Below are 57,020 nucleotides of genomic sequence, written 5' to 3'. Positions count from 1 at the left end.
CGACGAATCCAAGGTAACCTTGTCAAAGGAAGACCTCGAAAGAGCTTTAAGAGAGAAAGAGATAATCTCGGCGGCGCTTGGACTTAGAAGCGAGGACATCGACTGGCAGCCTCGCTGGACGACGCCCCTTTCCGGCGTTCATTCCAGCCCCTTCGGCCTCGACCGCTACTACAACGGCAAGAGGGGCAGCTACCACGGCGGCATAGACATAGCGGGCGCGGCGGGTTCTGAGGTAAAGGCCTCCTCCGGCGGCCGGGTCGCTCTCACCGGGGATTTTTTCTACACCGGCAACACCGTCTTTATAGACCACGGCTGCGGAGTCATTTCCGGGTATTTTCATATGCAGGAGATAAAGGTCCCGGAGGGCAAGAGCGTATCCGCCGGAGAGACGGTCGGACTTGTCGGCTCCACCGGCCGCTCGACGGGTCCTCACCTGCACTTTTCGACTTACGTTTGCGGGGTAAAAGTCGATCCCGATTCGGTCCTTCGGCTGACCGAAACCCCTTGACTTTACTGCCGCCTCCTTTTAAGTGTGTGATTCGCAAGGGAGCATGAATAATCGCCATGACTAAAAAGAAGCCCGAGCCCAAAAAGTTCGAGGAACTCATAGAAGAGCTTGAGAAGGTGGTCTACTCGCTTGAGGGCGGGGACCTTCCGCTGGAAGAGGCGATGGAGACCTTCCGGCGCGGCGTTGAGATAAGCAAGGAATGCCACCGGCGGCTGGACGAGGCCGAGAGGAAGGTTAAACTTCTGAGAAGGCGGGCAAGCGGCGAACTGACGGAAGAGGACTTTTCGGAAGAAGAAGGCGGACAGTAGCATAAAATGACTTTCGATCTCGACGGTTATCTGGCGAAAACATCCGGACTCGTGAATGAACTCGCCGACGGCGTTCTTCCTCCGGAGGAGGGGCTGGCCTGCGACCTTTTCGCCGCGATGCGCTACAGCTTCTTCGCGGGCGGCAAGCGTTTCCGCCCCGCGCTCGCCTACGCTGCGGCCGAAGCCGTTTCGGGCGACGGAACCCCGTCGCTGCCCTTCGGAACCGCCATAGAGATGATCCACACCTACAGTCTCATCCACGACGATCTTCCGTCGATGGACGACGATGACCTTCGCCGCGGGCAGCCCACCTGCCACATAAAATTCGGCGAGGCGATGGCGATTCTCGCGGGAGATGCGCTTCTGGCCGACGCCTTTACCATGCTCTCCTCGCCCGCGATGGCTGATAAATACCCTCCGCAGGTGCTTTTAAGGTGCATCTACGAGATAGCCAGATCCTCCGGGGGAAGGGGGATGGCGGGGGGGCAGGCTCTGGACATAGCGAGCGAGGGGAAGACGCTCCTGCTGCCCGCCCTCGAATTTCTCCATACCCACAAGACCGGCGCGCTCATACGGGCTTCGGTGCTGACCGGTGCGATAGCCGCCGGAGCGGGCGTAGAGGAGGAGAAGGCTTTGGCGCGCTACGCGGACAGGGTGGGGCTGGCTTTCCAGATCGCCGACGACATTCTGGACGTCACGGGAGACACCGCGACCTTGGGAAAACCGGTGGGGAGCGACGAAGGAAACAAAAAAGCCACCTATCCCGCGCTTCTGGGGCTCGAAGAGGCGCGCAGGAGGCTCGAAGAGATTACCGCCGAAGCGGTAGCGGCCACGGAGCGTTTCGGGGAGAGGGGCGAACCCCTGCGGGCTCTCGCAAGATTCGTAGCGTCCAGGAAAAACTGATGAAGGACTCCTACTGCATCCTGCCGAAAATAAAGTCCCCGCGCGACCTTCGGACCCTTTCCCGCGAGGACCTTGAGAAATTGTCGGACGAGGTGAGGGATTTCATCCTCGAAAAACTCTCCCCGATAGGCGGACACCTCGCCTCCAGCCTCGGCGTGGTTGAGTTGACGATAGCCCTGCACGCGGTCTTCAAAACCCCCGAGGACAGGATCATCTGGGACGTAGGCCATCAGAGCTACGTCCACAAGATACTCACGGGAAGGAAGGAAGAGTTCAGGACAATCCGCCAGTACGGCGGTCTCAGCGGCTTTCCGAAGCGCTCCGAGAGCCCCTACGATTCCTTCGGCACCGGCCACTCCTCCACCTCAATCTCCGCCGCTCTCGGGATGGCGGCCGCAAGAGACCTGACGAATAAGCGAAACAAGGTGATAGCCGTTATCGGCGACGGCTCGATGAATTCGGGGATGGCTTTTGAGGGGCTCAACAATTCCGGCCACGAGGACCGCGATCTTATCGTCGTCCTTAACGACAACGAGATGAGCATCTCCAGGAACGTTGGGGCGCTCTCCGGGTACCTCTCCCGCGTCCTTTCCAACGAGTTTTATTTCAAGGTGCGAAAGGACGTGCGCGGGGTCCTGAAGTCTATACCGGGCGGCGAATCCATGGCCAGAATCGCCAAAAAGATGGAAGAGCACGCCAAGGGTCTGATCTCTCCCGGAATGCTCTTCGAGGAACTGGGGTTTACCTACTTCGGCCCCATAGACGGCCACAACATGAGCCACCTTCTGAAGGCTTTCGGCAACATCGCCAAATACCAGAAGCCCGTGCTGGTTCACGTCGTGACGAAGAAGGGCAAGGGTTTTTTGCCCGCCGAGTCGAGGCCGGTCACCTACCACGGAGTAGGCCCCTTCAACATCAAGAACGGCGAGTCCAAAGTCACCGCCGGGTGCGCACCTTCCTACACGGCGGTATTCGGCGAGGCGCTCCTCAAAATGGCGAAAAAGGACCCCAGAATCGTCGCCATTACCGCCGCGATGACCGAGGGGACGGGACTCTCCGGCTTTGAAGCGCAGCTTCCCGAGCGTTTTTTCGACGTAGGCATCGCCGAGGAGCACGCCGTCACTTTCGCTGCGGGTCTGGCGGCGGAAGGGTTAAAGCCCGTAGTCGCAATCTACTCGACCTTCATGCAGCGGGCTTACGACCAGATCGTCCACGACGTGGCCCTTCAGGAGCTTCCCGTCGTCTTCGCGCTCGATCGCGCCGGGCTGGTGGGCGCCGACGGTCCCACCCACCACGGGGCTTTCGACATCTCCTACCTTCGCCACATACCCGGCATGACGGTAATGGCCCCCTCCGACGAAAACGAACTTGTAAACGCGCTCGCCACCGCCCTCAGCCTCGGTACCCCCTGTGCCCTGCGCTACCCCAGAGGACACTCCGTAGGCGTTGAGATGGATAAGACTCCTTCGGTCTGGCCGGTAGGCAAGGGGAACCTTTTGAAGGACGGTGGCGAGGGGTCGGTAGCGCTTCTCTGCCTCGGCACCTGCCTTGCCACCGCGCAAAAGGCCGTAAAGCGCGCTGAGGAAGAAGGCGTGAAGGTCTCCGTGTTCGACGCCCGCTTCGCCAAGCCCCTCGACGAGGAGGCCATAATTGGCTTGGCCAAATCGTGCAAGGGGGTCGTTACGGTTGAAGAAAACGTCCTTCAGGGTGGGTTCGGAAGCGCCGTGCTCGAACTTCTCGCCGACAACTCCATTTGCCGGCCGGTAAAAAGACTCGGCCTCCCTGACCGCTTCGTCACCCACGGCTCTCAAATCGAGCTGAAAAAGGAGATCGGCCTGGACGAGGAGGGGATTTTCAAAGCCGTCACGGAAGCGGGAAGGTGAGCGGAAAGATACGGCTTGACCAGCTTCTGGTGGAAAGAGGTATCGCCCCGACGCGGTCCAGGGCGCAGGCGATGATAATGGCGGGGACTATAATCGTCGGGGATCACACGGCGGCGAAGGCCGGGCAACTGGTCGACCCCGAATCCGGAATAAGGCAAAAGGGCGAGCACAACCCCTACGTCAGCAGGGGAGGGCTCAAACTGGAAGCGGCTCTCGACGCCTTTCCGGTTAATCCCGAGGGGATGGTTTGCGTAGACGTGGGAGCCTCCACCGGCGGGTTCACGGACTGCCTCCTGCAAAGGGGGGCAAAAAAGGTCTACGCCGTGGACGTGGGGTACGGGCAACTCGCCTGGAAACTCCGAGAAGACAAAAGGGTGGTGAGCGTGGAGCGCTGCAACGTTCGCCACCTTACCGCGGAAGAACTCGGGGAGCTTTGCGACCTGGCGGTAATCGACGCCTCCTTTATTTCTCTGGATCTCGTCCTGCCGGGAGTTTTTAATCTTATAAAACCAAAAGCGTCCGTAATCGCTCTGGTCAAGCCCCAGTTTGAAGTCGAAAAAGGGCAGGTGGGCAAAGGCGGAGTCGTCAAGGATTCAGCGTTAAGAAAAAAAGCCCTTGAGAAAGTATGCAATAATGCTAAATTATTAGGTTTTGAGGTACTCGGCGAAACCACGTCTCCGATAACGGGGGCCAAAAAGGGGAACGTCGAGTTTTTGATATATCTGAAAAAGACTTAAAAAGGGTATCCAATGGCGATAATCAATTACGCGGCCCGTGAAATGTCTGCCAAAATCGTCTATTACGGACCGGGACTGTCGGGCAAGACCACAAGCATCCAGTGTATTCATTCAAAAATTAACCCCGAGAACAAGGGAAAACTGGTCAGTCTCGCGACTGAAACCGACCGCACCCTCTTTTTCGACTTTTTTCCCGTGGATTTCGGAAAAATCGGCGGGTTCCGGGTGAAATTCAACTTCTACACGGTTCCCGGACAGGTTTTTTACAATACCACCAGAAAGCTCGTTCTGAAGGGTGCCGACGGCGTCGTCTTCGTGGCGGACTCCCAGGTGGGCATGAGGGAACAAAACGAGGAATCCCTCCAGAACCTCTACGAGAACCTTAAAGTCCACGGCTTCGACCCCGAGACCATCCCCTTCGTCATTCAGTACAACAAGCGCGACATGCCCAACATCATGAGCGTCGAGGAGATGCGCCGCGAACTGAACCACCGCGGAGTGCCCGATTTCGAGACGAACGCCGCCGCCGGAACCGGTATAATGGAGGCGATGAGGGCGATCTGCAAACAGGTGCTTGAGGACCTTCGCCAGAAACAGCAGAAGGGAAGCGCAGGAAAGGCCGCCGCCCCGGCGCCTGCTCCCGAGGAAAAACCCGCGCCGGCGCCTTCCGAGACCGCCCCTGCGCCGGTGCAGGCTGCTGCACCCCCCGTTTCGCCTGCTTCGCCGGTTCAAAAGCCCGCCGCGCCCGCCGCCGCTCCGGCCGGGAGCGTTTTCGCCTCCGCCGTGGAGGAGCGCTCCCTGGACCTCACTATCCAGAGGGACAAAAAGGGCGGAGCCGTTACCAGAACCATCACCCTTCCCCTGACGATAACCCTGAACGAAGGGGTGAATCTTTCAAACCTCAACGTTCATGTAAAGGTGGGCTACAAGGGGTCGGAGACCAAGGTTACTCTGGGCCAGATAGAGCAGGGCGAAACCCAAAAAGGCTTCTTTGCGCGGCTTTTCGGTGGCTGATTTCAACAAAATATATTTCGTCTCCTGCGGCCCCGGCGACCCGGACCTTCTGACGATAGCCGGGCTTAAAGCCATACGGGAGAGCGTCGCGATACTCTCTCCCGCGCTTTTCGTCGATACCTTCTCGGAATACCTTGAGGGGAAAGAGGTGTCGAGCCCCTTCACGATGGATTACGAAACCCTCGTTGCGTGGATCGAGGAGCGGCTCGCCCGCGGCAGCGTCTCCTTCCTTGTCCCCGGCGACTTTTCGACCTTTTCCCCCTTCCAGTCCTTCGTCGGCTATTTCAGGGACCGCTCCGTAGTAATTCCCGGAGTCGGGGCTCACAGCGCCGCAGCCGCGCTTCTAAAGAAGACTTACGACATGGCGGGAGTCGCCCACTGCACGGTGGTGACGAGCCCGCGCGCGATAACCAAAAGCGGCAGGGTCAGGCTTTCCGACTACGGCGGCCCCGGCAAGACCCTCATTCTCTACATGATAAACCTTCCCCTGGAAGAACTGGTGCGGGAGCTTCTCCATTCCTATCCGCCGTCCACGGGAATCGCCATTCTGGAGCGGATAGGCGCGGACGGCGAGACCGTTACCAAAGGAACGCTTGAGGATATAGCCGTAAGAGTGGGGGATAGAGACCCTTTCAACGTCGGCTCCGTCTCCGCCGAGCCCAGTCTGGCCCTAGTCGTCGTAGGCGACGTCCTCGAAGCCGACGAGACGAAGGAAGAGTGGAACTACCGTTACGAAAAGCTCTGGAAACCGCGCAACATGCGGTGAGCAGCCGTGGCGAAAGGGCACCGTCCCATGCGACAAAAAATCGAGAAACCCCTTCTTCTTTCCCCCTTCGACAATCCTGAAGAGACACTCCCCCTGATCGAGGCCGGCGCCGACGAGCTCTACGGCGGAGTCCTGCCCGACGACTGGGTTTCCGGGCGGATAAGCCCGAACCAGCGCACCTTCGCCTCGGCCCAGTTCTCCTCCGAAAAGGAATTCGCAAAGGCCGTAGCCCTCGCCGCCTCGCGAAACGTTCCCGTCTACCTGACGATGAACGCCCCCCAGAATCCGCCGGAGATACAGAAGAAACTTCTCGGACTGGCGAAGAGGGCGGCGGAATACGGAGTGAAGGGGGTAATCGCCGGGGATCCGGGACTTATCGTTAATATCCGCGAAGCCAAAATCCCCCTTGAAATCACCCTTTCGACGATGGCCGGGACGCTGAACGCGAGCGCTTTCGATTTTTTCGCCGGACTCGGCATCAGCAGAGCAGTTTTGCCCCGCCACCTGACGCTGGGTGAAACGGAAGAGATAACGGCGGCTTTGCCCGGTCTTACCTTCGAGGCTTTCGTGCTGGTAGGAAAGTGCCCCAACGAGGAGGCGCACTGCTTTTTCCAGCACACCGCCCCGGACAAGCGCTGGCCCTGCGAGATAGAGCAGAGGGTAAGCGCTGCTAAAGACCATCCGCTGAGAAGGCGCTTTGAGAGGTGGAGTTCCTGCGACAGGCGCTTTTCCTGCGGCCTTTGCGCCATAGGGCCGCTTATCGAAAGAGGGGTGGCGGTTCAGAAGCTGGTGGGAAGGGGAGGGCCTACCTCCGGGAAGGTCGCGAACGTAAAGATGGTGCGCCGCTTCATCGACAATCCGGCGCTCGGAAGGGTGGAGGCGCTTGAAGCCTACGCTTCGCGCTTCGGCAGGGAGTGCGATCCTCTGGTCTGCTATTACCCGGAATTACATCCCTACTTCGGGGGTTGATTCACTTCCTCAGGTCCGGCCTGTCCAGTCCGTGCCATTTCAGACAGGGCTCTATCACCCCTACGGTTTCCTTCCGGTGGTTTTTGATGATCTGCCGGTGGTAGGCCGAGAGGGTAGCCACTTCCGTGCTTCGCAGTGTCCCCGAGCGAATGAGTATCTCTACCACGGCGGGGGGGAGCGCTCTCATCGAGCCGTCCTCTATCTTGAAGGCAATCCCCACTCCCGCTTCGAGAATTGACAGGCCGTAAGAGCTTTCGGCCCCGGTCTTGGCCAAGACCCTGCCGGGAGCGGCTCTCATCGCGTCGGTGCATATGCGCTCGTCCCCCGCGACCATCTCCGGATTCTCCACGCAGGCCTTTACAAGGTGGTGCATAGCCTTTACGCGCTTCTCGGGGAGGGTGTCGTCGCCCTTCGGCCAGGCGAGGCGTGCGTAGCCCCTCGCGACCGCCCTGAGGGGAGCCCGGAAGACCGGGACGCCGCAGCCGTCGGTGCCTTCGCCCAGCTCTTCGAGAGAAAGGCCAAGGCACTCCGCGACAACCTTTTTTATGTGTATCTGTACAGGGTGTCCGGGATTAACGTAATCCTCCGTATCCCAGCCGTGAAAGACGCAAAGGGCCAGCATGGCGGCGTGTTTGCCGGAGCAGTTGTTGTGTATCGGCCGGGGTTTTTCGCCGGATTCCTGAAGTCTTTTCGCAGTGAGTTTGTGGCTTGGAGGGTGTACGCCGCAAAGAAGCGCCGCTTCTTCCACGCCGATCTTCGAGAGTATCGAAAGGACGGCCTCGACGTGAAAAGACTGGCCGGAATGGGAGCCGCACATGACGGCGAGTTCCCCGGAAGTGAGGCTAAAGCGCGTCAAGGCTCCGTCTTCCACCACCGGTATCGCCTGAAAGGGCTTAGCCGCCGAGCGAAGAAAGGTGGGGAAATCGGGGTCGCCGAGCGCGTCGAGGAGTGCTCCGTCGGGCCTCGCCACGGCGAGGTGGCCCCTGTGGAGGCTCTCCACCAGTCCGCCGCGCATTGCGCGCACCATGGGAACGGGACAAATCATCGTGATTTTTCCGTTTTTCTACTTGCCGATAACGGTCACGTTGCAGCGTCTGCTTCTGGGGCCGTCGAATTCGACGAAATAGATACCCTGCCAGGTCCCGAGAGCCAGCCTGCCGCCGGTTATGGGAACGGTAACGCTCGATCCGATGAGGGTGGCCATGACGTGAGCGTCGGAGTTGCCCTCCGAGTGTCGGAAGGCGAAGCCGGCGGGAATCATGTCTTTCAGAAACTCGAGAATATCGCGGCTTACGTTGGGATCTTCGTTTTCATTTATCGCAAGGCCGCCGGTGGTGTGCGGAGCGTATACGACGCATATCCCTTCGGATACCCCGGATTCGCCGACTATTCCGGATACGTTTTGGGTAACGTCTATAAAACACTGCCTTGTATTGGTGCCAAGGGTGAATGTTTTCATGTTTTATCCTCTCGGCGGGAAGCAAAAGACATTCAACGTTATCCTGAGGCAAAACGAAAATCAAAACAAGTGTCAAGGTTGTGCGAAGCCGTTTGCGTGGGCATCCGGGGGTTGCCGTCAGCCGGGCTTTTTTAAGACGAACGCAATTATTTTTAAGCCTTCCGCTTGACTTCGGCCCCTGCGTCAAGTAATTAGTTTTCTGCTTTTCCCCTTGCCAAACACCATTGACTTCCCCCGTGGGAGGTGAAAGGGAGCCCATGTACGCGATTACCGACATAGTTGCCAGGGAAATACTCGACTCTCGCGGAAACCCCACAGTAGAGGCTGACGTTTACCTCACCTCGGGTGTCATGGGCCGCGCCGCGGTGCCCTCCGGGGCCTCTACCGGCGAGTACGAGGCGGTAGAGCTTCGCGACGGCGATCCTGACCGCTATCTCGGAAAGGGAGTACTCAGGGCCGTCGAGAACGTAAACACTATCATAGCCTCCGAACTTATCGGCATGGATGTGCGCGAGCAGATTGAGATCGACGGACTTCTCTGTTCGCTGGACGGCACCGCCAACAAGGGCAATCTTGGCGCCAACGCCATGCTGGGCGTCTCCCTTGCCTGCGCAAAGGCGGCCGCGACGGCCTGCGAGCTGCCTCTCTTCCGCTACATCGGCGGATCACAGGCCAGCCTTCTGCCCGTCCCGATGATGAATATTTTAAACGGCGGCGCGCACGCCGACAACAACGTCGACATTCAGGAGTTCATGATAGCCCCCGTCGGAGCGCAGACCTTTACCGAAGCGCTTCGCATGGGCACGGAGATCTATCACAGCCTCAAAAAGACCCTGAAAGAGAAGGGGCACAGGACCGCCGTCGGCGACGAGGGCGGGTTCGCTCCCGACCTCGGTTCCAACGAAGAGGCGCTGGAGATAATCCTCGTCGCCATCGAGAGAGCGGGTTACGTCCCCGGCATCGACATCCTCATCTCTCTCGACGCAGCCGCCAGCGAATTTTACAAAGACGGCCTCTACACCCTCTCCGCCGAGGGCGCGAGCATGAATTCCCTGCAGCTCGTCAAGTACTACGAAAAACTCTGCTTCAAGTACCCCATCTACTCAATCGAGGATGGCTTCGACCAGAACGACTGGGCCGGGTGGAAGGAGTTAACCGACGACGTGGGCGGGAGCATCCAGATCGTCGGCGACGACCTCTTCGTCACCAACACCCAGCGCCTTGCGCAGGGCATACAAAGCGGCGTGGCCAATTCCATACTCGTCAAGGTCAACCAGATAGGCACCCTGTCGGAGACCCTCCAGACCATTCAGATGGCCCACCGCGCGGGCTATACCACGGTTATTTCGCACCGCTCGGGCGAGACCTCCGACTACACCATAGCCGATCTGGCTGTCGCCGTGAACGCCGGGCAGATTAAGACCGGTGCGCCCTGCCGCTCCGACCGCATAGCGAAATACAACCAGCTTCTGCGCATCGAAGAACAGCTCGCCGGGGCCTGCGCTTACCACGGCCCCGCTCTCCTGGCCTCGATGCAGAGGAGATAAGCACAAAAGATTAAAGGCATAAGACAACCGCGACAGCAAACACACAAGGAGCACCAGGGAAAATGGCTATAGAACAGACACTCGCCATGATAAAGCCCGACGCGACGGCGAGAAACATTATCGGAAAGATTGTCGCCCGCATCGAAGAGGAAGGTTTCACCATCCGCGCCATGAGGAAACTGAAACTCAGCCGCGAGCAGGCCGAGGCTTTCTACTCAGTACACAAGGAGCGCCCCTTCTTCGGCGATCTTACTTCTTTCATGTCCTCCGGCCCCATCGTAGCGCTCCTTCTCGAACGCGAGAACGCCATCTCCAAGTGGCGCGAGGTAATGGGAGCGACCAACCCCGAGAAGGCCGCCGAAGGCACCATCAGGAAGCTTTTCGCGCTGGACATGGAGAAGAACTCCGTCCACGGCTCCGACGCCCACGAAACCGCCGCGTGCGAAAAGGGATTCTTTTTCAACGGCCTGGATATGCTCTAAGAGCGTCTCTCGATAAACAAAAAAAGGCCCGGTCATTCGCCGGGCCTTTTTATTTGGCGTAAAGACCGTTATTTTGCTTCTTTGTGGTTTCCCATTCCCATGGGCATGCCGCGAGGCATCTCCGGCATCATCGGCGGTCTTTCCATCATGACCGGCTCTTCGGTAATGGCCGACACCGCGTCTTTTCCGTGGGCGAGGAGTTTCATAACCGAATCGTCGCTGTCGGAGAAGATTACGCCGAAGGGAAGTATTTCGGCGCTGAAGATGTAGCTGGCCAGAACCTTTCCTTCGGCGGAGAGTATCTGTTTTTCAGCTCCCTTGAAGGTGCCGGCCGGAACCGTCACTTCCTTTTCGCCCAGTTCCTTTACGGTGAGACCGGTTTTGTCCTCGGGAACGCCGCTACGGGTCTGGAACATGTGCACAGCCATCTTCCTCCCCATCTTTACGAAATCGACGGGCATCTCCTGGGCCGGGGTGTCGCCTGATTTCATTATCAGCCTTTTTATGTTGGCCGGGTCGTTCGGATCTCCGGTAACGAGCATCTTTATGATGTTGGTGCTGCTGTCCTCGACGTTTTTGACCTCGTACCAGAAATCTTTTTCCATGACGTCCACGACCGACATCTTCATGGTAATTTTCTTTTGGGTTTTCTTTTCCATCACTTCATACTCAGCCCAGACTCCCTTTTGGGGGGTGAAGGTGCCGAAGAGCTTGGGAATGGAGTCAAAACCGCTGTCGGCGGCTAACGCCGAAACCGAAAAAGAGGCTAATATCATAAGAGTGGCGAAAAATAATGACGCAACTTTTTTCATGTGCCCTTCCTCCATTCGAGTGATGTGTAGTAGCCTGATTGGTTATAGCATGGAAGATCGTTAATTCAACCCTTTGACGGCGATTTTGGCTATTTGTGAGTTATGGGAAAGATCAGGATTATTTCGGGTAAATACAGGGGGAAGGCGCTTTTCGCTCCCGAAGGGGAGGAGACGAGGCCGCTTTTGTCCCGCCTGAGGAAAAGCCTCGCCGACATCTTGCGCCCGAGACTTCAGGGGACCTTTGTGCTGGACCTTTTTGCCGGCAGCGGAGCGATAGGTTTCGAGCTTCTTTCCAACGGCGCCCAAAAAGCCGTGCTCATAGAGAAGAGCCCCAGATCCGCCTCTTATATCAGGCAAAACGCTCTCGCCCTCGGGGCTGAGGCGAAGGTCATAGAGAGCGACTGCCTCAAGGTAATACCGAGTCTCTTTAAAGCCGGGGAGAAGTTTGACGTGATACTTGTCGCGCCGCCCTACGGCCTGGAGCTTCAGCGCGCGGCGATGGAAGCGCTCGCCGAAAACCCGCTTCTTGCAGTAGGCGGAACAGTCGTCGTCCAGAGAGAGGCCAAGGAGAGCTTCTGGGAGCCGGTAAAGCCTTTCCATCTGATCGAGACCCGCAAATACGGTCGCACCGTCTTTGATTTCTACGGTTCAGACGGCTGATATGAAGGAGTTTCTTCTTAGGCCTGCGCTCGCCCTCGCCGGGGGCAAGGAAATCGCCGACCACTGGTTTTACGTAAGAGACGGGCAAGTGGTCCGGAGCGGGGCAGGGGAGCCGCCGCCGCTGCCCGAGGGCATCCCGGTCCTTTCCCCTCCTTTTGCCTTGGAACCACTCGTCGATTGCCACGTTCATCTCTCCCTCGGCGGCTCCTTCGATCCCTCGGAAAGGAAGAGGGTCGCGGGGTTTGACGACGAGGAAGCACTCGAAAGGGTCATGAACCTTCTTGAGGAGTACAGGCGGGCGGGGATATGCGCGGTGAGGGATGGCGGAACGCCTCGCGGCCTCGCTTTCAAGGCCGCCGAACTGGCTGATAAAAATCCCGGCCGCTACGCGAAGGTTTTTCCCTCCGCCGGACCGCTCTTCAAAAAGGGACTTTACGGGGGGTTTCTTGGAAGGGGCGCAGAAACCGTCGAAGAAGGTTTCTCCCTCATCGAGGAAGGCGCGAAGAGAGGTGCAAGGCAGATAAAGATACTGGCCTCGGGGCTGAACAGCCTCGAAGTGCCCGGCGAGACCGGAAAAGAGCAGTTCACGCCCGGCGAACTTTCTGAACTCACACGCTTTTCACGCTCTCTAGGACTCGGGACCATGATTCACGTCAACGGTACCCTCGGGGCGGTTCTGGACTCCGCCCCCCAGAGCGTCGAGCACGCTTTTTGGCCGAAAGAGGGCGAGATAGAAAAGCTCTCGGCCAGTGAAAGCTTCTGGACCCCTACCTTCGTCGCCTGGTCAAGCCTCAGCGGCAATCCCTCTCTTGGCCCGAACCAGAAGAAAGTCGTTGAAATCACCGCAAAGCGCCACGGAGAGGATATATCGAAGGGGATTTCGCACGGCGCGAAGCTCCTGCCCGGAAGCGACGCCGGAACTCCGGGGGTTTCGCACGTCTCCGGATTTTTCAGCGAGGTTTCGGCGCTTGTCTCCCTCGGGGCTGACTTGAACTCTCTTGCCGGAAACGCGGCTTCCCTCGCCGCAAGGTTGAGCGGATTTCCCGGCCTGCGCGAGGGCGGCGAGGCGGGCTTCGTCCTTTACGACTCCTGGCCGGAAGATATTTCCAGCCCCACGGCCGTCTGCTTCGGCGGCGAACTTACCCTTTTAAAATGAAAACAGACCTCATGGGCAGTTACAGATGGTGGAGAAGGGAAGGGGACAAACTTCCCAACCCCTCTTACGCCCAACGGATTTTTTCCGCCGCCGGGCCTGTCGAAGAGTTCATCCTCTCCTCAAGGGGGCCTCTGGACGCCGAGGTGCAAAACCACCAGAGGGCGCTTCGGATGGGGAAAAACGACCGCGCTCTGCTCGGGATGGGAGTCTACGGACTTGCGCGGAGTCTCAAAGCCTTAACCGAAGCCACCGGCGGAGTCCGCGAGCCGGGAGTTCTTCTGGGGCTAGGGTATCTGGACCAGATTAAGCCGGAACTTCGGCCCTGCGAGTACTTTACGAATTACGATTATAAATCCGCTCTTGAGCGGGCGGATGAGCTTCGGGAGAGGTGGTTTTCGTCGTTTTGCGAAGAAACCGCAACTTCCCTGTCTGAGCTTCCGGTAGAGGCGAAAGACGCGCTCTCCTCCTACCTTTCAATTCCTTCTTTCTGGCTTGACTTCGGCCCCTGGAAAACCGTGGGGGAGGCTCTTTCCGAGCTTTTGGAAGGTAAAAAGCGCCAGTCGCTGCAGATACGCGCAAACACCCTGAAGACAGGCCGCGAGGAACTGAAACGCGATCTCTACAGTTCAGGAATAGCTTCGGATTATTCCGAATTTTCTCCAACCGGCCTCATGATTCCCGGCGCTGTCAACGTGGCCGGACTCCCATCTTTCAAGGAAGGACTCTTCGAGATTCAGGACGAGGGGAGCCAGCTTATCGCCCTCGCCTGCGGCGCGAAACCGGGCCAAAAGGTGCTTGACCTGTGCGCGGGAAGCGGCGGCAAGTCCCTCGCCCTCGCCGCCCTGATGGAAAACAGGGGGTTAATCGTAGCTCACGACAACGCAAGGCTTCGGCTCCTTCGCTCGGACGAGCGGATCAGGAGGTCCGGCGCGACCATCATCAAGCCCCTCTCCGCTTACGAAGAGGTAGCCGGATCAGCGCCTTACGACGTCGTGCTGGTTGACGCTCCCTGCTCCTCGACAGGCACACTGAGAAGGAATCCCGACGTTTCGTGGCGCTGGAAAAAAGCCGATATCCTCTCTTTCTCGAAGGTTCAGCGAGAACTTCTTCAGAAGGGGTCGGAACTTGTAAAACGCGGGGGGAAGCTCGTCTACTCGACCTGCAGCCTTCTGGCGCCTGAAAACCGGTTCGTGGCTGAAAAGTTTCTTGAGAACAACCGTAATTTTTCACCGGCAAAGGTCTTGCCCGGCCTTCCTTTCTCCTGCATCGGGAGCGAAGGTGTCCGCCTTCCGCTCAACCTTCCCGGTTACGAAGGTGACGGATACTTCATCGCTTCCTTTTTGAAAATATAATCCTGAAATTTCTCCTCAAAAGTTACACTCGTCCGATAGGGTAGCGGTAGCCGCTAATAACGATGTTGGAGGCAACAAACGTTCTTCTCATTCACACGCAAGCCGCTCGGACATAGCAATGTTAACATAATATATCTTATCAGACGTTGAGTATGGAAAGCGGGTTGATAATCGTCTCGAAAAGCCTTCCTGCCGGACATCCCCTCCTTTTTGTGTTCTTAAGGTAAATGGTTCGCAGCGGATGTCAAAACCTTTCATCTTCGCTATACTCTTTGAAATAATTACCTTTTTGGCGAGCGCATTCGATGTCTCAACTGATCGCAGTCAAATCTCCTCAAGGGATTCTCTTTCTCGCCGACCGTCGCGTCGAGGTTCACGACGACGCAGACAACGTCGAGGTTCGCTTTGCAAGGAAACTCTACCCCCTTGGCGAAAGCGGCCTGCTGTCCACCGGAGGCAGCGCGGTAGGCATTGAAATCAGCAGAAAACTGAGCCATCTTTTCCGGGAAAACCCCGTTCCGTACCCTGAGATGAAGTCTTACGTATTGAGCACTTTCCAAAGCGATTACGATATGTTCCAGCAGGAAGGCAAAGCGTGGTTCCGGGCTCACCCCGAAGCTCATCAGCTCGCATACATACTTCTCGGCGGAATCCTTGAGGACGGGTCTTTCGAGAACTCTTTTTACGCTTCGGAAGCCCACGGAGAGAGTTACCGGGAGCTGCCGATACTCGACGTCCTCACGGCTCCCCGAAGAATTGGAACTGAAATAAAGCTCGTCACGGCACTTAAAAATGGTTCAGACTTAATTGATATTATGAATTTGGCGATACAAGCCCTCGTTTACATAGATAAAAAAGAAAATTCCGTTGGGCGTCCTTTCGACTGGGGCATAATCTCTTCTTCGGGTCTCAAGATGGACACCCTTGAAAATAATAGCTGATGGCAGCTAATTATGTAACGACAGTATTGGGCAAAACAGTCATTACTTTATCTGTTTTGTCATGTTTTGCAGCCGCTCCCTGTGTCGCCCGGGAGATGGCGGCGGAAGACTCCGGCTTTCTGACTCCTGATCAAAAAGTTGTCGTCTTCAATGCCGTAGCCGTAGGGGGTGTTCTGACCTACGGCGCGATAATGTGGGAGTATGGAGAAAACAGCCCTCACGTGCGTTCGGAAGGATGGTTCGGTTCGGGCACCAAGCACGGCGGAGCGGACAAGACCGGTCACCTTTACACCGGCTACTTCATGGGCAGGATGTCTTCGGGGGTATTCAAGAAATGGGGGTACGGCGACGGGGAGGCGGCGCTACTCGGCGCGGGAACCTCGCTGATCTTCACCACCTGCATGGAGATAGGGGATTCATTCAGCGATTTCGGCCTCTCTCCCCAGGATATCTACTCCAACATACTTGGCGCTTCGGCCGGTTACCTTCTGGAGCGCTACCCCGAAGCGGGCGAATTCCTGGACCTTCGCGTCGAGTACACCCCTTCCCTGACGAAAGTCAGCCGCGACCCGACCACCGACTACGAACATCTGAAATATCTGCTCGCCTTCAAGCTCTCGGGCTTCGATTCGCTGGAGGATTCGCCGCTCAGGTTCGTCGAATTCCTTGGAGGGTATTACACGAGAAACTTCATGGGGCATGGGGGAACGGACGACAAGGAGAGAAACCTCTTTGTCGGCGTCGGACTTAACCTCTCGGAAGTCTTTTCCGAAACGCCTGCGCCCAAAGCCTTCAATTACCTTCAAATACCCTACACTTACGTTAAGGACGAAAAGACCCTGAGGAACTGAGGGCTTACTTCGTCAGTTCCAGTATGTGTATCTTGCCGTACAGCTTCGAGAGGATGAAAAGCCTGCTGGCGGCCGCGTCGGCGGCGATCGAGACCGGGGCTTTTATTCCCAAAGTCTCAAGGTGTTCGCGGTTGTAGGTCGAGCAAAGGGTGCCGTCGCTGCTGTAAACCTGTATGTTGCGAAGAAGTCCGTCCACCACCAGATACTCGCCCTCGCGGGTACGGCATATCCCCTTCGGCAGTTGAAGCCCGGCTCCCGCAGGCGGCCTGGTCTCGTCCTTTACCAGCTTCCCTTCCTTGCTTATGACGTGGGTGGTGGAACTCTTGGAATCCACTACGCGCACGTTGCCGGTATCGGTGTCGCAATCGAGAAAGGTGGGAATTCTGATGAGTTTTCCCGTCGCCGTAGGAGAAGAACTGTCGATGTCGAAAAGCGTGTTGCCCTCTTCGTCCAGTTTGACGATTCTGGCGTTCGCAGCGTCGCTGACCCACATATTTCCCGCCGAATCGATGTCCACATCCATCAAATGGGGCACGCGGGGGTTCTGCCCTGCTTTGGGCGCCGGTATCCCGATATCCCTGAGCAACTCGCCGCCGGAGGAGAACACCCTCACCTTCTGGCTGCCGATAAAAGTGACCGCGACTTTGCTCTCGTCCGGCGCGGCGCCTATTCCCCACGGAGTCCCCCAGGCCTCCTTGTAATCGAGGGATTTCGCGTCCAGAGAGCGGATGAAGGCACCCTGCTGGTCGATAACTATTACGGATCTCGTTCCCGAATCGGTTACGTAGAGGTGTCCGTCAATAGAGACGATATCGGTTGGCTCCGTGAATTTATGCCTGACGCCGTCCTTAAGGTAGGAGTCAAGCGTTCCGGCCTTTACCAGCAAGCGGCAGGATACGGCTCTTTTTTTCTCCTGCTCCGCCTCTTTCGTTGTCGGGGTTATCTCTACGGAAGGGGCGCTTTCGGAACCGTCCGAGGCTACGGAAACTATCCTGTAGGAACAGGCCGGTTCCCCTGTCGCCGGTCCCTTGTAAAGAGGAGAAGAGATACGGCATATTTTGACCGTCTCCTTGCCGGGGCAAGTAACGTAGAGATCGTAGGATTCCGCCCCCGGCACGGCTCCCCAGGAGATGAAAACGACCTCGTCCTTTATAAAGGCCCCTTTAAGTTCCGGGGTGTTTATGCCGGTGGGAGTGACCTCTACGCCCCTTGGAGCACAGCCCTCCAGAGCCGCCAGCAGCGCAAACAAACCGATAAATGCAAACCTTCGCAGTTTCAATTTGTAACTCCTTACCAGTTGTGGGCGCTTCGTGAGAGACCCACGTGGCAATCAATGCACTGAAGACCGTCGCCGAGGTAGCCGGGAGTCCCCTTCCCTTCGTTCCAGGAAGGAGTGTCGGAATCCGTGGTCTTTACGGGCGTCGCCGAAGTCGGATGATGCCCCATGCTTGAAGATCTCTGTTCCTGGTAGCCGTGGCAGTCGTTGCAGATGCTGACGTTCTTGTCCGGGGAGCCCCGGAGGCACTTTGCTCCCGCCCTGCCGTTGTGGGAGACGTGGCAGGTCTGGCAGGCAAGCTCCCCCTCTGTGCCGACAGGCCATGGGGAAGGGATTTTTACCGAGAGGTCAAAAAATCCTTCCGAAGGAATTGTGGGGTCTCCCACGTCGCCGTGTGTCGAATGGTCATGTTCGTAAGGCTCCGCCGATTCCTCGAAGACGGGGTGGTAATTGGGGGTTTTGCCGGGAGTGTTTGAAAAGACCTCTTTTCCGTGGCAGCCCATGCACAGCATCCTTACCGGATTGCTCGACACCTCCGCCACCAACAGGTTTTCCGTAGAGAGGTGCGCCGAGTGGCAGGTCGGGCAGGAGACTGTCTTCTTGGGGCCGAAGAGGTGTCCGCCCATCTCCCAGTGGGTGTCGGGATTCATCAGCGCGGTTTTGTCCGGCGCGGGGACGTTAAAGAACGATTCCGGGCCGTGAAAGGCTTTTTCCGAAGCCATCTCCCTCGTGAAATCGAGTTTGCTCTCCACCACCGGCATGCCCACGGGATGGTAACCGTTTTGCTGACCCGAATCCTCTACCGTTGTCCACCGCCCCATACCTTTACCGTCGCTGCCGCTGTGGCAGGACTGGCAGAGCGTTTCGAGCGGCATGCGCAGAAACGGGGGGTAATCGGAGTTGTGGGGGTCGTGGCAGGCAGTGCAGTCCATCTTGCCGGTGTATTTAACTCTCGCGGGCAGAAGTCCGCTGACCGCAAGGTTGGACTGGCCCTCAAGGCCGTTCGTCGCGGTTTCCATGTTCGACAGCGAAGACCCGTGGCCGTGAAGAAGCGCGGGGAGCCCTATGTTTCCGTCAAGTTCCTCTATTCGCGCGTCCGGGTAGGCGGTGCCGTCGTGACAGGCGTAGCAGATTACGCCTACCGGCCCGAGGCCGTTTCCGTTATCGGGCTCTTCCTCGTAATAGGCGCTCTCGATGACGGAGTTGTAGGTGGCGTGGCAGTAGTAGCAAGCCCACCCCTCCCCCGTCTCGCTCACCTGCATGTCGTGGTGCGAGCCGTTTACGGCTCCCAGGGCATCCGCCGCGATTATGATGGCCGCAAGGGCCAAAAACCACCGGAACATATTATTCCTCCGCATTACTGCGTATGGCAAAGCTGGCAAAAATTGGCGTCCCTGAACTTTCCTTGCCCCCTGCCGTCGCTTATCCGGTTAAGCCCGAGTCCCGGCTCCAGGTCCGAAAGGTCTTCGCCGATGAGAATCGTCGCGCCGATAGACAGCTCTCCCCAATGTCCCGGCGTATGGCAGGTCATGCAGTTCAGGGCTCCGTCCTCGGAAGGGTATTTCATCGGACTTAGGGGAGGGGTGATGAGATAGGGGCCGTTTTTTGTATTTATCGGCTTTCTCACCATCTCACTGGCAACGACGGTGACGGGTCTGCTCAGGAGTCCATGCTCAGCCAGAGAGTTGACGATGTTGTCTCCGGTCATCACGTGGTGGTTCTGGGGATAGTTCTTGTAGGAAGCCAGGTGTATTTCGTTGTTCCCTCTTTTGTTCCCCGTAATCTCGCACTCGTTTCTAGGATCGTCCCAGTTGGGGTTTACCGAGTTGGCTTTGTTGTCCTGATACAGGAAGCCGTGGCAGCCGACGCAGAGAGGGGAAGTCTTTCCCTCCAAAGGATTCGTCTGGTCGTCGCCGTCGGTGATTTTAGAGAGCAGAAGGGCGGTGCCGGGGACCGAAAAAAGCATGCTGTGGCAGGATTCGCAGATAAGCTCGGCCTGGGCCATCGCTCCCTTTGACGATTCAAACTTCTTGCCCGGCACCTCTGATCCCAAAGGGGAGCCGGTATCAAAAATTACCGTTCTCCAGGTCGCGGCGTCGGCGTACTTCGAGACCCCGCCTGCCCCCAGACATCCCGAATCCCATTTTGATATCTTGAAAAATTCTCCCTCGTTCCGTATTCCGAAGGCCGCTTTCTCCCAGCCTCCTCCCGAGTTGGTAGAACGGAGCTTGTTGCTTGACGGGTCGATGTAAGCGACGAAATGGGAGCCGTAACCCGCAGTCGGGTTGTAGGAATGGCAATCGATGCAAAGAGAGGAAGCTGCATTGTTGGGGAGTTTTTTACCCCCGTAAGCCCTTGCCACGGCGAGGCCGGGATCGAGAGGGTTTATCGCCGCGAGGGAAAGGGCGGCCGGGATCAAAAGGGCGCAGACAAAAACGGCGGCAAAGCGAAACCGGAGCACCTCTCCCTCCTTGCGGCAATAATATAAGGGACTGGATTGTCAATCTTAGGGTACGACGGATTTTCCGGAAAACAAGGAAAGGTGGGGAAAATTCATAACCGCTTGTTAAAAAAGCAAAAAGCCCGCGCAACCGATGGCGCAGGCTTTTTTTTGAATGAATGGAGCCGGGAATCGGACTTGAACCGACGACCTACTGATTACGAATCAGTGTATCATGCTATCACGCCATACTTTGCAATTCTCCATTCTCCAATAAAATCCCTATAATTCAACATTCTAGCCTTCATGGTTTTTCATGGCATACCATGCCTTGCGTTATATTCAGGTGACTGCTATAGTGACTGCTTGAGGTTCACTGATTTTGAAAACCTGTTTTGGTGAAGTCACCTAATAAGTCGCAACCGTTAAAAAAGGCGGTGAAAAATGGCAAGGCGTAACGCAGTCCAGCTAACTCAAAAGATTGTTCAGTCATTCCAATATGAATGCGAGATAAAAACCGACTCAGAAGGAAAGCGAATAGAACCCCGTTGTGTAAAATGGGATTTAAACGCTACGGGGCTTGGTTTAAGGGTGTATCCAAGCGGCAAGAAGGTTTGGGTATTCGCGTATGAAGTTGAAGGGCGCAAACGTCTTATACAGTTTGATACACCATACCCTACCCTCACCCTAGATGGAGCAAGGGCAGCGGCCAAGGCACTTGGAGGCAAAATAGCAACAGCCGATGCGCTTAACGCTGATCCAGTAGACCCTTTAGCTGACCGTGAAAGGAAGAAAGACGACCGCAATATATCCGAACTTTGCGAGGCATATCTTGAGCGCCATGCGGCGCAAAAGAAGACCGGCAAGGAAGACAAGCGGCGAATCAAGCTCCATATACTGCCAGCTTGGGGAACTCTCAAAATCAAGGCTATTAGGCGTTCTGACGTTGCCTCCCTTCATCACAAGATAGGAGAAAGCGGGCAATATGAAGCGAACCGCGTTCTTGCCCTTGTGTCGGTTCTCTTTGAGAAGGCGCGGGAGTGGGGTTTTTTGCCGGATGCACACAGTAACCCGGCGCGGGATGTTCAAACCTTTCGGGAGGTAAAGCGGGATAGATGGATAAAGCCCGAAGAGTTGCCGAAACTGGCGCTAGCAATCAACAAAGAACCGAATGTTTATATCCGCGCCTTGATTCTCGCTTACCTCCTTACCGGGGCGAGAAAAAGCGAGCTTCTTAACGCCAAGTGGGAAGACCTTGACTTTGAGCGCAATGAACTGAGGCTACCTGACACCAAGGCGGGGCGCGTCCACTACATACCCCTGAGCGCCCCTGCAAAGGCTCTTTTTGACAAACTTCCAAGAGAAGAGGGCAACCCCCATGTATTCCCCGGAAGGAAGGAAAAAACGCACCTCGTCAACATAGGGAAGAGTTGGCGACGAATACGCCAAGAGGCGGAACTTGAAGATGTACGCCTTCACGATCTAAGGCGCACGGTTGGAAGCTGGCTTGCCACAAGCGGCGCAAGCCTTCCGCTGATCGGCAAGGTTCTAGGCCATACGCAACCCTCTACAACGGCCATTTACGCCCGCTTGGGCGAAGACCCGGCGCGGAAAGCCCTTGAAGACCACGGCGAGAGAATGATGGAAGCGGCGCAAGGCTTGAGGCTAATTAAATAGGCTTCTAGAAGGCCGTAATTTTGAGACTTTAGAGCGTGGGCTTACCGGAAGCGGAGGATTAAATGGGCAAATATTTGAAGGAATTTAAAAAAAAGTACGAAGTAATTGCAAACGAAATCATAAAAGAAATCGCAAAAAGCATGATTGAAGAACTTACAATTGAATACAATGAATTTGATAGCTACGAAAACATAATTACCGCTACAGATAATACCATTGCGCATTATATGAATACAGTTATACAGACTATGTTACAAGCTAGACTACACAATTACAAAGTACTAAGAATTGTGTTAATTAAGGCACTTAATATAAGCGTATTTCTACAGCGATACGAAGGTACAAGAAATCCACTTTTTATGTGGAACGCTACGAGCCAGATTGTTTCCCTACAGCTAGGCGCAGATATTATCTTGCCATCTGGCTTATATGTAAGACCTCTGGGCAAAGATATTAAATTGCCAGAGGATGCTAAAAAATTTATTTTGTATTCCTGTGAGGCAATTACAAAAACACCAATCGCAATGTACATGAATGAATCACTTGAAATTGGACAAAAAGAAATAAATAAATTTAATAGCTTTGACATAAAACTGAGAATTGCTAATGAAGCGATGCAAATGCGCAGGGATAAAAGATTAAAGGGAGAATATGCAGATGAAAAAGTCGGACAAAAATACGGCATTACTGATCGTACAGTAAGACAATATATTCATGAAATTTTCATAAAACCAGCACAGGGGGATTTCCGTAAAGATGAGATGGGAGAAGAGGTTTTTAAAGAAGTCTTAGAAGCTGCTAGAAATTATTTAACGCAGTTAAAAGAGGAATTACGGAAGTAAATTTCTATTTTCGCTTCCTATATTCATCATTAGCCAGCGAATAGAATCGCCTTCATATCGTAAACCAAAGTTATGGAGGCAAAACGCAATGGAATCACAAAACTCTCTCCTTAATGAAAAGCAAGCCGCTTCACTTCTGAACCTGACCCCAAGGGCTTTACAGGCATGGCGCGTCCAGGGGCGAGGCCCCAAGCACGTCCGCATATCCGGCGCTTGTGTCCGCTATCGCCCGGAAGACATTAAAGCCTTCATCGAGGCGAACCTAAAGCAATCCACCTCCGAAGCGTAAGGGGTTGAACATGAACCCCTTAAACGGCGAAGCCCCCAACGCTGATACTCTGGGGGCTCCTATGCAAGAACCCTCAACCCCTCACGAAAACCCGTTACAGGCCAATATTGAAAGCCGCTCAAGCGATCTAGAGGAAGTAAAAAGGCTTTCCGATCTTTCTCCATTCGATTACGACAGGGTAAGGAAGGAGGAAGCTAAAAAACTTGGCGTTCAGGTTTCAACCCTTGACCGGCTTGTAAGAGGGGCCAAAGGCGAAGAGGAAAAGGGAAACATAACCTTTGACGAGGTTGAGCCGTGGCCCGATCCTGTTGACCTCTCAACCCTCCTTTCCGACCTTTCGGCAACTGTCCGCCGGTTTATTGTATGCGCCGAAGAGACGGCGGACGCAGCAGCCCTCTGGGTTGCCTTCACATGGTTCATCGATGTTGTCCAGGTTGCCCCCTTTGCGGTCATTACCGCGCCTGAAAAGAGATGCGGAAAAACACAGCTGCTTACTCTCCTTCAACAGGTAGTGTGTAAGCCGTTAATGGCGAGCAACATAAGCCCGGCGGCATTTTTCCGAACCATTGACGCATGGAGCCCGACACTCCTTATCGATGAGGTGGACGCCTTCATGCGGGACAATGAGGAGTTGCGTGGGATAGTAAACGCCGGTCACACGCGAAGCAGTGCCTATACGATAAGAACGGTTGGAGACAACCACACCCCTACACGTTTCAGCTTATGGGGGGCGAAAGCCCTGTCCGGTATCGGCCACCTTGCCGATACCATTATGGATCGTTCAATCACTCTGGTTTTGCGCCGGAAACTTCCCAATGAAAATACAGAGCGGTTACGTTATGCGGAAACCGGACTTTTCCCCTCCTTGGCGTCAAGGTTGGCCCGATGCGCGGAAGACTGCCGCGAAGCCGTTAGAAGTGCGCGGCCTGACCTCCCGGCCAGTCTCCACGACAGAGCGCAAGACAACTGGGAGCCGCTATTAGCCATTGCCGATATTGCTGGCGGTATTTGGCCAGACAAAGCCCGGAGAGCGGCCCTTACGCTTTCCGGCGCTGAAAGTCCGCTCCAAAGCATAGGGACTGAACTACTTGCCGACATTCAGGAGATATTCGACGCGAAGAGAGCTGACAAGATAAGCACGGCGGATTTGATTCAAGCCCTTTGCGCCGACGATGAAAAATCGTGGGCAACCTATAACAGGGGCAAGCCAATTTCACCCCGGCAGGTTTCTTCCCGCCTAAAGGAATACGGAATCATATCTAAGACAATCAGAATAGGGTACGGGAACACTCCCAAGGGTTTCACTCTCGATCAATTCAAAGAGGCTTTTTCTCGTTATCTCACCTCACCCCCTGAAATATCCGCCACAGTTACACAACCCTACTCCCAAGCGGAAAAACCTGTTGCGGATAGTCCGACACGTTGCGAAAACGAAAACCAAAACGCAACGCCAAAACCCGCCACTGGCGCGGGTTGTGGCGGTGTTGCAGATAAAAAGGGTGGATGGGAGGTATCAATATGAACACGGTGAAGGAACTTTTTGAAGAGGTGGAGGCCGAAGGCGGCGCAATCATTCTTGAAGGTGACCGCTTGTGGATCGTAGCTGATCACCCCTTACCCTCTGAACTTGTCGAAAAGGTGAAGGCTCAAAAAGACGAACTGAAGAAAAGCCTTCGCCCCAAGCCCTACCCGACCCCCGAGAGCATCACGCGCCCGGATGATTACAAGAGGCTTGAAGGCTGGCGGCTTGAGCTTTGGCAGCTTGTCGTATGGAGCGCAATGGAGGGGCCGAACAAGAGGGTACGCGAAGAGGCCGAAGGGATAGCCTGGGCGGATGTTGACAGGGAGCAGAAAAGACAGGGGGAAAATCATGGCAATTAAACATACTTTTCTGACAGTTGGCGGGAACAAGAAAACGCGGCTTTTGACGCGAAAAACGGCGATACGGGAATTTTGCGTCCACTGTATGCAGTCGGTTCACGAAGTCGCGTTCTGCACCTCAAAAACGTGCGCTTTGTGGCCTTTTCGGATGGGTTTTGAAGGCATGGGCGACGGTTGCAAAGAAGTTTCTGACAAAATCGGCATTACGCGCTAATATTCTTGCCGTAATCTCATTCGAGGGAGGGGCGGCCATGAAAAACAAGCTCGTTCGGTCGCTGTGCGTCGGAACGTCGCCTTATTGCCGTTTGCAATTCTTTGGAGGGAATTAATATGGGCATTTTAACTATTATAGTTATTATTTGGACTATAGTGGCGCAAACTATGCCGTATTTGCCGGGTAGTTTTACGTTTGTAAGCAATGACCAGAAGAGAAAGATTAAGCCTTTGGTAATCGCTGCATTGAAAAACAATAATATGTATTTTGATGCAGATTATATACTTAAAGGTGGTGGCAATCTTAGAATATATTTAAACAACCGTAGTGAATATGAAAATATTCCTTACACAAAAAGGGATGAAATAATGCATCCAGTTGTAAACCAGTTTTGCAATGCTAGCTTTAATGTTTTTATTCCTTCTTTATATGTTTATGACAATAGGACAGGAGAAAAAATTGACAGTTTTTCGTGTGTTGCCAATTCTATCGTATTCCCCGGAGAGTACTAAGCAACAGTAAAACAATCTTTTTTAAAATAATCGAAGATATAGAGAGAGTGGAAAAATCTCTCCCCCTTCAGGTTGCCTTTTATATTTTTGCCCCGGAATTAAGTGAGGTTCATGGATTGAAAGTCATTTTCATTTCATGGGGTGCCCCCCTATCCCCGCTTCTTTTTTTATGGGCGAAAGTCGAACACCCTCCTCCTCTTCTTTTTATGGAAAACCAAAAACCTCACGCCTCCTTTTTTTAGGGCAAAGATTGAGCCTTACAACTTCATCCGGTAGGGAGTTGTTAGGAGAAATTGATCCTTTTGGTGACTGCCTAGGTGACTGCAAAAAAATAAGGGATTAGGCAATTAGCCTAACCCCTTGATTTTATTGGAGCCGGGAATCGGACTTGAACCGACGACCTACTGATTACGAATCAGTTGCTCTACCGACTGAGCTATCCCGGCTTCAAGGTCGAAAGCCCCCGTTTTGCGGGGGCTTTTTTATTGATTGGTGGAGCTGATCGGGATCGAACCGACGACCTCCTCGTTGCGAACGAGGCGCTCTCCCAGCTGAGCTACAGCCCCGATTTGGAGCGCAGAAGATAGCACAGCCAAAGCAGGCATTGCAAGTGGAGTGATTGCGTCTTTTTTAGTCTGCAAACTTCGGCTGCCGCAATCCCGATACTCTTTTTTATCCGCTGCTACTTTCTCGGTTTGAGCCCCAGCTTCGCCGCGATCGAACCGGCGTCCGCCTCCATTCCCACCGGTTTGTTCACCAGTTCGGGCTTGCTTTCGACGCCGAATCCCTCAACCAGTTTGCCTTCAAAATAATCCTGCTGGAACCCGGCGAATTTTAGCTGGTGGCTTGTGGAGTCGCAGACGAAGCGGCCGTTACGCGAGACCTTCCCCTCGGCCAGAGCCCTCTTGAGACCGGCTATCGCCTCGCCTCCCTGGGTGCAGACGACGTGGCCGTGGCGATTACTTAAGAGCATGGAGTCCATGATCTCCTGCTCGGTGACCGTCACGGCGGTGAATTTCTCCTTGAAGTATTTTTCGACGAGCCCCCTCACCTTTGGGAAACTGACCGGGTTTCCTATCATCGCGGCCTGGGCGACGCTGGGGCTGACCGTCATGGGATGGTACTCGCCGGTATCCCTCCATCTGGCCACGGGGTTGGCGTGGTGGCTCTGCACCCCGAGAATCACCGGCAGACCGTCGATAATCCCGAGATTCTCAAGGTCCAGAAACCCTTCCATTATCGCCGTGACGTTGCCCGCGTTGCCTATCGGTACGGCCACAGTGAGGCCGGAGGTCTTCCAGCCCGACTGCTGTGCGACCTCGAAGGCGAAGGATTTCTGCCCGGTTATGCGTACGGGGTTTTTGGAGTTCAGGAGAAAAACGTCGTACTTTTCTGCAAGCTGCTCGACGATCTTCATGCAGTCGTCGAAGACCCCCGGTATCTCGACCACCGTCGCACCGCTTCCGAGGGGCTGCCCGAGCTGCTGGGGAGTGACTTTGCCCTTGGGGAGAAGCACGACCGACTTTACGGCGCTCTTGGGAAGGTAGGAGAGGTAGAGCGCGGCGGCGGCGGAGGTGTCTCCCGTCGAGGCGCAGATGCCCAGAACCGTATCGGGCTTGTTTCTCTTGATGTAGTTGTTCAGGAAGGAGATGGCGCTGGCCATGCCCCGGTCCTTGAAGGAGGCGCTGGGGTTTTGCCCGTCGTTCTTGACGTGAAAGTCGGCTCCCAGCCACTCGCAGAGCTCGCCGTTGGCGCGGATGAGAGGGGTGTGCCCTTCCCCGAGGAAGATAACGTCCTCAAGGGGAATGTGGGGGAGTATAAGTTCGTGGAAGAGGAATATTCCCCTGAGCCCAGCCACGTCCAGCGACCGGCGAAGGTCGAAGACCTGCCTCCACTCCTTGCCGCTGCGGGCTTTGAGGGCGCTGAAATTCTCGTCGACGATGCGAAGAAGGCTTTTGCACTCCGGGCAGGTGTACAGCAGCCTGTCGAGGCTGTAGGTCTTTTCGCATGCGATGCATTTGTAAACCGACTTCGGCTCATGGCAGGGCAAGAGGCTAAGGCCGGTAAGGAGCTTCATCTTCTCTGGCGTCACGTCACTCACTCCGTTTTGATTTGTCTAAATACCCCAAAAAAGTATATTTCAGTTTAGAATAAAAAAATGGTCAAGGAAAAACCCCCTGCCCCTGTCGAGCAAGCGGTTTTCCTTCATAATACTTAAAAATAAAATAAACAACGGTAAAGAAAGGCAACTCCCCATGCTGAAAATAACTTTCAACGGCCACTCCAATTTTCATTTTGACGACGGCTCGCGCCAGGTGCTGATAGACCCCTGGTTCGGGGGCAACCCGAAGGCGAAGTCGAAACCCACCGATTACGACCAGATAGATATCGTTCTCGTCACTCACGGACACCGGGACCACCTCGGCGACGCGATTGAAATCTCCAAAAAATACCAGGCACCCATAGTCGCCCCCTTCGAGCTCGCCATGTATTGCCAGCGGCGGGGGGCTCTTGTCCATCCCATGAACCACGGGGGGGAGCGCCGCTATGACTTTTGCACCGTCAAAATGACCAACGCCGTCCACTCAAGCTCCTTCGTGGACAAGGGGGCGGAATACACCGGAAACCCTTGCGGCTTCATAATCGCGATGGGCGGTCAGAAGGTCTATTACACCGGTGATACGGCTCTCTTCGGAGACATGAAGCTTATCGGGGAGATGGAGAGCCCCGAAATAATGATGCTACCCATCGGAAGCATCTATACGATGGGAGCCAGGGACGCTGCTAAGGCCGTAGAGTTCGTCGGACCGAAATTCGCCATCCCGATGCACTATGCAACCTATGAAGTTCTCGACCAGAACGCCGACAGCTTCGCCTCCCACCTCAAAAATCTCCCGGCAAAGCTGGTGGTTTTGGGCGTAGGGGAGTCGAGGGAGTTCGGGGGTTGAAACGTCTGCAAATTTAGCGGTAATATCACCCGGCTTTGCACGGCGAATCCATCACTTCGGATCGGCCCATTGCGCCGTCCTGTCAGGGAACGATGCTAGAGATCAGCAGGGAAGCCGCAGAACTACTCGATAGACAGCAATACCTTCGAGAGATTGACCGCTCCGGAAGACCTCATTTCCTGATAAAGGTGCCCGACCTCAAAAAGGCCTCGGAAGCCGAACTGGGAATAGAGATTGTCCAAAGCGAAGAAGGATGCCTCGTGGTCACCCTTCTAATCTACGACATCCCTGCCGAACCGGTGGCCTGCGATATAGTATTCCACACGAAAAACAGCGAAGACGTTGCTTTCCTGCAGGCGCTCATCGACTCCGTAGTTTTCCATTTTCATCCCTGCGCGATGGTTGAGGGCAAATATTCCGTCGGCCAGCCGGTAGCTCTTCGCCTGCCGCCAAACCTTCACCTTCGCCTGAAACATTATTCAAGGGATTTTCACCCCGCGCCCGCGCCCGATCAATCCGCGCAGCCGCTTGTCGCGGAAACAGGCGAAATACCCCCGGCGGAGGAGACCTCCAACGAGTCCCCCGCCATACGCAACCTGAAATCAGCCATCTCGGGCTCCGACGCCCGCGACACGGTAATAAAAAAACTAAAAGAGCAGGTGCAGACCCTCCGCCAGCAGGTCAAGGAGAAGGAAAAGCGTATCATAGAGCTCGAAGACCAGCTCGGGGATTTCAAGAGCGGCAAGCGACAGTACAGGCTCGGCGCGGAGAAGAAGAGCTGGTGGAATCCTTTTTAGGAACAGCCGCCCGGGATTACCATTTTTTCTTGCAAAAGCCCCGCAACCCGTGTTACTAAGGCCGCTCCAAAAAGTCAGTACCCGTTGAGGAGGAAATAGAGATGTCCAGGAAGTGCGAAATCTGTGGCAAGGGGCCCTCGGTAGGGAACAACGTCAGCCACGCAAACAACAAGACCAAGCGCATCTTAAACCCCAATCTTCAGAACGTCCGCGTCAAGACCGACAAGGGCGCAAGGCAGATTCGCGTCTGCACCAGATGCATCCGCTCGGGCAAGATCGAAAAAGCCGCCTGAAGAACACAAAAAATCCATCCTGAAAGCCGGACTTCGCGTCCGGCTTTTTTTATTCTGAAAATACCAAACGGCGAAGACCTTAGAATTATGGCCCGCACTTCGTTTTTTTGGTATAGTTCCAGTGTTCAAGCCAGAATAAGGAGCAGGACATGTTTGATTCCATCTCAGAGTTTTTCTCCAGTGGGGAGGCCTCCTCCTCTCTTGAAAATTTCAACAATGAAAGGCTGATGGAGTACATCACCAGCCCCACCGGAGTCGGCATCTTCATCGCGTTCCTGATCCTCATGGTGATGATGAAGCAGCGCCTGATCTTTCTGCTGCTGGTCCTCGTGATGTCGGGGGTAGTCATCGCAAAATATACTTTGACCGACACAGGCGCTCCGAATGCGACCATCTTCATCTTCCTTGGCGCTACCATAGCCCTCTCCGCCTACGTCATCTACACCGGCTTCATAAAAGACGAGTGAGACCTTGGGAAAAATCGGCATCACCACGACAATTCCCGTCGAGGCTATCTTCGCCTCGGGCAATACGCCCGTCGATCTCAACAATGTTTTCATAACTTCCAAAAAGCGGAGGGAATGGATCGAAGCGGCGGAAATAGCCGGATTTCCCGGCACCTGCTGCGGCTGGATAAAAGGAATCTACTCCGCCGCCCGCGACGAGAAGGTTGAAGGCGTGGTAGGAGTCATGGCGGGCGACTGCTCCAACACCCAGGCCCTTATAGAGATACTCCAGTTTGAAGGGATGAAGACTTTCCCCTTCGCCTACCCCTACGACCGTTCGCCCGAGACGCTCCGGAGTGAGATAGAGCGTCTCTGTTCCAGACTCGGAACGGATATAAAGAGCGCCGAGGAGTGGAAGAAGCACCTCGACGCACCCCGGAAACTTGCCAGTGAGGTAGACCGCCTGACCTGGGAGGAGAACAAGGTCACCGGCTTTGAAAACCACCTGCATCTCGTCTCGGCCAGCGATTTTCTCTCCGACCCGGAAAACTATTCGCGGGTGGTCGAGGACTTTATAAAGGAAGCCGCCGCGAGGGGCCCCCTGAAAGAGGATATCCGGCTCGGCTACATCGGCGTCCCCACCGTTTACGACGATTTCTACGACTACATCGAAGGGATAGGGGCGAGGGTCGTCTTCAACGAGGTGCAGCGCCAGTTCTCACTCCCCTACTTCGAGGATTCCCTTGTCGGCGCTTACTCGAAATTCACCTACCCCTATGACGTTTTCGGCCGGATAGAGGACATAAAAAAGGAAACCGCCCGAAGGAAAATCGACGGGATAATCCACTACGTCCAGTCCTTCTGTTTTCGCCAGATGGAGGACGTAATTTTCCGCAAGACTCTCGGCGTACCTGTTTTGACGATAGAGGGCGACCGTCCCATGCCTCTGGATGCCCGCACCAAAACGCGCATCGAGAGTTTTGTCGAGATGCTGGGCACCAGAGCGTTTTTTTAGGTTATGGAACTCCCCGGCAGACTGCTCGGAAAAATCACCCGGAAGACCGGGCGGGCTATCAGCGATTTTAAGATGATAAGCGAGGGCGACAGGGTGCTCGTCGCCCTTTCGGGCGGCGAAAGCTCATGGTCATTGCTCCACGCCCTTGAAAAACTCAAAAGCAAGTCCCCTGTACGCTTCACCCTCTCGGCGGTCACCCTCCACCACCCCGGCTTCGACCTTTCCCCCCTCAGGGAACACTGCCAGGTCACAGGCGTTAGCTGCCCCGGCGTTGAATTTCCTTCCCCCTACGATATGCAAAACATCCTTTACGAGACCGCCGATAGCGGAGGTTTCAACAGGATAGCCCTCGGACACAACGCCGACGACCTCGTGGAGACCCTCCTTGTGTCCGAATTTTTTGAAGGTGAGATTAAAACCCTGCCGCCCTTCGAGACCGTGGGATGCAACATCGCCTTTATCCGCCCGCTTTGCCGGGTGTTTTGGAGAGAGATTCAGGATTACGCCGCCGTAGCCGGTTTCCCCTGCGACACTTCTTCGCGCCCGTGTTTTCCTCCGGATTTCAGGAGGGAGACGGTCAGGAAACTGCTTGACGGACTGGAGGGGGAGCACAGCGGAATCAAGTCGAACCTGCTTTCAAGCCTCGGAAGGGTCCGGGAACGCTATTTATTGCTCAAAAAATGAAAATTTTCCGATTTTTTTAACGGGGTGATTACCCGATATTGCACTTGTGATAGACTTACCCGATTGGTTAATACCTGCATCGAAAGGAAATCGTGATGTCCGTAAACGAGCCTTTGGAATCATCCAATTTCATATACAGGATCATCGAGGAGGACAGGAAAGCCGGCAAGAACGACGGCAGGGTCGCCACGCGGTTCCCTCCCGAGCCCAACGGCTACCTCCACATCGGCCACGCCAAGTCCATCTGCCTCAATTTCGGCATAGCCCGCGACTTTGGCGGCACCTGCAACCTGCGCTTTGACGACACGAACCCCGCCAAGGAAGAGCAGGAGTACGTCGATTCGATAATGGAGGACGTGCGCTGGGTAGGCTTCGACTGGACCAACCTCTTCTACGCTTCGGACTACTTCGACGACCTTTACCGCTTCGCCGTCCATTTCATAAAGCAGGGCAAAGCCTATGTGGACTCTCTTACCGCCGACGAGATACGCCAGACGAGGGGCACGCTCACCGAGCCCGGCAAAGAAAGCCCTTACAGAAACCGCGCAATTGAAGAAAACCTCGACCTTTTTGAGAAGATGAAAAACGGCGAGTTCCCCGACGGCGCTTACGTCCTTCGCGCGAAGATAGATATGTCCAGCGGCAACGTAAACATGCGCGATCCGATCATGTACCGCATCCTTAGGGCCACCCACCACCGCACCGGCGACAAGTGGTGCATCTACCCGATGTACGATTGGGCGCACGGCGAGTCCGACGCTCTGGAGGGAATCACTCACTCCATCTGCACCCTTGAGTTCGAGGATCACAGGCCCCTTTACGACTGGTTCGTCGAGGGGTTGAAGGACGAATTCCCCTCCCCTCCCCGCCAGATCGAGTTCGCGAGGCTGAATCTCAGCCACACCGTTCTCTCCAAGAGAAAGCTGATCGAGCTGGTCACCGGAAAACTCGTGGAAGGCTGGGACGACCCGAGAATGCCCACCATCGCGGGGTTTCGCCGCCGGGGCTACACTCCCGAGTCGATAAGGGACTTCTGCGACAGAATAGGAGTAGCGAAAAAAGACAGCCTCGTGGACATGGCGCTCCTCGAACACTGCCTGCGGGAAGACCTGAACGCAAGGGCCGAGCGCAGGATGGCGGTGCTAAAGCCGCTAAAGGTAGTGCTTACCAACTACCCCGAGGGGCAGACCGAATACCTCGAAGCCGTAAACAACCCCGAAAAACCCGAGTCCGGTTCGCGTAAGATACCCTTCGGCAGAGAACTTTATATCGAGCGGGAAGATTTCATGGAGAATCCGCCGCCGAAGTTCTTCCGTCTGAGCCCCGGCAAAGAGGTTCGCCTGCGCTACGCCTTTTTCATCAAGTGCGAAGAGGTGGTAAAGGACGAGAAGGGCGAGATAGTAGAGCTCCGCTGCACCTACGACCCCGCCACGAGGGGCGGCGACGCGCCCGACGGCAGGAAGGTAAAGGCGACGATTCATTGGGTAAGCGCGGCAAAGGCCATAGACGCGACCGTCCGCCTCTACGACAGACTCTTTGGCATACAAAACCCCGGCGCCCTCAAAAGCGACGAGAAATACACCGACTACCTCAACAAAGACTCCCTCGAAACCGTCACGCACTGCAAGCTGGAGCCTTCTCTTGCGGAAGTCGAACCCGAAACGAGAGTCCAGTTCGAGCGGCTCGGCTACTTCGTGGCCGACAGAAAGCTCCACACCCCCCAAGCGCCGGTATTCAACCGCATCGTCACCCTGCGCGATTCCTGGGCGAAAGCAGTCAAACAGGGCTGAAGAAATCAAGTAAAGCCGTAACACCAGGCAACCGAGACAAAAAAGCGCCCCTTCCTCTGTCAAGAGGAAGGGATTTTTTGTTGCCGGAGTTGTAAAAACGGTTGAGAGCGTTATAATTGCAAGTCATTGCATCAGCGGCCAGCGTCAATAAGGCGGCAAAGAGTCTATCGTACCGTTTTTTTTCTTTTGCGGGGGCTTTTATCAAATGATTCAGGGACTTAAATTTGCCGGCGGCAAACAAAAAGAAATCGACGTCGGCGAATTTAACGAAAACAGCCTGTTCCAAAGGGTATTCGTCAACAATAGGGTAACTATAGGCTTTCTCTTCGGGCTTCTTCTGCCCATTCTGGCCCTGCCTTCCAGATTTCCCTTTCTTGCGCAGCTTCCAAAAGCGGTCATCGGCGCGGGGCCGACGCTCTGGTCAATCGCGCTGGGGCTGCCCGCCGCCGTACTCGGAGCCGGGATACGGGCCTGGTCCTCCGGCGTCATAGTCAAAAACAAGGAGCTCGCCACCTGCGGCCCCTACGCGCTTACGCGAAACCCGCTTTACGTAGGCAGCTTCATCATGGGGCTCGGAATCACGATCATGGCAGGAAGTCCCGTGCTCATAGCGGCCGTGGCCGTACTCTTCCCGCTGGTCTACGCAGGGCTGGTCCGCAAGGAAGAGAAGTATCTTCTCGGGGTTTACGGTGAGGAGTTCCTCGGCTACTGCGCCAGAGTCCCCAGGTTTGTCCCCTCGCTGGAGAACTGGCCGCCAGAGCCCGCCAGCTACGACATCGGAAGGGTGCTGAAAAAGCACAAGGAATGGCGCGCCTGGCTCGCCGTGTACGCCGTAACGGTATTCCTGCTCCTTTGCGCCGCCCTCAACAGACAGGTCAGCCCGTAGTCAATCGCGTAGGTCGGCTTGAGGAACTAAAGCCGACAATTCCTTAGCTGTTTCTCCTTTTTCCCTATCCGAGCCCGCCGGTAATTCATCGTTCCCCCCATTCGTTACGAAAACTCAAAACAAAAATCAGAACATTCAATGTATTGTCAGCTTTCGTTCCTCAAGCTGACCTACACTCTTTCGACAAAACAAAAGCGCCCCACCGGCATTAAGCCGATGGGGCGCGTTCGTTTGGTGGTCCCTACGGGATTTGAACCCGTGTCGCCGACGTGAGAGGCCGGTGTCCTAGGCCGGACTAGACGAAGAGACCTTTTTGGCTGGGGGAGAAGGATTCGAACCCTCATAGGCGGAATCAGAATCCGCAGTCCTGCCATTGGACGATCCCCCAACGAGGAGGCATTTTATAGAGTAGCGGGGTTTTGAAGTCAAGCGGGTTTTTCCCATTCCCTGAAAATGAGGCATTTCCTTAAAATCAGGTAATTACCATTCCCGCATAACCCACGACATGGCGAAAATCCCCGCTCTTCTCTCCGCTGGTGGAGTAGGCCACTTTCTCCCCTTTCACAGCGCCGAGTTTTCTTGCGGCGTAAAGCATGACGGCGGCGGGGATAACCCCACACATCGAGATGTTGCTGGAGGCTACCGTCCGAAGTAGTCCCTCCGGGTCGATCTTCTCGATGTGGGCTATGGCCAGGGCGTCCTTCCTCATCGCGTTTTCCTGCGATTCGTAGTGGGTCATGTCGCTGGAGACAACCATGAGCAGCGGCTCTCCCCATTCCGTCACTACCCTGTAGAGCGCTTCCCCGGCCTCTTTTATATCTCCAGCGTCGCTTAGCATGAAGGAGATGGGGACCATGTCGAAGCCGGGCTGGCTCACCTGCAGGAAGGGCAAAAGCACCTCGATTGAATGCTCCTGCGCGTGGGCGGTGAAGTCGAAGGTGAATACCCTCGACGATTCCTCCACCATCCTCGCAAGCTCTTCGTTGACGCTGACAAGGCCCAGAGGAGTCCGCCAGGCGCCGGAGGGATAGACGGCTGCCCTGTGCCCGTGTCCGGTGTGATTCGGCCCGAGGAGGAGAACGGTGCGGGTAATCTTCACCGCGCCGAAGACCTTCGCGGCCGTGCTACCCGAGTAATAGTAACCGGCGTGAGGGGCTATTATGCCGAGCGCCTCTTTCTCGTGGCCCGCCGCCTCCATTTCGTTTTCGAGGTAGACCCGAAGCTCTTTTTCCTTCGCCGGGTAAAACTGGCCCGCGACAACCGGTTCCCGTATCATGCGACGTCCTTCCCTTTGTTGCCGATGCTTTGCTTCAGGAAATTTTTCTTCTCAAAAGAGTGTAATTGGAGCCCGGAGTCCCGCAAGGGTTAATTAGCGAGTGACGAGGCCCGCTTTGAAAAATTATGCTAACATTACTTTTTCTAGTCTTATCAAATCCAAACCTGAACAGGCGGCGATCAAAATGAAGGTATTCATCACCGGAGCTTCGGGTTTTACTGGCCGAGAGATAGCGCGGGAACTGGGCAGGGGGGGGCACGAGACCATTTCGCTCTGCCGGACTGAGGAATCGGCCCGGAGCGCTTTTCCGGGGTCAAAGATATTGATCGGCAACCCGACGGTTCCCGGAGAGTGGACGAAAACCCTCGCCTCCTGCGACGGATGCGTAAACCTCGCCGGAGAGCCGCTGAACGAGAAATGGACGCGGGAAAAGAAGAGGCTACTTCGCGAAAGCAGGATCGAAGCGACGCGAAACGTGGTTGCGGCGATACCGGAGGGAAAGGATTTTGTCCTCTTCAGCGCCTCGGCGGTGGGGGCCTACGGCGACGGCGGGGAAAACCTTCTCACCGAAAATTCACCCTACGGCGACAACTTTCTGGCGAAGCTCACCCGCGAATGGGAGGAGGCCGCCCTCGCAGCCGAGAAAAAAGGGGCGAGGGTAATCATCGGACGTTTCGGGCTGGTGCTGGGCAAGGAGGGCGGGGCGCTTCCGCCTCTGGTGACCGAGGCGAAAAAGGCGCGTAAGATTCCCGAGGGCAGCGGCAAGCAGTGGATGAGCTGGATACACGTCGAAGACCTCGCGAGGGCCGTCAGGAGCCTTCTGGAAAATCCTGAGGCCAGGGGAATCTTCAACCTCGTCTCCCCTCACCCCGCCCGCCAGAAAGAGATTACAAGCGCTATAGAAGAGATGCTCGGCCCGCCCGCGAGGCTTCGTCCCCCCTCCTTCGCCGCCCGCCTCGTAGTAGGAGAAATGGCCGATCTGGTGCTGCTGAGCCACAAGGCCAGCGCAGAGAAACTCGAAGCCACGGGTTTTTCCTTCGACCATACCGGCCTTCGCGAAACGCTGGTTAAGATTCTGGCTTGACGGGGCGGGAGTCGAACTGTAATATTCCGCCCTCCTGTGCGGAGAGATGACCGAGTCGGCCGAAGGTGCACGCCTGCTAAGCGTGTGTACCCAAATACGGGTACCGAGGGTTCGAATCCCTCTCTCTCCGCCATTTGACAATCGAATAAGAGTTCGCAAAATTGCGGAGAGGTGACCGAGCTGGCCGAAGGTGCACGATTGGAAATCGTGTGTGCCCAAAAGGCACCGGGGGTTCGAACCCCCCCCTCTCCGCCAATCTTTCTTTTTCGTGTAAAATAAAGATTGCCATGCGGATGCAAAAATATTATTAAACACGCCTTCACGCGCTCGTAGCTCAGCTGGATAGAGTATCGGACTACGAATCCGAGGGTCGCAGGTTCGAATCCTGCCGGGCGCGCCAGTAAAATCAAGGGGTTACGGTGATAAGCCGTAACCCTTTTTTGTTTTGCATCGTTTGTTGCCAAGGCCACCTTGAAATAGTAATTTGTCGCTGCGAATTTCATTTCACGGTTATCGGAACCGCCTTTAAGGAAATACAGGCACTTATGAGCGTTCTCGACGTTGCGGGTCTTTCAAAGAGTTTCGGTCCGACGACTCTTTTCGGCGATATCTCCTTCACCCTCGACGAGTACGAGAGGCTGGGGATAATCGGAAAGAACGGCTCCGGCAAATCGACTCTTCTAAAGATTCTCGTGGGGCTCGTAGACGCCGACGCGGGGACGATCTCCAAGAGGCGCGGCCTCTCCCTCGCCTACCTTCCGCAAAAGCCCGCATTAGACCCGGAGAAGACCGTAAGGGAGATTCTGGAAAGCTACCTCGGCGAAGCAAGGGAGAAACTCGGAAGGCATCAGAAAATATCGGAGGAGCTTTCGTCGGCGAAGGGCGAGGCACTGCAAAAGCTTCTGGACGAGCAGGAAAAGATACATTCCTGGCTCGACCACCACTCGGCGTGGACCATCGGCCACCGCATAGAGGAGATCTGCACCCGCTTCTCGATCCCCGACCCCTCCGCGAAGCTGAAGACCCTCTCCGGCGGCTGGAGCCAGCGAGTGGCTCTCGCCGGAATAATCCTCGAACAGCCCGATCTTCTCCTCCTCGACGAACCGACAAACCAGATAGACGCCGAAACAGTCGAATGGCTTGAGGAGCACCTCCGCGATTATCCGGGGGCGCTCCTTCTCATCACCCACGACCGTTATTTTCTCGACCGGGTGGTGACGGGGATAATCGAGCTGGACGACTCCGCCCTCACCCGCTACTCCGGGGGCTACGGCGACTATCTCGAAGAGAAGGCGAAAAGGCTTATGGAGGAGGAAAAAAGCCAGTCTCGCCTCGCGAACCTCCTTCGGCGCGAGGAGGAGTGGCTCTCCCGCGGCCCCAAGGCGCGGACGACCAAGCAAAAGGCACGCATCGACCGCGCCGGGGAGCTTAAAGAGCAGGTCAAAACCACCGTAAGCCGCGATCTTTCACTGGATTTCCAGACCGGGAAACGCCTCGGGGGGACGATTATCGAGACGAGCGGCCTGACGATAGAACTGGGCGGTAAAACCCTCGTAAAAGGGCTGGATTTTCACCTCAGGAAGGGCGAGCGCGTCGGCATTCTGGGGCCCAACGGCTGCGGCAAGACCTCCCTCGTCCGCACCCTCCTCGGCGAATTCCCCCCTGCCTCGGGAAGCGTGACGATAGGCAAGCACACCCTCATCGGGTACCTCGATCAGGCCCGTAGCGGCCTCGACGACTCTCTCAGCGTCGAGAAAAACCTGACCGAAGACGACTGGGTGGCTCCCGGCGGCGGGAAGGGGGAGAAGCGCCACAAGGTCGGCTATCTGGAGGACTTTCTCTTCTCCCGCGCCGATCAGCTAAAGCCCGCCTCCACCCTCTCCGGCGGCGAGAGGGCGCGGCTGCTGCTGGCGAAGCTGCTTCTCAAGGGGGCGAACGTCCTGGTGCTCGACGAGCCCACAAACGACCTCGACATCCCCACCCTTCAGATACTTGACGAGTCGCTGGCCGAATTTCCCGGCTCAGCGCTCATAATCACCCACGACAGGTACTTTCTCGACAAGGTCGCCACCGGAATCCTCCACTTTGAGGGTGAGGGCCGGGTGGTCTTCTACGAGGGCAACTACTCGGCCTTCTCGCGCACGAGGGCGCGCAGGGAAGAGGAAGTGAAAGCCGCTCCGAAACAGCTTCCCGAAGCAAAACCCGCGAAGGAAAAAAGCGCGCAAAAGGCCGGACTCAGTTTCAGGGAAAAAAGGGAACTGGAGGAATTGGAGCGCGAGATAGAGCGCCTCGAAATCCGCAAGGGCGAGGTCGAAAAGCTGCTCGCCTCACCCTCCTCTCTGGCTGGAGGAAGGCAGGAGATTCAAGCCCTTTCCCGAGAACTCCCGGCGCTGGACGAAACCATCAAAAACCACTTCGCCCGCTGGGAGGAGCTTGAAGAAAAACGCTCCTGACCGCATGTCCGTCAGGAAACGGGAGAGAGCGAGTAATCCGCCTTTTCAAAGCAGCTTTCATCGGCGAAAAAAGCATCGACGACGTGGGGGTCGAAATGACTCCCCCTCCCCGCTTCCACCATCTCCCTTACCACCATATGGTCCAGCCCTCGCCTGTAGCAGCGGTCCGACCGGAGCGCGTCGTAGAAATCGGCCAGTGCCATTATCCTCGCCGAAAGCGGAATTTCCTCGCGCTTGAGCCCCCTCGGGTAGCCTTCGCCGTTCCACTTCTCGTGATGATAGAGAGCTATCTCGATTCCCATCTTGATGAAGGCGTTTCCGGGGCAGCGTTCGTGGACGACCTTGAGATTTTCAGCCCCAATGGTCGTGTGGGTCTTCATGACCTCGAACTCCTCTTCGGTAAGCTTGCCGGGCTTAAGAAGGATGCTGTCGGGCATGGCGACCTTGCCTATGTCGTGGAGGGGCGAGGCATGCTTGATGCAGTCGGTGAATTCCCTAGAAATAACTCTCGCGTAGGGAGAGGATTCGGAGAGGCGCGTAGAGATGATGTGGCAGTAATCCCGCACCCGTTCGAGGTGGTCTCCGGTGTCCTCGTCGCGGTTCTCGGCCAGTTTCGCGAGGGCGAAGATCGTCCCGAGCTGCGCTTCCGATATCTCGCGCACCTTTTCCTCTACGATGTGCCTCAGATTGTCGTTCTGAAACTCCAGCTTCTCCTGCAGCGCCCGGAGTTTAAGATGGGTCTCGACGCGCGAAAGCACCTCTTCGGAATTAAAGGGTTTCGTTATGTAATCCACGCCGCCGAGGTGGAAGGCCTTAATCTTGTCCTCCGTGGTGGAAAGGGCGCTCAGGAAGATTATCGGAATCTCCTGAAGCTTTTCGCTTTCCTTGAACCTCCTGCAGACCTCGTAACCGTTCATCTCGGGCATATTTATGTCCAGAAGCAGAAGATTGGGAGGAACCTTGTTTGCGGCCTGCAGGGCGAGAGAGCCGCTCGGCAGCGCCGAGACCTCGAAATCGTGTTCCGAAAGAATCTCGCGAAGAAGGGTGAGATTCTCCGGGGTGTCGTCGACAATCATTATTCTGGCCCCTTGGGGCAAACTCTGGCTTTTCATAGTGATTCCTTCGGGGAAAACAAGGACATGATTTTTGAGTAATCGTACCTTCCGACAAGGCGGAGGAGGTAATCTCCCAGCCCGGGATTAACGGGCCGGATATCTTTTTCCACCAATGAAATAAAGGCTGTGGCGTCGCCGATTTCTATATGCTCCTTCAGCCTCTCGACAAGGCTTTCAGGAAGCGAGGAGGCCTCTTTAAAGAAATCTCTTTGGGGTGCCTGTGTCGGCAAGGAGACCTCTTCGGAGGAATAATCAGGAAGCGAAGGAAGCAGACGCTCTATCTCCTTGATGATTTCATCCCTTGTAAAGGGTTTCCCGATAAAGCCGTCGATCCTCGCCTCCAGATATTCCTTTCCTCCCTCTTCCCTGTCGCTCGCGGTGACCAGTATGATCCTGACGGCCTTTCCGCCGGGAAGCGCCCTTATTTTCGCCGCCGCCTCCAGGCCGTCCATTTCCGGCATCCTTCTGTCCATCAGGATTACATCGGGTTTCCAGGACCTGAAGACGTCTATGGCTGCCGGCCCGTCTTCCGCCGTTTTGACCGTAAATCCCGCTCTTTCGAGTATTTTAGAAAGCAGGTGGCGGTTCATCTCCAGATCGTCGGCGACAAGAATCTTCAGATCGTAGCGACTCTTTTTAACTCCCGGTGCTTTCATGAGCGCCGGAGCTTCGGGATTGGGGGATGCCTGTTTTTCCACCGTCTCGGCCTTGAAGGTGAAATGCACGGTTGTCCCGGCGCTCTCCTCGCTCTCTATGGTGAGGTCGCCGTCGAGCATCAGGGCGTACTGGCGGCTGATCGACATCCCGAGGCCGGTACCACCCTTGTCGCTTCCGCTCTTCGTCTGCTCGAAGGGGGAAAAAACCTTTCCGATTTCGTCCTTCGATATCCCGGCGCCGGTATCGGAAATATCCACCATGATTTCAACCTTGCCGCCCTCAAGGTTTTTAAATCCTACGTTTACCTCGATGTGGCCCTGCTGGGTAAACTTCAGAGAGTTTCCTAGAATGTTTACCAGCACCTGGCGAATCTTTTTCTGGTCGCTTATCAACGTCTCCGGCAGATTTTCAGCCTTTTTCACTATCAGTGAGAGACCTTTTTCCTTTGTGCGGAAGCTGAACACCGTCTCGATTTCGTCTATGAGGGCGGTAAAGGAAAAAGCCTCCGGAACCGTCGTCACGTACCCGGCTTCAATCTTCGACATCTCAAGTATGTCATTTATCAGACTGAGGAGGTGTTCGCCGCTCTGGCTGATTATGCGGGAGTAATTTATCCCCGTTTCGCTCATCGCCGGGAGCTTTTGCATGAGTTGCGAATAGCCAAGTATGGCGTTCATAGGCGTGCGTATCTCATGGCTCATCTTGGCCAGGAAGGTGCTCTTGGCCTTGTTCGCGCTTTCAGCGACCTCTCTGGCTTCCAGAATGGCTTTTTCCATCTTTTTTTGTTCGGTGATGTCATCCAGGCTGACAAGTACCCGCTCACCTCCGGAAAGGTTTATATAAGCGCTGGTCATGAGGAACTCCCTCTCCTCGACTCCGCCGTCACGGACAAGGCTCAGACTTATCTCGTTTTTGTCGAACGACGCTTTGTTGCCGAGGCTCTCCGTAAAGCTCTTTCTCAGGGCGCAACACCCGCACCTGTTATTCGTACCGCAAAGTTTTCCATCGGCAACCTCAACGCACCCCAGTACGTCGCCGGGCTGCCTGCCGATCAGGTTTTCTTTTTTCTCGTCAGTCAGATAGGCCCCGACCTGATTCACGTTCTCGACGCTTCCGTCTTCCTTAAGAAGCATCATGACGAGAGGAGAGGAATCGAAGATCGCGTTAAGGCTTTCAGTCTGCTCCTTGAGGACCGTTTCCGTTCTCTTGCGCCCGGATATGTCGCTTATGAGCCCTATGGCTTTTTTCGCCCTTCCGTCGGGACCGCGTTCGATAACCTGCCCCATCGTGCTTACCCAGAACCAGCCCCGCCCTTCCCCAAAGTAGCGGAATTCGTTGTTCCAGCTGTCGGCCTTTCCTTCAATCGCGTTTACCGAGTTTTCCCTGACCGTCGGCAGGTCGTCGGGATGCACTTTTGCATAGAACCTGGCTGTTTTCGTCTTTCCGAACCTGTCGACCTCAATCCCCTTTGTGCGCAAGTCGGCGCCCTGCGTGGTATAGAAGGTGTCGGTTTCGCCGTCCCACGCCCAGATGTCGAAATGGCCGCTTTCGAGGGCCATGGCGAGCTTGTGGGTGCGCTCGTCCACCAGTTGCTCGAGATGCTCCTGATATTTTTTCAGTTCGATTGAATTTTGCCGGTGTTCCAGTTCCTGGGCGACTTTTACCGCCACGATTTTAAGAATGGACTCGACGAGCTCGGGCTTTTTTATTGGGGCCTTTCCCATTACCCCCACAAGACCGAAGGGTTTGCCTGCGGAGTTGAGCAAAGACACGGCTGCGTAGCTTTTCGCCCCCATCTTGTTTATCAGAACGTCCTGCGGGAACATCAGCCGGAGACCTTTGGGATACGTGCAGCTCGGCATTCCGAGGGCGATTTCGTTTGGAGTTCCCGCCAGGGCGTATTCAAAATTTTCAGCCGTCCGGCCGTCGTTGAATATGCTGACCGTGCGGGCTCTTTCGCTTTCAGGAATGAGCTCGTGGACGAAGGCGCATTCCACGCCGAGAGTCTCGCAAAGATATTTAACGAGCGAGGCCAGGAAATTCTCTTCTTCGCCGCCGTTTCCGCACATGGCGATAAAGCGGAGGGTATCGTTAATCTTCCGCCTCTCGGTTACATCCGAGCATATCCCTTCGAGAGAGATTACCTTTCCTTCCCTGTCGAAGATCCCCTGCCCGGTTTCCCGGACCCATTTTATTTCTCCGTCGGCGGTCCTGATGCGGTAAGTGAGCTCGAATTTCCGCTTTAGCGAAAGGGCCTTTTGAACCTCGTTCCAGACATCCTCCCTGTCCTCGGGCAGAATTACGTCGTTGTACCGGACTTGCCCCCCGGTGAAATCCGCCGGGCCGTACCCCGTCAACTCGATAGAGCCCGTGCTGGCGAAGGTGATTGGCCATTCTTTTTCGTTAAGGCACCTGTAGACCATGGCCGGTAGATTGTCCATCAGAGTCGATAGTTGACGCTCCCTTTCCCTCAGGGCGTCGGCGCCTTTTTTCCTCTCGGTGACGTCCTGTATAGTCCCAAGGGTGATTGTCGCGATTCCTCTTTCGTCGTATTTCGTCTCGCCCCTTTCGTGAATGTATTTTATCCGCCCGTCGCCGAAAAGAACCCGGTGGGTTATGTCGTAAGGCTTTTTTTCCTCGACGGATTTATTGAAGGCGAGAGTCACCTCTCTTCTATCGTCGGGGTGGACCCTGTCCAAAAAGAATTCGAGCATGTTTCCGGAGCTGGCGGGGGAGAGTTCCAGAATGCGGAAAACCTCGTCGGAAAAGATCATTTTTCCGGTAAACAGGTCGAGCTCCCAGCTTCCGATTGAAGCCATTCTCTGGGCTTCCTTAAGCCTTTCACCGCTTTTCTGAAGCGCTCTTTCGGCGAGTTTGCGCTCGGTGACGTCGGCGATGACCAGGGCGAATTTCCCCTTTTCCGGGCAGTAGACCCGCGTCTCGTAGTACTTACCGAGGTCCGCGAAATAACTTTCAAAATCGCATGGTTCCCCCAAAAGGGCGACTCTTCCGCAGGTGTCGATCAGGTTTTCATCGATGTTTGGAAAAGTCTCCCTGGCGGTCCTGCCGATCAGTTTTTCGGCCGGGAAGCCCGCGATTTTTTCAAAGGCCGGATTCACCTCAAGAAAACGGTAGTCGGCCGGGGAACCATCGTCGTCAAGAATCATCTCGTGGAGGGCGAAGCCCGGAGTCATATTATCGAAGAGCGTTCTGTACTTCGCCTCGCTTTTGCGCAAAACGTTGTCCCTGTTCGCCGCCTGCCTCTTTTGTACGAGCAAAAAAACGATTAGCCCGGCCTGAATGGCAAGAAACCCGGTAAAAGGGATTGCCAGGGATTTGTGTTCAAAAAAGAAGGTATATTCATTCAGGGAGGAGCAGGACAAAGTCAGCCCGGCTACGGCGAAAATCGTCGCTACCGATAAATTCCGGAACAAATCGAACGACTTGTTCACCGGACTGCTCCGGGGTTTCCGGTATCAAAACCGTTTTTCACTGCGAAATTTCCTTAAGGCGTCTGCGGTCATGACATCTCCGTTGATAAAAGCCTCCAAGATTGCTGGTTATTTCCACTTAACCCTTATAAATAGATTACAGCAGACAACGGATAAGGCGACCTTGTTCCATAATTTTTTAAAAGTGTGCGGTCATGCGCTTTACGCCTTCCCCGCCGCTAAAAACATCTGGCTACCTTTGCCGGGAAGTGATAACTATTTCGGTTCCATTCTTGCGGTATTTTTTTATGGTATGAAAAATTGAAAAGAGACTCCGAATTACGTTTCGCCAGATTTCTTGACAGTTTGCTGGGCAACCTCCTCTTGAGGACGGCTCCGCTGCTTTTGCCTTCCCCGAAGAAGGCCCGTCCGGTCGCCGATGAGGTAAAGAACATTCTCCTCATCAAATTTCACGGCATCGGCAACATCGTCATGATTCTTCCGGCGCTGCGAGCCCTGCGTAAGAGATTTCCGGGGGCGCGGATAGACTTCCTGACCCTTGACACCAACAAAGGGATACTGGCGGGCACGAAGGGCCTTCACGAAAGCCACTTTCTCGCTTCCGACACGATCGTGGATTTCCTTTTTTCAATGAAAAAAACCCTGCCGGTTTTAAAGGCCGCCAATTACGATCTGATTATAGACTTCGAGCAGTTCGCGAACATCTCGACGCTGATAAGCGCCCTGCTCGGCGCGCCCGAGAGGGTCGGTTTCGCCGCGCACGGCCCGTCCAGAGTAAAGGTCTACACGAAAGCCGTACCTTACGAGGAAACGGCCCATATGTGGCGGATCTTCATGAGGCTCGCCGAAACCGCGGGCGCTTCCCCGGACAACCCCGAGCGCGAGATAGACCTGACGGACAGTCACATGGCCGAAGCCGCAGCCCTCGAAAAAGAGGCGGGCATCTCGCCCTCCGACGTGATGGTCGTGATGCATCCCGGTTCCAGCAGCAACCTGCCGATACGCAGGTGGCCCTCGGAGCGCTTCGGATACCTCAGCGCGCAATTATTCCGGGAATTCGGAGCCAAAACCCTGGTAACCGGCATTCCGGGCGAAAAATCGATAATTGACGACGTGGTGGCGGCGAGCGAGAGCACAGCCTTCAACGCCGCGGGCAAACTCTCCGTAAAGGGGCTCGCCGCGCTTTGCCGCAGGGCCGAACTGGTCGTCTCCAACGACACCGCTACGGTTCACATCGCCTCGGCTATGGGAACCCCCGTAGTCGGCCTCTTCGGGCCGAACACCCCTTTCCTGTACGGGCCGGTGGGGAAAAGCGACGTGGTTTTCTATACGAAACCGCACTGCAGCCCCTGCCTGACCAACACCAACAGGAAGCTCTCCGGCTGCCGCAAACCCGACTGCATGCTGGCGATAGAGCCGGAAACCGTCTTTTCGGCGATTAAAAGAGAGTATTTTCCCTCCGGCAAGCTTATCTCCGGCCCCTTCAAGAAAAACAGGGACCTCACTACAGGCGGCGCATCCCCGGAGGGGGCACAGGTCTAGCATGGGTGTTTTACCGCTCCTGAAACTCGCGGGAAGGGTCCTCGCCTCCTCAAGAAGCCGCCTCGATTTCCCCTACAAGCTGAACTTCGCCCTCACCTGCAAGTGCAATTGCCGGTGCAAGAACTGCTTTATCTGGGCCAGGGAAGAGGACGAGCTTTCGACCGCCGAGATACGTAAATTTTTTGAGAAATCGAACCGCTTCTCCTGGGTGGACGTTACCGGAGGCGAGATATTCCTTCGAGAGGATCTGGACGAGGTTTTAGATATAATAATCGAAAATTGCAGAGCTTTGGCTTACCTGCACTTTCCCACCAACGGGACTATGCCGGAGAAAGTCTTCAGCACCGCTTCGCGGATTATTAAAATTACCGGGGCGAGCCTCGTCGTCACGGTGAGCCTCGACGGCCCGAGGGAGCTTCACGACGAACTTCGGGGGCTTCCCGGAACCTTCGACAGGGCTCTGGAAACCTTCCGGCTGCTGAAAACCCTGCCGGGAGTAGGCGTTTTTTTCGGCATGACCCTTTCGGAAAAGAACCTCGGGCTCTTCGAGGAGACGCTAAAAGCGGTCCGGGAAGTACTTCCCGGCGTTTCTCCGGTGGATTTTCATTTCAACATACCCCACCGCTCGGATCACTACTACGGTAACGCCGGAGTAACCCAGCCGGACATGGACGGGATAGCAAGGGAATTTGCGAGGCTCCACCGCCTTCGCCCCCTCGGCCTGTCGCCCCTTTCGGTCTTTGAAAGGCGGTACGCGGAAGGTGTCGGCTACTACTGCGGGACGGGAAAATCCCCGATCCCCTGCGCGGCTCTTTCGGCTTCGGCCTTCCTGAACCAGTCCGGCGTTCTCTATCCCTGCACCATCCTGAGCGAGCCCCTCGGAAATATCAGGGACTGCGCTTACGATCTGGAGACTCTCTGGAACCTCCCCTCCTCGAAACTCCTCTTTGACAGGATACAGAGGGGCGAGTGCCCCGGCTGCTGGACCTCCTGCGAAGCCTTCCCGGCGATAGGGCGAAGGCTCGCCCTGCCCCTCCCTACCGGAACGCGCACCAAAGCCGGGTAGGATGCGTTAGCGAAGCGTAACGCATCATTATCATTGTCGATTAATTGTTTGGTGCGTTACGCCGCTTCGCGGCTGACACACCCTACGCTTCTAAAACCGGATTCAGGTTTTGAAGAAGGGGCGAAAGAGAATATTCAGCTCCGCCTGGCAGTTGAGGGTGCAGCGCCTGCAGTTGGAAATCTCTTTCCGGCGCTCGGAAAATTTGCCGGAGTTCCAGAAGGTTCTGAGGTCTGTTTCCTTGACGTTTCCCTCGGAGATATTCCAGTTCATGTAGGGAACGCAGGTGAAAATCTCTCCGAAAGAGTCCACGGTGAGTGAGTTGTAGCCGGAGTAGCACTTGAGGGGCGAGGGCTTGCCCCTGAAGGTCGGCTCGAAGAGCTTAAGCATGCCCGCCGAATTCTCTATTTTCGCCCCCTCCTTTTTCCTCCGGAGAAGAGTTTTGCCTGCGGCGACAAGCTCTTCCCGCGCCTTTTCGTCGGGAACGAGCTCCTCCTCGCCGGTGAAGTTCTGCCTCGGGATGAATTCGACCACGTCTATGCCCCATGATTCGCCCTCTTCGAGCAGCGCCTCAACCTCGTGGCAGTTCTTCTCCTGAACGACGCAGACGGCTTTCAGGCGTGGTCCTTTCCCCGCTTCCCTTCTTAACTTCGCCATCAGTTTCAGCGCCCCCACGGCCTTTTCATGGGAGCCGGGCACGCCGCGTATCGAGTCGTGAGTCTTCGCCGTCGCGCCGTCCACCGAGATGTTCAGCGAATCGACCCCCGCCTCCAGCACCAGCCTCGCCCTCGCCTCGTCCAGAAGGGTTCCGTTGGTGTTGAGGTGGGTTATCATCGAGAGTTTTTTCGCGTGGGCCAGAAGCTCGAAGATGTCTTTTCTGAGAAGGGGTTCGCCGCCGGTGAAGCCGACGCCCAGAATGCCGAGAGCGGCCATCTGGTCGAGCACTTCCTTCATCTCCTCCGTCGAAAACTCTTTTCTTCCGGCCTTTTTCAGCTCCGCCGAGCGTGGGGGAAGGTCGCACATGAGGCAGTCGAGGTTGCAATTGTAATTCGTCACCAGCGTCCCCAGGATGGGGCCGCAGAGGGGCTTTTGGGCCGCCATCGAAAGGTGGGTCGCGAGGTAGCGCCAGGAAAGGGAGGTCAGCCACAGCAGGCGGCCGCCTTTAAGGTTTTTCCAGACGAAATCGAGGTAGATTTTTCTGAACAAGGATGTTTTGTCCGCGCCTTTTAAAGGTTTATTTCTTGCTCTTTTTCAGCCAGTCGGCCGCCAGCTTTTTGGCCTTGTCGATCTGGGCCTGCGACATCTCTTTTCCAGCCAGGTTCTTCATGGAGTTGACCTGATCCAGAAGCATTCCCCGCGAATAGAGAATCGGCGTCACGTCTTCCCAGTCGCCTTTCGGTTTCGCGGCTTTCGCCTCTTTCAGGGTCGCGGCGGAAACCTCATACCACATGTAGCCCCTTATCGGGTCTTTCGGCTTCCCGAGCCCATCGGCGTAAACCTTCCCGAGCCCCGCCTGACCGACGGGATTTCCCTTGTTGGCCGCCTTTTCAAGCCATTTGAAGGATTCCTTGTAGTCCAGAGGTACGCTTACCCCCTGACCATAAAGATACCCGAGTCCGGCCTCGGCGAGCGGGTTGCCCTTCTGGGCGGCTTTTCTCAGATATTTCTCGGTCTTGGCGACGTCCGGCTGAAACCCCATTCCGATGCCGTAGAGCACGCCGGTGGTCACCTGCGCGTACTCGTTCCCCAGTTCGGCGGATTTTTGAGCCCATTTCGCGGATTCGGCCATGTTCATCGGCGCTTCTTTCCCCTCCCCGTAGATCCGAAAGAGGCGAAACTGCGTCTTTAAATCCCCTTTGTCGCCCTGCGTCCGGAGATTTTCCAGCTCTTCGCCGGGAAGGTAGGTAGGGAGAACCGGAGCCGGAGCCGCCGGGGAGGCCGGTATCGCCTTCTGTGCGGCCAAAGCCGGAAGGGCGATACATAAAACCGTTAGAGCGAAAAGTAAAATACCTGCAATGCGTTTCAAGGCGGTCAATCCTCTTTCACAGATGGTAAATTCCTGCCGACGGAGAGGTTACCCCTTCCGGCGGTGTTAAGAAAAGCGGGTTTTGGGGTCGGGTCAAAGTTTCTTCCAGGGGAATTTCCGGATCGCCTCCCGCAGGTCTGAAACCTTTGTGTCCAAAGCCGGTTTTCCGTAGCGGAGGCGCGAGTAAAGCTCGCCTATCTCCCCCGCCTCTCTTGAAACTCCCGGTCTTGCGGTTGCGACCCTCGCGGTGAAGTCCCTCGGTCCTTCCCTTGGGTTGCGGCCCAGGCCGCGCCTGTCCAGCCGTTTTACCCATCCCCTCCAAAGCCTCTCGGCCGGGTCCAGCCGCGCTCTCTCCCGTATCGCGTAGAGAACTGCCACCGCAAGGAGCCAGAGGAAAAGGAGCGCGAGGGAGATCGAAAGGAGAAGCGCCCTGCTCGCTCCTCCAGCCCCGAGAGAGCGTAAAAGCTCTCTTTGTCTGGAAAGGTCGTAACCTACGATCCAGCTGTTCCACCAATCGCCGAAGGAATAAAAAGCCAGACGCATCTTCCCCGCGAAACCGCTGAAATAATCGCCGCCTTCCATACCGAAGCGAATACCGCCGCTTTCAAGGGAGGCCGCGACGTCGATCGGCCTTGTCAGCCTCTCGGGACTGACCACCGCCGTGGGATCGACGCGGACCCACCCCCTTCCGGCTATCCACGCTTCGTTCCAGGCGTGGGCGTGTTCCTGCAAAACGAGAAGATAATTTCCGCCCGGACTTTGCTCCGCGCCGAGATACCCGGTCACCACCCTCGCCGGTATTCCCGCCCCGCGAAGGAGCGCCCCCAGCGACGCCGCGAAGTGCCCGCAAAACCCCTTTCTTTCACCGAAGAGAAACCCGTCGATAAAATCACCCTGATACTCCGGCGGCGCAAGGGTGTAGAGAAATCCCCCCTCCTTAAAGAATTTGAGAATCCTTTCCAGTACCTCGTTGTCGTCCGCGCCCCCCTCCCGGAAGCTTTTCGCAAGTTCCAGAACCCTTTCGCTCAGGTTTTCGGGCAGCGCCAGTTGTCTGTTTTCCTCCTCGCGGGTCAGTGGAAAATACCCGGTCTCGGGCGACGATACCGCTGTGTAGTCGATTCTCTTTCTGTTTCTGTCGCGGGAGCGAAGGGTGCCGTCACGCCCCGGATAGTTTACTGAATTCGCCGAAAGAGGCCTGTCGAGAGCGAAGAGCCACCTCTGGTTGCTGGGCTCCAGCGAAACCCTCTGGACAATCTCTCCGGCCTTCGGGATTACCGGTTCCGCGGCCGGAGGTTCGTCTTTTTTCGTGCTCTTCCAGGTATTGCCGTCGAAGTAATCGAATACCGGGCCGCGCCAGTAAAGCACCCCCGCCTCCGCAAGTCCGGTTTCAATAGTCGCGGTAAAGGCCGCCTCGTCGCTCTGGCTAAGTTTTGTGATGTTTCCCGGCGTCAGTTCCTCCGAAAGTCCGGTCATGGCGGAGCGGTTTGAGGAAAGCACCCACAGCGGGCCGCCGTGGCGCGGGAAGATGACGAAGAGAAGAGCCGCTACGGGCAGAGAGTAAAAAAGCATCCGGAGGGCTATGCGAAGATTCGTCCCGGCTGTCCTTCCCCCCGTTTCGTCGGCGTACTCGACGAGGACAAAGGTGAAAAGCGCCACCAGAAGGAGCATCCAGAGGCCGGTCAGGGGGGACTGCCCGGTCAGAAACCTCGTGGCGACTATGACGTAACCCAGAAGCACGACTATCGTACGGTCCCTCCGGGTGTTCATCTCGTAAAGCTTCAGGATGCACATGGTGGAGAGGAGCATGAAAGCTCCGGGGCCGCCGAAAAAGGGGCGGAAACCGAAGATCGCCCATCCCGAGCAGAGGATAGTCGGCAGGAGCAAAATTTTTCTTCCCGGCAGGGGCATTTCCCTTAGCGCCAGCAAAAGGCGAAGGACGAGGAGAGAGCCGAAGACAAGGGAAATCCAGAGGGGAAGTGCCGAGGAATGGGGAAACCACGCCAGCCCGAGACCGGCGAGGAGCACCGCCAGCGGCCGTACGGGATCGGGAGCGCGGGGAATCACAGGCCGTAACCCGCCAGCGCCGAAAGGCAGCGGCTTTTGTGCGCCGGGCCGCCCCCCGCCGGGATCGAAACGCCGGGAAGGTTGAGACGGTAGTGGAGGCGCGCTTTTTCGGCGTCCAGTATCCATCTGCAAAGCACCCGAAGCCTGGCCTCTTCGCCCATCCCCTTAAGCGAGTTGAAGTCGAAGAGTAAAACGCCAGCCCCCTCCCCGTGGAATTCCTTGACCGAAAGGGTGCCGCTTCTAGCCGAACTCTTCCAGTGGACCCTGCTGAGCGAATCTCCCGGAACGTAGTCGCGCAGCCCCGCGAAATCCTCGACCCCGCGTTTGGCCTGCCTTCCGCTCTCCTCGCCCGAAACCGCCTCGCCCGCTTCCGGAAGGGGCCTCGGAGAAGAGGGAGAAGGGTAGACGACGGCGACGGCGGTGAAATTCAGGGGCGACCAGGCGCGGAAAAGGCGCATCGGGTGTCCGGTTTCGAGCGTAATCCTGCCCAGCGGCAATATCCCTCTTTTCGCCGTATCGACCGTCATGGTGCTATTTGTAGCGCCTTTGGGACAGTCGAGGACGATACGCGGACCACTGCCGGAAATTGTGAGGCTGTAGCGGTCGGGTCCTTCGAGATTTTCGATCGATACCTTGAAATGGGCGGGCGAACCCGCGAAGACCGGGGGCGCGTCGTAGACGGTCACCGAGAGCCCCGAGAGGTTGCGGTGGGTGTGAATCATCCCCATGAGGGCTATGCCCGCGATGAGGAAGGCCAGAATCATCCCCAGGCTGGTGTTGTAGTTGGCCGAGCCGAGGATAAGCGCGAGCACGATGAAGCCGCAGGCCACCCCCTCGCCGGTCGGAAGAAGGTAAATCCTGTGGCGGTCGAGGATTATCGGCCCGGGTTCGGCTTCTCTTTTCGGGAGAAGGTTTTCCAGCTTGAAGCCGCGCACTTTTTCGCCCCGCACCGTGTTTCAGTCCTTTAAAGTCAAACCGGAACCGCCTTGATGAGTTCCCCGATATCCGCTTCCGCGCCCTCCCCTTCGGCGAGGTGGAGGCGATGACCGGCGACGTAGGGCAAAACCCCCTGAATCTCTTCGGGGCCGACGTAATCGAGCCCGTCCAGCAGCGCCAGAGCCCGCGCCGAACGGATTACCGCCGCCCCGCCTCTCGGTGAGAGGCCGAACCGGTACTTCCGTGAGTTGCGCGTGTAATCCACCAGCCTTCTGACGTAATCGAGAAGGTTATCCGAAACGTGGACTCCGTCAGCGGCCCGCTGGAATTCCTCGACGCCGCCCGGTCCGGTGCAGGGTTCCATACCTTCGAGGGCGAGCCTCCTGTCCGGCTCCCTCCAGAGCCTTCTCTCGGCTTCGGCGTCGGGATAGCCGAGGCGAAGGCGCATGAGAAACCTGTCCAGCTGGCTCTCGGGCAGCGGAAAGGTTCCCGCCTGATCTTCGGGGTTCTGGGTGGCCATCACGAAAAAGGGGCGCGGCAGGGGCCTCGTGGCGCCCTCAATGGTGACCTGACGCTCCTCCATCGCTTCGAGGAGGGCGCTCTGGGTCTTGGGGGTAGCCCGGTTAATCTCGTCCGCGAGGACGACCTGCGAAAAGATCGGGCCGGGATGGAAGACGAACGCCCCTGTGTTTCTGTCGAAAGTGCTGACTCCGAGAATCTCGGCGGGCAGAAGGTCGCTGGTGAACTGCACCCTCGAAAACCCGAGCCCCAAGGCTTTCGCGAGCGCCTGCGCCAGGAGTGTCTTGCCGACTCCCGGCAGGTCTTCGATGAGAAGGTGGCCCCGGGCTATAATGCAGGCCAGAGCCAGCTTGATCTGCTGCTCTTTTCCAAGCAGGGATTCCCCCACCCGCTTTTGAACGCAAAGAAGTCTGTCTTTCATAAAGCCATCAGCTCCGGTAATGGTTTTTTCAGGCAACAGAGCAAGTATACCTGCCGGAACACGGCGCGGATAAACGAAAAAAGCCGCAAGGCGGGCTTGCGGCTAAAGGCTTTTTCAGAGACTTTTTAAAAAACGTCGCGAGAACCCCGGTTTCAAGAGACGTGCAGCGAAAGCCAGGCGGCAGGGCTCCCCAAATGCGGCAATCTATTTCGGCGAAGGGCAAGGAGTCCGCAGGGCGCGTGGTCGCAGGCAGTAGCGTCACTACGACGGGAGCGCCCGAGAAACGACGCAACCATTCGCCGAAAGAGGAAGCCGCGGCTGTTAATCGAGTACGTGTTTCGGAAGCACAAAAGCCGTCATCTCGCCCTCCATCACCGGCTGCCCCTCGACGGTGACTGTAACTTTCACGATGCGCTTCTTGCCCTCGGCGCTGGTCACCTGAGCCTCGGCCCGCATCGTCTGACCCGCCGTGACGGGGCGAAGGAACCTTACCTGCGAGGAACCGAGAACCACGTTGGGGTCGTTGACGGCGACCATGACGGCGTAATCGGCGAGGCCGAAGGTAAAGCCGCCGTGGACGAGCCCCCGCTCGTCGGCGCACATCTCCGGGGTCGCCTTTAGGGTGGCTATCGCATTTTCAGGCTCGACGCATTCGATTTTGCCCACGAGGGTAGGACTGATCTTGAGATGAGTCATCTGTTTCATAAGTCCTTCTCCTGATTAGTATTGTGAGCGAAACATCCTTGAAAGCTCGGAAAGCTTTTTCAAAACGTCCACCGTGTCCTCGACCGAGAGGCTTCCCATGCCGCAAGATGGCGTGAGAAGGCACTGCCTGCGCAGAAGATCCAGCGGAATGCCTTTCTTCTCGAAAGCCGAAAACCCCTCGTTCAGTTTTTTCAGGAGATCCCCGGCGCTTACCTCTTTAATCTCCGGGCTCGTGGGAACGATGCCCCACGCGAGCGCGCCGCCCCTATCCATGAAGGACTTCGCCTTGTCGGCGTAGAGCAGCATCTTTTCGACATAGTTGAAGGCGTCGAAGTTGACGATTCCGACTCCGCTGTCGAAGAGCAGCTCCCAGTCGGTGTTGCCGCAGCAGTGGATTCCCGAGATCGCGCCCGCCTCGTCAAGAGCCTTTAAAGACGGCTCCCACAGGGAAAGCACCGTTTCTTTGTCCAGCGTCGAGAAGGCGGAGCCGAAAACCTCCATCACCGGTTCGTCGAGGAAGATCACCACCGGAACGCCGAATCTTTCAAGACGCCTGACCTGCCAGAGGGCGTTTTTAGCTATCTTAACGGCGACGGCCTCGCGGAAGGTCTCGTCGTTGACGAGTTCCCTGCCGTTTTGGTCTTTAAGGCCGGAGGCGAGGGTTACCGGCCCGGTGACGTGGCCCTTTACGAATTTCAGGTTTTGGGGGCGTTCTTTTTCGAGGATTTTCTCGAAGGCGTAAAACCCCTTCGCCCTCTCCTCAGGCAGAGAAAAACCTTCGAGGCTCCCCGAAAGTGCTTTTTCGTAAAAGGCCGGAAGCTCCGACTGCCCCTTGCCGACCGTGTCTACCCTTTCGGAGCCGGAAGTTTCTACCAGACCGGGGAATCCCTCGACGTACTGCTCCGTCATGCCTTCCAGGCGGCTGAGTCTCGGAAGCTGCGGCCAGAAGGGGCACTCGGGGAGGTATTTGAGAACGGTTCTTACCGCCTCCTCGGGGTCTTTGAAGGGAAAACTTCCAATGCCCGTCGCGATTCCGTTCGGTTCAAATCTGGTTTTCACTTTTTGGACTCCTTTTTCGCCTTGGCCTGCTTTATCCGCTCCTCGCGCCGGAGTCTCCCCTCTTCAAATCTCTTTTGCTCCTCGGGGGTCTCCGTAATCAGTCCCGGCACGGGTAGAGGCCGCAGCTTGTCGTCAAGAGCGACGAAGGTAAGGTAAGCGGAAGCTGTGTGGCGGACAACGCCGGTCCTGAGGTTCTCCGCCTCTACCCTCACCCCGACCTCCATGCTGGTTCTGCCTACATAGTTCATCGAGGAGTGAAGGGTGATGAGGTCGCCCACGTAGACCGGCTCGTGAAAGTCGAGGCGGTCGATGGAGACCGTCACTACGTTGGAGCGCGCGTGGCGCATAGCGACGGCGGCGGCCGCGTCGTCGATTATCTTCATCACCGTGCCGCCGTGGACGTTTCCGGCGGGGTTGGCGTCCTGCGGCTGCATGATGCGGGCGAGGATCACCTGGGTTTCCTTGACGGTTTTATTCTGCGAAGCCATCAGTGGACCTCGTCGCTTCCGGGGACGTTTGCCGCCCCTTCGGCTTCCTGCCAGAATCTTCTCTCCATCTCGTTCAGGAGGGGCGCGAAGGTGGAACGGTCCTTGGCGGACATGACTATCGCGTTCTCCTTGCGCCCGAGTTCCTCGGCAAGCTCCCTGGGCAGCCGGTCGGCCTTGTTGAACACCAGTATCACGGGCTTCTGGCCGAGGCCTAGCTCGCCGAGAAGCGCCTCGACGGAACTTATCTGCTTTTCGTAGGCGGGGTTAGAGATATCCACCACGTGAAGGAGGAGGTTCGCGTCGTCAAGCTCCTCCAGCGTGGCCTTGAAGGCCCCGACGAGCCCCTTGGGGAGGTCGCGCAGAAATCCGACGGTATCGGTGATTATGACCTCGCGCTCCTTAGGGAAGCGCAACCTTCGCGTGGAGGTGTCGAGAGTCGCGAAGAGAAGGTCCTCGGTGAAGACATCCGAGGCCGTCAGGGCGTTGAGAAGCGTGGATTTTCCGGCGTTGGTATAGCCAACTATCGAGACTATGGGAACTCCCGCGCGGGTCCTTTTTTTTCTGCGTTCCACTCGGCCCTTCGAGAAGCCTTCGAGGCGCTTTTCAAGCTGGGATATTTTGTCGCGCACCTTGCGCCTGTCCATTTCCAGCTTCGATTCGCCGGGGCCTCTTCCGCCCACGCCGCCCATAAGGCGGCTCATAGAGATGCCCTTTCCGGCGAGGCGCGGCAGAATGTAGCGGAGCTGCGCCAGTTCGACCTGTATCTTGCCGTCCGGCGTGTGGGCGCGCTTTGCGAAGATGTCCAGAATGAGCTGGGTGCGGTCGATGACGCGCACGTCGGTCAGCTCGGAGATGGCGCGGGCCTGCGCGGGGGTGAGTTCCTGATCGAAGATCAGAAGATCTACCCCTTTCTGGAGGGCGGAGGCTATGACCTCTCGTATCTTTCCCTCGCCGAGCAGAAAGCGCGGGTTCGCCTGCCGGGGTTTCTGGACGACTATGTCGGCTACCTCGACTCCGGCGGTCCTGCAAAGCTCTTTGAGCTCTTCGAGGCGCTCCTCTATCTCCGCCTTGGGAAGAAGTGAGACGTGGACCAGAATCCCTCTGTCCGCGCCCTTTACCTGCCTGGTTTTCTCCTGCTTCGAGGTTATCTCGTCGCCGAGGGCGGTTATGAAAGCCCCGAAATCGAGGCGGATTCCGTAAAAGCTCTCGGGCTTCGAGACCTTATAAGTCTCACCCTCGGGGTTCTGGGGCAGAAGGTGCGCAAGGTGAATCGTCTCGGGCCGCCCCTCCCCGTCGATTGTCAGCGCAGCCATAGTATCAAGGCGAAGGAGGGTGAGATCGGCGATGTCGTCCTCGCTCAGCCCCTCTCCCCGAAGGTGGGTGTGGACGCACCGAAGCTGCCGGAGCTTCCCCCTGCCGAGGCTGTAGCTGGAGAGATCGGGAATGACTATCCCCTCGTCGTCGCCGATGATGACGTGCCTGACCTCGCCCTTGCGGTCGATGAGCACCCCAACCTGCCTGCCCGTCTCGCGGGAGATGCTCCCGATGTGCTGGGCGAGCTCGGCGGTTATCAGCTCCGCAGGGGGGACCCTCCGCCGGTAGGTGCGTTCGAGGGCGTATATCTGGCTCTTTTTTAAACCCGTGAGGTTGCCTTCGACGTTAGGAATGGCTCTGTCCTTTCTTAGGGCTTATCCGTAAATAAAACCTTCGTTCTCGCATCCGGCTTTTGGCCCGCTTTTGCCGCTCATCAATCGCAAAACCTCGCCGTAGAACAACTACGCCTGCGGTTTTGCTCAGTCTTCGCGACAAAATCGCTCTCAAA

General features: G+C 56.3%; 52 protein-coding genes, 8 tRNA genes and 1 pseudogene (1 of these 61 running past the window's edge). 37 read left to right on the top strand and 24 right to left on the bottom strand.

What is annotated here, in order from left to right:
* From EPN96_08480 to EPN96_08445, 8 genes and pseudogenes are all read left to right on the top strand, one after another.
* On the top strand, positions 1–508 hold the 3' portion of the coding sequence (locus tag EPN96_08480) for a M23 family metallopeptidase (protein TAL16688.1). It extends 386 nt beyond the left edge of the window; only the last 508 of its 894 coding nucleotides appear in the window; the start codon falls outside the window, past its left edge; its stop codon occupies positions 506–508.
* A 56-nt stretch (positions 509–564) separates the two neighbouring features.
* Positions 565–816, top strand: coding sequence for an exodeoxyribonuclease VII small subunit (gene xseB, locus EPN96_08475; protein TAL16687.1), 252 nt, complete (start codon positions 565–567; stop codon positions 814–816).
* A 6-nt stretch (positions 817–822) separates the two neighbouring features.
* Positions 823–1,719: a polyprenyl synthetase family protein gene (locus EPN96_08470; GenBank protein ID TAL16686.1), complete on the top strand. Its 897-nt coding sequence runs from the start codon at positions 823–825 to the stop codon at positions 1,717–1,719.
* The gene (gene dxs / locus EPN96_08465; GenBank protein TAL16685.1) at positions 1,719–3,602 is read left to right on the top strand and encodes a 1-deoxy-D-xylulose-5-phosphate synthase; all 1,884 of its coding nucleotides are present in this window, start codon (positions 1,719–1,721) and stop codon (positions 3,600–3,602) included. Before EPN96_08470 ends, dxs begins: the two co-directional genes overlap by 1 nt.
* The gene (locus EPN96_08460) at positions 3,599–4,339 is read left to right on the top strand and encodes a TlyA family RNA methyltransferase (GenBank protein ID TAL16684.1); all 741 of its coding nucleotides are present in this window, start codon (positions 3,599–3,601) and stop codon (positions 4,337–4,339) included. The genes dxs and EPN96_08460 overlap by 4 nt, the downstream gene beginning before the upstream one ends.
* 12 nt (positions 4,340–4,351) lie before the next feature.
* A pseudogene (locus EPN96_08455) lies at positions 4,352–4,936 on the top strand (gliding-motility protein MglA).
* A gap of 394 nt (positions 4,937–5,330) precedes the next feature.
* On the top strand, positions 5,331–6,119 hold the full coding sequence (locus tag EPN96_08450; protein ID TAL16683.1) for a hypothetical protein: 789 nt from the start codon (positions 5,331–5,333) through the stop codon (positions 6,117–6,119).
* 27 nt (positions 6,120–6,146) lie between these two features.
* On the top strand, positions 6,147–7,088 hold the full coding sequence (locus EPN96_08445) for a hypothetical protein (protein ID TAL16682.1): 942 nt from the start codon (positions 6,147–6,149) through the stop codon (positions 7,086–7,088).
* A 1-nt stretch (position 7,089) separates the two neighbouring features.
* On the opposite strand, the gene EPN96_08440 is transcribed toward EPN96_08445, so the two are convergent.
* Both EPN96_08440 and EPN96_08435 read right to left on the bottom strand, forming a co-directional pair.
* The gene (locus EPN96_08440; GenBank protein TAL16681.1) at positions 7,090–8,133 is read right to left on the bottom strand and encodes an asparaginase; all 1,044 of its coding nucleotides are present in this window, start codon (positions 8,131–8,133) and stop codon (positions 7,090–7,092) included.
* A gap of 18 nt (positions 8,134–8,151) precedes the next feature.
* Positions 8,152–8,547, bottom strand: coding sequence for a YjbQ family protein (locus tag EPN96_08435; GenBank protein ID TAL16680.1), 396 nt, complete (start codon positions 8,545–8,547; stop codon positions 8,152–8,154).
* 257 nt (positions 8,548–8,804) lie between these two features.
* On the opposite strand from EPN96_08435, the gene EPN96_08430 reads away from it, so the two are divergent.
* Both EPN96_08430 and EPN96_08425 read left to right on the top strand, forming a co-directional pair.
* Entirely contained in the window at positions 8,805–10,094 is a 1,290-nt protein-coding gene (locus EPN96_08430) for a phosphopyruvate hydratase (protein TAL16679.1), read from the top strand.
* A gap of 62 nt (positions 10,095–10,156) precedes the next feature.
* Positions 10,157–10,576 carry a nucleoside-diphosphate kinase gene (locus EPN96_08425; GenBank protein ID TAL16678.1) on the top strand — a complete coding sequence of 140 codons (420 nt, stop codon included), beginning with the start codon at positions 10,157–10,159 and terminating at the stop codon, positions 10,574–10,576.
* Positions 10,577–10,644: 68 nt separating this feature from the next.
* Here EPN96_08425 and EPN96_08420 read toward each other — a convergent pair whose 3' ends face one another.
* Positions 10,645–11,388, bottom strand: coding sequence for a hypothetical protein (locus EPN96_08420; GenBank protein ID TAL16677.1), 744 nt, complete (start codon positions 11,386–11,388; stop codon positions 10,645–10,647).
* Positions 11,389–11,490: 102 nt separating this feature from the next.
* On the opposite strand from EPN96_08420, the gene rsmD reads away from it, so the two are divergent.
* The 5 genes from rsmD to EPN96_08395 all read left to right on the top strand — a co-directional run bounded on the left by rsmD (position 11,491) and on the right by EPN96_08395 (position 16,348).
* Complete coding sequence (gene rsmD, locus EPN96_08415) at positions 11,491–12,048, top strand: 16S rRNA (guanine(966)-N(2))-methyltransferase RsmD (protein TAL16676.1); 558 nt, start codon at positions 11,491–11,493, stop codon at positions 12,046–12,048.
* 1 nt (position 12,049) lies between these two features.
* Positions 12,050–13,204: a hypothetical protein gene (locus tag EPN96_08410; protein TAL16675.1), complete on the top strand. Its 1,155-nt coding sequence runs from the start codon at positions 12,050–12,052 to the stop codon at positions 13,202–13,204.
* A complete protein-coding gene (locus EPN96_08405) occupies positions 13,201–14,556 on the top strand; it encodes an RsmB/NOP family class I SAM-dependent RNA methyltransferase (GenBank protein TAL16674.1) in 1,356 nt (451 codons plus the stop codon). The genes EPN96_08410 and EPN96_08405 overlap by 4 nt, the downstream gene beginning before the upstream one ends.
* 305 nt (positions 14,557–14,861) lie before the next feature.
* Positions 14,862–15,497 carry a hypothetical protein gene (locus EPN96_08400; protein ID TAL16673.1) on the top strand — a complete coding sequence of 212 codons (636 nt, stop codon included), beginning with the start codon at positions 14,862–14,864 and terminating at the stop codon, positions 15,495–15,497.
* A complete protein-coding gene (locus EPN96_08395; GenBank protein ID TAL16672.1) occupies positions 15,497–16,348 on the top strand; it encodes a DUF2279 domain-containing protein in 852 nt (283 codons plus the stop codon). Before EPN96_08400 ends, EPN96_08395 begins: the two co-directional genes overlap by 1 nt.
* A 4-nt stretch (positions 16,349–16,352) precedes the next feature.
* Here EPN96_08395 and EPN96_08390 read toward each other — a convergent pair whose 3' ends face one another.
* The 4 genes from EPN96_08390 to EPN96_08375 form a co-directional block, all read right to left on the bottom strand.
* Positions 16,353–17,627 carry a hypothetical protein gene (locus EPN96_08390; GenBank protein TAL16671.1) on the bottom strand — a complete coding sequence of 425 codons (1,275 nt, stop codon included), beginning with the start codon at positions 17,625–17,627 and terminating at the stop codon, positions 16,353–16,355.
* Between the two features lie 11 nt (positions 17,628–17,638).
* A complete protein-coding gene (locus tag EPN96_08385; GenBank protein TAL16670.1) occupies positions 17,639–18,982 on the bottom strand; it encodes a hypothetical protein in 1,344 nt (447 codons plus the stop codon).
* Positions 18,982–20,085, bottom strand: a complete 1,104-nt coding sequence (locus tag EPN96_08380) for a hypothetical protein (GenBank protein TAL16669.1) — start codon at positions 20,083–20,085, stop codon at positions 18,982–18,984. Before EPN96_08380 ends, EPN96_08385 begins: the two co-directional genes overlap by 1 nt.
* A gap of 159 nt (positions 20,086–20,244) precedes the next feature.
* Positions 20,245–20,312: transfer RNA gene (locus EPN96_08375), tRNA-OTHER, on the bottom strand.
* A gap of 196 nt (positions 20,313–20,508) precedes the next feature.
* Here EPN96_08375 and EPN96_08370 point away from each other — a divergent pair.
* The 6 genes from EPN96_08370 to EPN96_08345 all read left to right on the top strand — a co-directional run bounded on the left by EPN96_08370 (position 20,509) and on the right by EPN96_08345 (position 25,479).
* Positions 20,509–21,741, top strand: a complete 1,233-nt coding sequence (locus EPN96_08370) for a site-specific integrase (protein ID TAL16668.1) — start codon at positions 20,509–20,511, stop codon at positions 21,739–21,741.
* 62 nt (positions 21,742–21,803) lie between these two features.
* Positions 21,804–22,583, top strand: a complete 780-nt coding sequence (locus EPN96_08365; protein TAL16667.1) for a hypothetical protein — start codon at positions 21,804–21,806, stop codon at positions 22,581–22,583.
* Positions 22,584–22,671: 88 nt separating this feature from the next.
* Positions 22,672–22,872 (top strand): DNA-binding protein, encoded by a 201-nt coding sequence (locus tag EPN96_08360; GenBank protein ID TAL16666.1) that lies wholly within the window; start codon positions 22,672–22,674, stop codon positions 22,870–22,872.
* Positions 22,873–22,882: 10 nt separating this feature from the next.
* Positions 22,883–24,394, top strand: a complete 1,512-nt coding sequence (locus tag EPN96_08355) for a DUF3631 domain-containing protein (protein ID TAL16665.1) — start codon at positions 22,883–22,885, stop codon at positions 24,392–24,394.
* Positions 24,391–24,753: a hypothetical protein gene (locus tag EPN96_08350; GenBank protein ID TAL16664.1), complete on the top strand. Its 363-nt coding sequence runs from the start codon at positions 24,391–24,393 to the stop codon at positions 24,751–24,753. The genes EPN96_08355 and EPN96_08350 overlap by 4 nt, the downstream gene beginning before the upstream one ends.
* 330 nt (positions 24,754–25,083) lie before the next feature.
* Entirely contained in the window at positions 25,084–25,479 is a 396-nt protein-coding gene (locus EPN96_08345) for a hypothetical protein (GenBank protein TAL16663.1), read from the top strand.
* Positions 25,480–25,849: 370 nt separating this feature from the next.
* Here EPN96_08345 and EPN96_08340 read toward each other — a convergent pair.
* From EPN96_08340 to thrC, 3 genes are all read right to left on the bottom strand, one after another.
* Positions 25,850–25,925: transfer RNA gene (locus EPN96_08340), tRNA-Thr, on the bottom strand.
* A 44-nt stretch (positions 25,926–25,969) separates the two neighbouring features.
* A tRNA-Ala gene (locus EPN96_08335) sits at positions 25,970–26,045 on the bottom strand.
* Positions 26,046–26,161: 116 nt separating this feature from the next.
* Positions 26,162–27,556, bottom strand: a complete 1,395-nt coding sequence (gene thrC, locus EPN96_08330; GenBank protein ID TAL16711.1) for a threonine synthase — start codon at positions 27,554–27,556, stop codon at positions 26,162–26,164.
* Positions 27,557–27,737: 181 nt separating this feature from the next.
* Between thrC and EPN96_08325 the strand changes: the two genes are divergently transcribed.
* From EPN96_08325 to EPN96_08290, 8 genes are all read left to right on the top strand, one after another.
* On the top strand, positions 27,738–28,427 hold the full coding sequence (locus EPN96_08325) for a metal-dependent hydrolase (GenBank protein ID TAL16710.1): 690 nt from the start codon (positions 27,738–27,740) through the stop codon (positions 28,425–28,427).
* A gap of 92 nt (positions 28,428–28,519) precedes the next feature.
* Complete coding sequence (locus EPN96_08320) at positions 28,520–29,224, top strand: hypothetical protein (protein ID TAL16662.1); 705 nt, start codon at positions 28,520–28,522, stop codon at positions 29,222–29,224.
* Positions 29,225–29,325: 101 nt separating this feature from the next.
* Complete coding sequence (gene rpmB, locus EPN96_08315; GenBank protein ID TAL16661.1) at positions 29,326–29,517, top strand: 50S ribosomal protein L28; 192 nt, start codon at positions 29,326–29,328, stop codon at positions 29,515–29,517.
* 149 nt (positions 29,518–29,666) lie between these two features.
* On the top strand, positions 29,667–29,984 hold the full coding sequence (locus EPN96_08310) for a hypothetical protein (protein ID TAL16660.1): 318 nt from the start codon (positions 29,667–29,669) through the stop codon (positions 29,982–29,984).
* 4 nt (positions 29,985–29,988) lie between these two features.
* Positions 29,989–30,978, top strand: coding sequence for a 2-hydroxyacyl-CoA dehydratase (locus EPN96_08305; protein TAL16659.1), 990 nt, complete (start codon positions 29,989–29,991; stop codon positions 30,976–30,978).
* A 3-nt stretch (positions 30,979–30,981) separates the two neighbouring features.
* Positions 30,982–31,662 carry a hypothetical protein gene (locus tag EPN96_08300; protein ID TAL16658.1) on the top strand — a complete coding sequence of 227 codons (681 nt, stop codon included), beginning with the start codon at positions 30,982–30,984 and terminating at the stop codon, positions 31,660–31,662.
* Between the two features lie 95 nt (positions 31,663–31,757).
* Positions 31,758–33,452, top strand: a complete 1,695-nt coding sequence (locus tag EPN96_08295) for a glutamine--tRNA ligase/YqeY domain fusion protein (GenBank protein ID TAL16657.1) — start codon at positions 31,758–31,760, stop codon at positions 33,450–33,452.
* Between the two features lie 205 nt (positions 33,453–33,657).
* Positions 33,658–34,338: an isoprenylcysteine carboxylmethyltransferase family protein gene (locus EPN96_08290; GenBank protein TAL16656.1), complete on the top strand. Its 681-nt coding sequence runs from the start codon at positions 33,658–33,660 to the stop codon at positions 34,336–34,338.
* Positions 34,339–34,570: 232 nt separating this feature from the next.
* Here the strand turns inward: EPN96_08290 and EPN96_08285 are convergent.
* The 3 genes from EPN96_08285 to amrB form a co-directional block, all read right to left on the bottom strand.
* Positions 34,571–34,648, bottom strand: a tRNA-Glu gene (locus tag EPN96_08285).
* 4 nt (positions 34,649–34,652) lie between these two features.
* A tRNA-Gln gene (locus EPN96_08280) sits at positions 34,653–34,726 on the bottom strand.
* 84 nt (positions 34,727–34,810) lie between these two features.
* Entirely contained in the window at positions 34,811–35,614 is an 804-nt protein-coding gene (gene amrB, locus EPN96_08275) for an AmmeMemoRadiSam system protein B (GenBank protein TAL16655.1), read from the bottom strand.
* Positions 35,615–35,798: 184 nt separating this feature from the next.
* On the opposite strand from amrB, the gene EPN96_08270 reads away from it, so the two are divergent.
* The 5 genes from EPN96_08270 to EPN96_08250 all read left to right on the top strand — a co-directional run bounded on the left by EPN96_08270 (position 35,799) and on the right by EPN96_08250 (position 39,151).
* A complete protein-coding gene (locus EPN96_08270; GenBank protein ID TAL16654.1) occupies positions 35,799–36,698 on the top strand; it encodes a TIGR01777 family protein in 900 nt (299 codons plus the stop codon).
* A gap of 40 nt (positions 36,699–36,738) precedes the next feature.
* Positions 36,739–36,831, top strand: a tRNA-Ser gene (locus tag EPN96_08265).
* 32 nt (positions 36,832–36,863) lie between these two features.
* Positions 36,864–36,953: transfer RNA gene (locus tag EPN96_08260), tRNA-Ser, on the top strand.
* A 68-nt stretch (positions 36,954–37,021) separates the two neighbouring features.
* Positions 37,022–37,098: transfer RNA gene (locus EPN96_08255), tRNA-Arg, on the top strand.
* A gap of 145 nt (positions 37,099–37,243) precedes the next feature.
* Positions 37,244–39,151: an ABC-F family ATP-binding cassette domain-containing protein gene (locus EPN96_08250; protein TAL16653.1), complete on the top strand. Its 1,908-nt coding sequence runs from the start codon at positions 37,244–37,246 to the stop codon at positions 39,149–39,151.
* Between the two features lie 11 nt (positions 39,152–39,162).
* On the opposite strand, the gene EPN96_08245 is transcribed toward EPN96_08250, so the two are convergent.
* Positions 39,163–40,263, bottom strand: a complete 1,101-nt coding sequence (locus EPN96_08245; protein ID TAL16652.1) for a response regulator — start codon at positions 40,261–40,263, stop codon at positions 39,163–39,165.
* Entirely contained in the window at positions 40,260–44,201 is a 3,942-nt protein-coding gene (locus EPN96_08240) for a PAS domain S-box protein (GenBank protein TAL16651.1), read from the bottom strand. Before EPN96_08240 ends, EPN96_08245 begins: the two co-directional genes overlap by 4 nt.
* Before the next feature lie 22 nt (positions 44,202–44,223).
* On the opposite strand from EPN96_08240, the gene EPN96_08235 reads away from it, so the two are divergent.
* From EPN96_08235 to EPN96_08225, 3 genes are read left to right on the top strand one after another with little or no spacing between them, the layout of a single operon-like run.
* Positions 44,224–44,679: a hypothetical protein gene (locus EPN96_08235; protein TAL16650.1), complete on the top strand. Its 456-nt coding sequence runs from the start codon at positions 44,224–44,226 to the stop codon at positions 44,677–44,679.
* Entirely contained in the window at positions 44,676–45,917 is a 1,242-nt protein-coding gene (locus EPN96_08230) for a glycosyltransferase family 9 protein (GenBank protein TAL16649.1), read from the top strand. Before EPN96_08235 ends, EPN96_08230 begins: the two co-directional genes overlap by 4 nt.
* 1 nt (position 45,918) lies before the next feature.
* A complete protein-coding gene (locus tag EPN96_08225; protein ID TAL16648.1) occupies positions 45,919–46,983 on the top strand; it encodes a radical SAM protein in 1,065 nt (354 codons plus the stop codon).
* 102 nt (positions 46,984–47,085) lie between these two features.
* Here the strand turns inward: EPN96_08225 and EPN96_08220 are convergent, their stop codons facing one another.
* The 9 genes from EPN96_08220 to hflX all read right to left on the bottom strand — a co-directional run bounded on the left by EPN96_08220 (position 47,086) and on the right by hflX (position 56,865).
* Positions 47,086–48,186: a radical SAM protein gene (locus EPN96_08220; protein TAL16647.1), complete on the bottom strand. Its 1,101-nt coding sequence runs from the start codon at positions 48,184–48,186 to the stop codon at positions 47,086–47,088.
* Between the two features lie 28 nt (positions 48,187–48,214).
* The gene (locus tag EPN96_08215) at positions 48,215–49,006 is read right to left on the bottom strand and encodes a sel1 repeat family protein (GenBank protein ID TAL16646.1); all 792 of its coding nucleotides are present in this window, start codon (positions 49,004–49,006) and stop codon (positions 48,215–48,217) included.
* 93 nt (positions 49,007–49,099) lie between these two features.
* Complete coding sequence (locus tag EPN96_08210; GenBank protein ID TAL16645.1) at positions 49,100–51,196, bottom strand: DUF3488 domain-containing protein; 2,097 nt, start codon at positions 51,194–51,196, stop codon at positions 49,100–49,102.
* The gene (locus tag EPN96_08205) at positions 51,067–52,020 is read right to left on the bottom strand and encodes a DUF58 domain-containing protein (protein TAL16644.1); all 954 of its coding nucleotides are present in this window, start codon (positions 52,018–52,020) and stop codon (positions 51,067–51,069) included. Before EPN96_08205 ends, EPN96_08210 begins: the two co-directional genes overlap by 130 nt.
* 20 nt (positions 52,021–52,040) lie before the next feature.
* Positions 52,041–52,946, bottom strand: coding sequence for a MoxR family ATPase (locus EPN96_08200; protein TAL16643.1), 906 nt, complete (start codon positions 52,944–52,946; stop codon positions 52,041–52,043).
* A gap of 321 nt (positions 52,947–53,267) precedes the next feature.
* Positions 53,268–53,651 carry a thioesterase gene (locus EPN96_08195; protein TAL16642.1) on the bottom strand — a complete coding sequence of 128 codons (384 nt, stop codon included), beginning with the start codon at positions 53,649–53,651 and terminating at the stop codon, positions 53,268–53,270.
* Positions 53,652–53,666: 15 nt separating this feature from the next.
* A complete protein-coding gene (locus EPN96_08190; GenBank protein TAL16641.1) occupies positions 53,667–54,710 on the bottom strand; it encodes a hypothetical protein in 1,044 nt (347 codons plus the stop codon).
* Positions 54,707–55,198, bottom strand: a complete 492-nt coding sequence (locus tag EPN96_08185) for an acyl-CoA thioesterase (protein TAL16640.1) — start codon at positions 55,196–55,198, stop codon at positions 54,707–54,709. Before EPN96_08185 ends, EPN96_08190 begins: the two co-directional genes overlap by 4 nt.
* The gene (hflX, locus tag EPN96_08180) at positions 55,198–56,865 is read right to left on the bottom strand and encodes a GTPase HflX (GenBank protein TAL16639.1); all 1,668 of its coding nucleotides are present in this window, start codon (positions 56,863–56,865) and stop codon (positions 55,198–55,200) included. The genes EPN96_08185 and hflX overlap by 1 nt, the downstream gene beginning before the upstream one ends.
* Positions 56,866–57,020: the final 155 nt, after the last annotated feature.

The sequence above is a fragment of the bacterium genome, assembly GCA_004322275.1.
In the GTDB taxonomy this organism is placed as follows: domain Bacteria; phylum Desulfobacterota; class Deferrisomatia; order Deferrisomatales; family BM512; genus SCTA01.
The sequence above is the reverse complement of the archived record's forward strand: the minus strand, read 5'-3'. Positions and strand labels throughout refer to the sequence as shown.

Coding starts and splice junctions, on each gene's coding strand:
- EPN96_08195 (TAL16642.1), bottom strand. CDS start 53,651: ATGAAACAGATGACTCATCTCAAGATCAGTCCTACCCTCGTGGGCAAA.
- EPN96_08395 (TAL16672.1), top strand. CDS start 15,497: ATGGCAGCTAATTATGTAACGACAGTATTGGGCAAAACAGTCATTACT.
- EPN96_08310 (TAL16660.1), top strand. CDS start 29,667: ATGTTTGATTCCATCTCAGAGTTTTTCTCCAGTGGGGAGGCCTCCTCC.
- EPN96_08420 (TAL16677.1), bottom strand. CDS start 11,388: ATGAAAAAAGTTGCGTCATTATTTTTCGCCACTCTTATGATATTAGCC.
- EPN96_08350 (TAL16664.1), top strand. CDS start 24,391: ATGAACACGGTGAAGGAACTTTTTGAAGAGGTGGAGGCCGAAGGCGGC.
- EPN96_08355 (TAL16665.1), top strand. CDS start 22,883: ATGAACCCCTTAAACGGCGAAGCCCCCAACGCTGATACTCTGGGGGCT.
- EPN96_08405 (TAL16674.1), top strand. CDS start 13,201: ATGAAAACAGACCTCATGGGCAGTTACAGATGGTGGAGAAGGGAAGGG.
- EPN96_08235 (TAL16650.1), top strand. CDS start 44,224: ATGGCAAGAAACCCGGTAAAAGGGATTGCCAGGGATTTGTGTTCAAAA.
- EPN96_08245 (TAL16652.1), bottom strand. CDS start 40,263: ATGAAAAGCCAGAGTTTGCCCCAAGGGGCCAGAATAATGATTGTCGAC.
- EPN96_08365 (TAL16667.1), top strand. CDS start 21,804: ATGGGCAAATATTTGAAGGAATTTAAAAAAAAGTACGAAGTAATTGCA.
- EPN96_08430 (TAL16679.1), top strand. CDS start 8,805: ATGTACGCGATTACCGACATAGTTGCCAGGGAAATACTCGACTCTCGC.
- EPN96_08185 (TAL16640.1), bottom strand. CDS start 55,198: ATGGCTTCGCAGAATAAAACCGTCAAGGAAACCCAGGTGATCCTCGCC.
- EPN96_08400 (TAL16673.1), top strand. CDS start 14,862: ATGTCTCAACTGATCGCAGTCAAATCTCCTCAAGGGATTCTCTTTCTC.
- EPN96_08445 (TAL16682.1), top strand. CDS start 6,147: ATGCGACAAAAAATCGAGAAACCCCTTCTTCTTTCCCCCTTCGACAAT.
- EPN96_08440 (TAL16681.1), bottom strand. CDS start 8,133: ATGATTTGTCCCGTTCCCATGGTGCGCGCAATGCGCGGCGGACTGGTG.
- dxs (TAL16685.1), top strand. CDS start 1,719: ATGAAGGACTCCTACTGCATCCTGCCGAAAATAAAGTCCCCGCGCGAC.
- EPN96_08360 (TAL16666.1), top strand. CDS start 22,672: ATGGAATCACAAAACTCTCTCCTTAATGAAAAGCAAGCCGCTTCACTT.
- EPN96_08425 (TAL16678.1), top strand. CDS start 10,157: ATGGCTATAGAACAGACACTCGCCATGATAAAGCCCGACGCGACGGCG.
- xseB (TAL16687.1), top strand. CDS start 565: ATGACTAAAAAGAAGCCCGAGCCCAAAAAGTTCGAGGAACTCATAGAA.
- rsmD (TAL16676.1), top strand. CDS start 11,491: ATGGGAAAGATCAGGATTATTTCGGGTAAATACAGGGGGAAGGCGCTT.
- EPN96_08295 (TAL16657.1), top strand. CDS start 31,758: ATGTCCGTAAACGAGCCTTTGGAATCATCCAATTTCATATACAGGATC.
- EPN96_08435 (TAL16680.1), bottom strand. CDS start 8,547: ATGAAAACATTCACCCTTGGCACCAATACAAGGCAGTGTTTTATAGAC.
- EPN96_08370 (TAL16668.1), top strand. CDS start 20,509: ATGGCAAGGCGTAACGCAGTCCAGCTAACTCAAAAGATTGTTCAGTCA.
- EPN96_08320 (TAL16662.1), top strand. CDS start 28,520: ATGCTAGAGATCAGCAGGGAAGCCGCAGAACTACTCGATAGACAGCAA.
- EPN96_08270 (TAL16654.1), top strand. CDS start 35,799: ATGAAGGTATTCATCACCGGAGCTTCGGGTTTTACTGGCCGAGAGATA.
- EPN96_08290 (TAL16656.1), top strand. CDS start 33,658: ATGATTCAGGGACTTAAATTTGCCGGCGGCAAACAAAAAGAAATCGAC.
- EPN96_08345 (TAL16663.1), top strand. CDS start 25,084: ATGGGCATTTTAACTATTATAGTTATTATTTGGACTATAGTGGCGCAA.
- rpmB (TAL16661.1), top strand. CDS start 29,326: ATGTCCAGGAAGTGCGAAATCTGTGGCAAGGGGCCCTCGGTAGGGAAC.
- EPN96_08225 (TAL16648.1), top strand. CDS start 45,919: ATGGGTGTTTTACCGCTCCTGAAACTCGCGGGAAGGGTCCTCGCCTCC.
- amrB (TAL16655.1), bottom strand. CDS start 35,614: ATGATACGGGAACCGGTTGTCGCGGGCCAGTTTTACCCGGCGAAGGAA.
- EPN96_08210 (TAL16645.1), bottom strand. CDS start 51,196: ATGGATACTGGACGCCGAAAAAGCGCGCCTCCACTACCGTCTCAACCT.
- EPN96_08200 (TAL16643.1), bottom strand. CDS start 52,946: ATGAAAGACAGACTTCTTTGCGTTCAAAAGCGGGTGGGGGAATCCCTG.
- thrC (TAL16711.1), bottom strand. CDS start 27,556: ATGAAGCTCCTTACCGGCCTTAGCCTCTTGCCCTGCCATGAGCCGAAG.
- EPN96_08385 (TAL16670.1), bottom strand. CDS start 18,982: ATGCGGAGGAATAATATGTTCCGGTGGTTTTTGGCCCTTGCGGCCATC.
- EPN96_08300 (TAL16658.1), top strand. CDS start 30,982: ATGGAACTCCCCGGCAGACTGCTCGGAAAAATCACCCGGAAGACCGGG.
- EPN96_08470 (TAL16686.1), top strand. CDS start 823: ATGACTTTCGATCTCGACGGTTATCTGGCGAAAACATCCGGACTCGTG.
- EPN96_08410 (TAL16675.1), top strand. CDS start 12,050: ATGAAGGAGTTTCTTCTTAGGCCTGCGCTCGCCCTCGCCGGGGGCAAG.
- EPN96_08250 (TAL16653.1), top strand. CDS start 37,244: ATGAGCGTTCTCGACGTTGCGGGTCTTTCAAAGAGTTTCGGTCCGACG.